We start from the raw sequence: 56,947 nt of genomic DNA, 5'->3' as shown, positions 1-56,947 counted from the left end.
GCATCAAGGTCCACCAACTGATCGCCGGTAATCATCGGCCGGACGAGATTCTGCTTCTTCCTGAAATAGTAGTAAGCAATCGCCGCGACATGCAGCGCAACCAGCACATACAACAAGGTGGCACTGACTTCCTTGTGAAACCAGGTGATCTGGTCCGACAAATCCTTGCTGATGAATTTGACCAGCGGCCCGTCATTGGCGATGTCGTCATTTGAAAACAAACCGCTGACCGCCTGTGCCAGCAAATTTGCGAGCAAGGCGAATACCGACAGGCTGCCGAGCGGATTGTGTCCGAGGTAGCGCGCTTTCAGCGCTTGCTTGTGGTCGCGCACATAAGCAAGGATCGTCGACGGACTGTAGATAAAGCTGGAAAACCGGGCGTAGCGCGTGCCGGTCAATCCCCACAGGATGCGAAAGGCAATCAAGGCAAGTACCGCGTAACCGGCACGAAAATGCCATTCCATGGCGTTGCCGCCGATTTCCTGCGTGACGACCAGGACCACGATCAGCGCCACCAGCGACCAGTGAAAGAGACGAATCGGCAAATCCCATATGCGCACTTTTTTCATGTGTTCTCCTTGTGCATAAAAAGTCTCGTCAACAAAAAAGCCGGCTCGCAAGCCGGCTTTCGCACATCAGGATTCGGTCAGACCACCGCACCGCCGGTTTCATCCTTTTCCTTCACGGGCTTGATCAAGTCTTCGCGCTTGACGCCCAGCCACATTGCGACCGCAGCGGCAACGAAGACCGACGAATAGATACCGAACAGAATGCCGATGGTCAGGGCCAATGCGAAGTAATGCAGCGTCGCGCCGCCCAGCACCAGCATCGACAGCACCATCAACTGCGTACAGCCGTGGGTGATGATGGTACGCGAGATCGTGCTGGTAATCGCGTTGTCAATCACTTCCATGACCGGCGCCTTGCGCAGCTTGCGGAAGTTTTCACGGATCCGGTCGAAGATAACGACCGATTCGTTCACTGAATAGCCGAGCACGGCCAGCACGCCAGCCAGCACCGACAGTGAAAATTCCCACTGGAAGAAGGCAAAGAAGCCGAGGATGATCACCACGTCATGCAGGTTGGCGATGATTGCCGCGACGGCAAATTTCCATTCGAAGCGCACCGCCAGGTAGATCATCACGCCGATCACGACCATCGCGAGTGCCGACAGGCCGTCGTGCGCGAGTTCTTCGCCGACCTGCGGGCCAACGAATTCGACGCGCTGCAGCTTCACGTCCTCGGCCTGCGCCTTCAAGGCCGAGAAGACTTTCTCGCTCTGTTGCGCCGATGTCGTTCCCTTTTGTACTGGGAGGCGAATCATCACATCCTGGGCTGTGCCGAAATTCTGCACCTGGGTATCGGTGTAGCCGAGCCCTTCGACTGTCTTGCGAATGCCCTCGATGTTGGCCGGTTTCGCATACGTCACTTCCATCACCGTGCCGCCGGTGAATTCGATGGAAAGATGCAGGCCCTTGTGCCAGAGGAAAAACACGGCGGCGACGAACGTGAGCGCGGAAATCACGTTGAACACCAGCGCATGGCGCATGAAGGGAATGTCTTTTTTGATGCGGAAAAATTCCATGTCACATCCTGTTATTCAGTGTTGCATTCATCCATCTTGATGGATATCTGCAATCGGTTTCGCACCTCCTCCACTCTCCGGGCGGAGGAAACGCCTTATGCCTTTCCCGGCTTCCAGATCTGGCCGATGGAGACGGAAGCGAGTTTCTTCTTGCGGCCATACCAGAGATTGACCACACCGCGCGACACGAATACCGCGGAGAAGATCGAGGTCAAAATGCCGAGGCAGTGCACCACCGCGAACCCGCGAATCGGGCCGGAACCGAAAATCAGGAGTGCCAGGCCGACGATCAGCGTCGTGACGTTGGAGTCGAGAATCGTCGCCCACGCCCGTTCGAAGCCAGCCGCAATGGCCGCCTGCGGCGTATTGCCGGAACGCAGTTCTTCGCGGATGCGTTCATTGATCAGCACGTTGGCGTCGATCGCCATACCCAGAGCCAGCGCGATAGCGGCGATACCCGGCAGGGTCAACGTCGCCTGCAGCAACGAGAGCAGCGCGATCAGCAGCAGGACGTTGACCGCCAGCGCCAGCACGCTGAAGAAGCCGAACAGCATGTAGTACAGCATCATGAATGCGGAAATCGCAACGAAGCCGTACAGCGTCGAGTTGAAGCCTTTCTTGATGTTCTCAGCACCGAGTGCCGGGCCAATGGTGCGTTCCTCGACGATTTCCATCGGCGCCGCGAGGGAGCCGGCGCGCAAGAGTAGTGCCAGGTCATTCGACGCTTCGGCGGAGCCCATGCCGGTGATCTGGAAACGCGCTCCCAGCTCATCGCGGATGGTGGCGACGGTCAGCACCTCGCCCTTGCCCTTTTCGAACAGCACGATTGCCATCAGCTTGCCGATCTTGTCACGCGTGGCTTCGCGCATCTTGCGCCCGCCGTCGCCATTGAGGTCGATGCCGACCGCCGGCTGCTGGTTCTGGTCGAAACTGGCGGTTGCGTTCGCGATGTAGTCGCCGGTGATGATCGGATCCTTGTAGAGGACGACGGGAGCGCCGCGGCCCACCTTGAACAGCTCGGATCCAAACGGAATTGTTGCCGTTTCCTCGGTCCCGCGGAGTACGGATTCATCGACCATGCGCACTTCCAGTGTTGCCGTGCGGCCGATGATGTCTTTTGCGCGCGAAACGTCCTGCACGCCGGGCAATTGCACGACGATCCGGTCGGCGCCCTGTCGCTGGATCAAGGGTTCGGCCACGCCAAGTTCGTTCACGCGCTTGGACAGGGTGCTGATGTTTTGCTGCACCGCGTTCTCCACCGTGGTCCTCAATGCCTCGGGCTTCATGCTTGCGACAAGCTTCGGACCCGCGCTGTCGTCCGCATCGGTCAGGATCAGTTCACTCAGCTGCGAAGCCAGTACTTCCTTTCCCTTGGCGCGGGTTTCCGCGTCGTGGAACTTGATTTCGATCGCATCGCCATTACGGTTGATGCCGGCATGGCGGACGTTCTTGTCGCGCAACATGCTGCGCATGCTGGCCTGCAGGCCTTGCAGTCGCTTGTTCAACACTGCCCTGGTGTCGACTTGCATCAGGAAGTGCACGCCGCCGCGCAGGTCCAGGCCGAGCGACATCGGCAGTGCGTGCATGCTCTGCAGCCAGCCCGGCGTGTTTGACAACAGATTGAATGCGACACTGTAAGTCGGATCGCTGGGATCGGTATTCAGGGCCTTTTCCAGCAAAGCCTTGGCCTTGAACTGGGTGTCGGTGTCATTGAATCGCGCGCGCACCGAGCCGTGCGTGCCGGTAACGTCGTACAACAGGTTTTCCGGCTTGATGCCGCCTTCCTGAAGCAGCTGCTCCACCTTGCCCATCATGCTGCTGTCGACCTTGACGGTGGCTTTGGCGCTGCTGACCTGCACGGCAGGTGATTCGCCAAAGAAGTTCGGCGCCGTGTACAGGGCCCCGAAGATCAGGGCGATGACGATGACGATGTATTTCCAGATGGGGTAGCGATTCATAGGGATTTCAGCATTGAATGTCGGGCTTGAGAAGCATTGTCAGGGATGCCCGGTATCGCGCATCCCGCAATTATCCCGATTACAGCGACTTGATCGTGCCTTTTGGCAATAAAGTGGTGACAGCTGCCTTCTGGGTGACAACTTCGGTGCCGTCGGCGATTTCGACCGTCACATAGGCATCCGTCACCTTGGTTACCCGGCCGAGAATGCCGCCAGCGGTAACGATTTCATCACCTTTGGCCAGAGCTTCCATCATGGCCTTTTGTTCCTTCTGGCGCTTCATCTGCGGGCGAATCATCAGGAAGTACAGCACCACGAACATCAGGATGATCGGCAGGAAGCTCATCAGGCTGCCTTCAGTGCCGCCGGCCACGGTTTGTGCGAATGCGTTGGAAATGAACACGTTATTGCTCCAGGTTGTCATGAGGATCAACCCGGCATTTTAGCATTCACCGCCCGGTTTCCCTGCAATGTTGAAAAACCCTTCCAATCGGTGCAATTCAGAGGGCGGACATGGCTCACGGACGACAACGAGCTATATGCCCCGCGCCCTGTCTGCATGGAACTGCACGACGTAGGCCTGGAAGCGGTCGGCATCGATCGCCGCCCGCATTTCGCGCATCAGTTGCAGGTAGTAATGCAGGTTGTGAATGGTATTCAGTCGCGCACCGAGAATTTCGCCGGCGCGATGCAGATGGTGCAGGTAAGCACGGGAAAAGTTGCGGCAGGCATAACATTCGCAGGTTTCGTCGAGCGGCTGCTCGTCGTCCTTGTAGCGCGAATTCTTGATCTTGATGTCGCCGAAACGCGTGAACAGCCAGCCATTGCGGGCGTTGCGGGTAGGCATGACGCAGTCGAACATGTCGACACCGTTCGCCACGCCGGCGACCAGGTCTTCTGGCGTGCCAACCCCCATCAGGTAGTGCGGCTTGTCTTCCGGCAGGCGCGGGCCGATGTGCTGCAGCACCCGCATCATCTCTTCCTTCGGCTCACCGACCGACAGGCCGCCGATGGCGTAGCCTTCAAAACCGACCTCCCGCAAGCCGGCGAGCGACTCGTCGCGCAGGTTTTCGAACATGCCGCCCTGCACGATGCCAAACAAGGCATTCGGATTTTCGCCCTTGTCGAATTCATCGCGCGAGCGCTTCGCCCAGCGCAGCGACATGCGCATCGATTTTGCCGCTTCCTGCTCGCTGGCCGGATTGCCATCGATCTCGTAGGGTGTGCACTCATCGAACTGCATCACGATGTCGGAATTGAGCACGCGCTGGACCTGCATGGAGATCTCGGGCGAGAGGAAAAGCTTGTCGCCGTTGATCGGCGAGGCGAACTTGACGCCCTCTTCCGTGATCTTGCGCATCGCGCCCAGCGAAAAGACCTGAAAACCGCCGGAATCGGTCAGGATCGGCTTGCTCCAGCCGATGAAGCGATGCAGGCCGTCGAACTTGCCGACAACGTCGAGGCCGGGACGCAGCCACAGGTGAAACGTGTTGCCGAGAATGATCTGCGCATCGATCTCGTGCAGCTCGACGGGTGACATGGCCTTCACCGAACCATAGGTGCCCACCGGCATGAAGATCGGCGTTTCCACCACGCCGTGGTTGAGCGTCAGGCGGCCGCGGCGCGCCTTGCCGTCGGTCTTGATGAGTTTGAAATTTAGCATGTGGGGTTCTTCGTTAACAACATGGCGTCACCGTAACTGAAAAAACGGTAACGCTGTTCGATCGCGTGCGCATAGGCGGCACGGATGCGCTGGTAGCCGGCAAAGGCCGATACCAGCATCAACAGGGTCGATTTCGGCAAATGGAAGTTGGTGATCATGCGATCGACCGTCTTGAACACATAGCCGGGTGTGATGAACAAATTGGTGTCGGCGCTGCCGGCTTGCAGCGCTCCCGACTGGGATGCCGACTCGAGCGCACGCATGCTGGTGGTGCCGACCGCGACGACATCGCGCCCCGCAGACTTTGCTGCGTGCACCGCATCCACCGTCTCTTGCGGCATGGTGTACCACTCGCTGTGCATCTTGTGCTCGGCCAGGTTCTCGGTGCGCACCGGCTGGAAGGTGCCGGCGCCAACATGCAGCGTCACGTAGGCGAATCGCACGCCCTTGTCGCGCAGCTTGTCGAGCAGCGGCTGGTCGAAATGCAAACCGGCCGTGGGCGCAGCGACCGCGCCCGGCTCTTTTGCGTAGACGGTCTGATAGCGCGTTTCGTCGAATTCGTCGGCCGCATGCTCGATGTACGGCGGCAGCGGCAGCCGGCCGTGCGCTTCGATCAGGTCGAACACATCCGAAGGAAACGTGAGCGTGAAAAACTCGCCAGCGCGTTCGCCGACCAACACGTCGAAGGCGTCGGCCAGCCGCATCCTGCTGCCCGGATGAGGCGATTTGGAGGCGCGCACCTGGGCATGCACGGTGCGGTGGTCGAGGACACGTTCGATCAGCACTTCGACCTTGCCGCCAGTTTCCTTCGCACCGAAGAAACGTGCCTTCAGCACGCGCGTATTGTTGAAAACCAGCAGATCGCCCGGCGCGAGCAAGTCGACAATGTCCGCAAAGGCACGATCGAGCAGCGCGTCACCGTCGACGTGCAGCAAGCGGGATGCGCTGCGCTGCGGCAGCGGCACTTGCGCAATCAGTTCCTGCGGCAAGTGAAAATCGAAATCGGAAAGAGAATACATGCGTCAGAGTGGCGTCGAGGCGGAATGTCGGGTGTAATACCCTTTTGGGAATGCGTCCGCACTTGGCAGAATTGCCATACAATGACTGACGCTTCCGCCGGCCTCGGTCGGATCAAACCCGCTATTTTACGCCCTGCCGCACGATTTACATTGGATATGCCCGCCGCAAAGCGAAAGCCCGCAGCCCCCGCCAAACGAAAGACCACCACCAGCGAGAGCAAACTCGCGAAACTCGGCTTGCGCTCGGATATGGACCTGGTGCTCCACCTGCCCCTGCGTTACGAGGATGAGACGAAAATCGTGCCTATCCACGAGGCGGGATTCATGGCCGGGAACGCGGCGCAGGTCGAAGGCGTGGTGACCGAATGCGACATCCAGTACCGGCCGCGACGGCAGCTCGTCGTGACCATCACCGACGACTCCGGCCCGCTGGTGCTGCGCTTCCTGAATTTTTACGGCAGCCAGGTGAAGCAACTGGCTGTCGGCACGCGGGTGCGGGCGCGCGGCGAAGTGCGACACGGCTTCTTTGGCGCGGAAATGGTTCACCCAGTCTATAAAGTGGTGCAGGAAGGCGATCCCTTGCCCAATGCGCTCACGCCTGTGTACCCGTCCGGTGAAGGCCTGTCGCAGGCCTTCCTGCGCAAGGCAATCGCCAATGCGCTTTCGCGCGTCGACTGGCGCGACACGCTGGCCCCCGCTCTGCTGGCCTCGCTCAAGCTGCAGCCCTTCGAGCCCTCGGTGAAACTGCTGCACAACCCGCCGCCGGACGTGGATGAAAACGCATTGATGGAGCATACGCATCCGGCCTGGATCCGGATGAAGTTCGACGAGTTGCTGGCGCAGCAGTTATCACTCAAGCGGGCGCAGGCGGCACGCCGCGCCAAGGGTGCCGCGGCCTTGCCGGTGATCGGCGACTTGTCGACGAAATTCCTCGCCAATCTGCCATTCCAGCTGACCGGCGCGCAACAACGCGTACTGGACGAGATTCGCGCCGACTTGCGCGAATCCTTCCCGATGCAGCGGCTGCTGCAGGGCGACGTCGGCAGCGGCAAGACCGTGGTCGCCGCGCTGGCGGCGGCACAGGCCATCGACAGCGGCTTTCAGGCGGCACTGATGGCGCCGACCGAAATCCTGGCGGAGCAACACTTTCGCAAGATCGCGATGTGGATGGAGCCACTCGGCGTGAAGGTCGCGTGGCTGACCGGCAGCCTGAAGAAAAAGGAAAAGGAAGCGTCCCAGGCGCTGATTGAATCGGGCGACGCGAAACTGGTGATCGGCACGCATGCGCTGATCCAGGAGGGCGTGGAGTTCGCGCGGCTCGGCCTCGTGATCGTCGACGAACAACATCGTTTCGGTGTCGGACAGCGCCTGGCCTTGCGCAACAAGGGGCTGGACACCGGGGACGCGACGCAGACCGTGCCACACCAGTTGATGATGTCCGCCACGCCGATTCCCCGCACCCTGGCAATGACGTATTACGCCGACCTGGAAGTGTCGGTGATCGATGAATTGCCGCCGGGGCGCACGCCGATTGTCACGCGCATCGTCGACCAGAACCGGCGCGACGAGGTGATCGAGCGCGTGCATGTCGCTGCGCTCGAAGGCCGGCAAGTGTACTGGGTCTGTCCACTGATCGAGGAATCGGAAGCGCTGCAACTGCAGACCGCGACCGATACGCACGCGATGCTCGCGGAGGCATTGCCGGAATTGCAGGTCGGACTGGTGCACGGCCGCATGAAACCGGCCGAGAAGCAGATCACGATGGATGCCTTTACGCGCGGCGACATTCATGTGCTGGTCGCGACCACCGTCATCGAGGTCGGGGTCGATGTGCCGAACGCCTCGCTGATGGTGATCGAACACGCGGAACGCTTCGGCCTGTCGCAGTTGCATCAGTTGCGCGGGCGGGTGGGCCGCGGTTCGGCCGCGAGCGTGTGCTTACTGCTCTATCAGAGCCCGCTCGGTCCGACCGCGAAACAGCGGTTGATGACGATGCGGGAAACCACCGATGGCTTCGAGATCGCGCGACGTGATCTGGAAATTCGCGGCCCGGGAGAATTCCTGGGCGCGCGGCAGTCGGGCCAGGCGATGCTGCGTTTTGCCGATTTGCAAACTGACCAGTGGCTGGTGGAAAAAGCACGCAATATTGCTCAAATGTTATTGCATGAAGACCCGGCAACGGTCGAAGCGCATCTGGCGCGCTGGCTGGGCGGACGCGAAGAATTCCTGAAAGTCTGATTTCAATCCGTGCGCCCCGGTGCATAGTCTTATACTATGGCAGTTGCTGCCAATTCATTCACTGGTACCGAGGCAAAACAAACATGACTCTTACCGAATTGAAATACATCGTCGCCGTCGCGCGCGAGAAGCATTTCGGCCATGCTGCGGAGGCTTGCTTCGTCGCGCAACCGACCTTGTCGGTTGCGATCAAAAAACTGGAAGATGAACTTGGCGTGGTGATTTTTGAACGCGGCGGAATGGAAATCTCGATGACGCCGCTCGGTGCGCAAATTGTCGCGCAGGCAGAACGGGTGCTGGAGCAAACCGCCGCCATCAAGGAAATCGCGAAACAGAACAAGGATCCGCTGGCCGGCCCCTTGCGTCTCGGCGTGATTTATACGATCGCGCCCTACCTGCTGCCGCCGCTGGTGAAAACCATGATCGAGCAGGTGCCGCAAATGCCGCTGGTGCTGCAGGAAAACTTCACAGTGCGGCTCATCGAGTCCTTGCGCCAGGGCGAACTGGACGCGGCGATCATGGCCCTGCCATTCTCGGATCAGGGTTTGATGGTGCAAGCCTTGTACGACGAACCGTTTGTCGTTGCCCTGCCCAAACATCATGCATGGGCAAAGCGCGAATCGATCGGCGCGGAGGAACTGAAATCCGAAACCATGCTGCTGCTTGGCAACGGGCATTGCTTCCGCGACCAGGTGCTGGAAGTTTGCCCGGAGATGTCGCGCTTCTCCACGACTGGCGACGGCATCGCGCGCACTTTCGAGGGCTCATCGCTGGAAACCATCCGTCATATGGTCGCGTCGGGCATCGGCATCACGGTCCTGCCGAAGGCCTCCGTGCCGGACATGCAGACCAAGGACGGCATGCTGCGCTACATTCCTTTTTCGCCACCCGATCCGTCGCGCCGCGTCGTGATTGCCTGGCGCAAGAGTTTTACCCGCAAGGCGGCGATCGATGCGATACGCCAGGCTGTGCTGTCCTGCGACTTGCATGGCGTGACCATGCTGCATGACGCGGAGACCGCAGAGGCCATGGAAGCCTGACGCAAACAACGAGGCTGCCGTCGGCGAAGCAGGCTGCCTGCAACAGGCAGCCTATTTTCTTGTCTTCTCGAACTGCACCAGCAACTCGTTGCCGCGCTTGACCGCCGTGTCGAGCGCATCCTTTGCGGTCTTCTTGCCGCTCCATGCCAGTTCCAGCTCTTCATCGATGATGGCGCGAATCCGCACGAAATTGCCTAGACGTATGCCGCGCGATTTCGGCGTAGGCTTGACGAGCATTTGCCGAACGGCCACTTCCTGGCCGGGCGAATTTTCATAGAAACCCGATTTCTTCGTGAGCTCGTAGGCAGCCGTGGTCAGCGGCAGATAGCCGGTTTCCTGGTGCCACTTTGCCTGGATTTCCGGCCTGGACAGGAACTTGAAGAACCTGGCGACAGCTTTGTATTCGACGGTTTTCTTGCCGCTCATGACCCACAGCGAGGTGCCGCCGACGATCGTGTTTTGCGGCGCGCCATGCACTCTGGCGTAATACGGCAGCGCCGCGACGCCAAACCTGAATTTGGCATTCTTGCGGATGTTGGCATAGGCCGCACTGGAGGAAGTGAGCATCGCACACTCGCCGGAATAAAACATGGCTTCCGCTTCATTCCTGGGACCGGCATAGGTGAAGTAGCCCTGGCGTGCCCAGTTTGCCAGGGTGTCGATATGTTTCACGTGCAGAGGGCTGTTGAATTTGAGGCGGGAGTGATTGCCCGCGAACCCATTGTTCCCGGAGGCGAATTCCACGTTGTGCCAGGCCGAGAAATTCTCCAGATGCACCCACGATTGCCAGCCACTGGTGTAGGCGCATTCCTCGCCGCTGACTTTCAGCTTGGCCGCAGCCGACAGCACCTCCGGCCAAGTGACGGGCGCCTTGTCCGGGTCGAGTCCCGCTTTTGCGAACATGTCCTTGTTGTAATAGAACACGGCGGTCGAACTGTTGAACGGGAAGGACAGCATCGCCCCTTCCGGCGACATGTAGTAGCCGGCAAGCGCGGGCACATAGATTGAAGGATTGAATCTTTCACCGGCGATCTGCATCACCTTCGATACCGGAACGATGGCACCTTTCGAATGCAGCATGGCGGCGGTACCGACTTCCGGCACCTGAAGAATGTTCGGCGCCTTTCCCGCGCGATAGCCGGCAATGGCGGCCGTCATCGCTTCGTCGTAGCTCCCCTTGAAGACCGGCGTGATTTTATAGGCATGCTGACTCTTGTTGAATTTGTCGGCGAGTCCCGCAGCCCGGTCGCCGAGCGCGCCGGTCATGGAATGCCACCAGACGATTTCGGTTTTGGCGCAGGCAGATCCCGCCATCAGGGCGCACAGCGATCCTGCGACCAGCGACTTGATATGGCGGCGCATCTTTTCTCCTGCCCTTTTTGTGGACGCACGAAGGTGATATGACAGTTGCATAACGATAAACGAAACCATGCTCGCGACGCTTATAATTCGGTGTCAACGCGATTTCAGCGCAGCAATTTGAAACGCAGGAGCGAAGTTTAGCCCTTTCACAAGATTCTTTGTTGTCATTCCCTCTTTTCGTTTTCATTCATTCCACGACATGAACCGCCTTGCCCTGTATGCCCGCCTCGTCCGGCTCGACAAGCCGATCGGCATCCTGCTCCTGCTGTGGCCGACGCTGGCCGCCCTGTGGTTCGCCTCGCAAGGCAAACCGGACTGGAAGCTGGTGCTGATTTTCACGCTGGGGACGGTGCTGATGCGTTCGGCGGGTTGCGCGATCAACGACTTTGCCGACCGCGATTTCGACAAACATGTGAAGCGCACGGCAGAACGCCCCCTGACCAGCGGCAGGATCGCGCCGTGGGAGGCCGTCCTGGTCGCTGCGGTGCTCGCGCTGATTTCCTTTGCGTTGATCCTGCCACTCAATATGCTCACCAAGGAGCTGTCGGTGGCCGCCGTGCTGATTGCCGCAAGCTATCCGTATTTCAAGCGCTTCTTCGCGATTCCGCAGGCCTATCTTGGCATTGCGTTCGGCTTCGGCATTCCGATGGCCTTCGCCGCCGTCCTGAATACGGTGCCGCCGGCGGCGTGGCTGCTGCTTGCCGCCAACATCTTCTGGGCCATCGCCTACGATACCGAATACGCAATGGTCGATCGCGACGACGACCTGAAGATCGGCATCAAAACCTCCGCCATCACCTTCGGCCGCTTCGACGTGATGGCGGTCATGCTGTGCTATGCGATCACCTTTGCGATCATCCTGCTGGTCGGCTGGCAATATGGGCTGCGCGCCTGGTTCACGGGCGGAATGATTGTTGCCACCGCCTGCGCGCTGTATCACTACACGCTGATCCGCACACGGGACCGCATGGGCTGCTTCGCGGCGTTTCGCCACAACAACTGGCTCGGTGCTGCCTTCTTTGCAGGGATCGCTCTCGACTACGCGATGCGCTAGTGATCAGCCGACAGTGTTTGACACCGCGCAAAATCGCCATCCTCCCGTTGCTTACACTGCAAGAAGCGCATCTCAACCACAGGAGGCATGGCATGGAATCCAACGGACGCAGTATGGTGCGGGATCGTTTGCTCGACGATCTGAGGCTGGTGATCAAGGATGCGGAAGACCTGCTCAGAAACACCAGTCAGCAAGTCGACGACGGGTATCGCATGGCACGCGCCCGCTTCGAATCCACCTTGACCAGCGCCAAAAGCGGTTTGTCCTCACTGGAAGAAAGCATCAGCGCCGGCGCGCGTGACGCCATCGATACCACCGATCAATACGTACAGTCCCACCCTTGGCAGTCGGTCGGCGTCGGCGCCCTCGCCGGCCTGGTGATCGGCCTCTGGCTCGGCCGCCGCTGACAGCATGGTGATTGCAGAATCGGTAGCGCGGCTGGCGGCCACGCTGCTTGCCGTTGTCCAGACGCGCGTGGAACTGGCGGCGACAGAAGTCGAGGAAGAATCGCTGCGCTATTTTTCCTATCTGCTGATGTCGCTCGCGGCGATGTTTTGTCTTGGCATCGCCGTGGTGCTCGCCGTCTTTCTGGCCGTGATCCTGTACTGGGACACGCATCGCATCGGCATCTTGCTGACGCTCATCGCATTGTTCGGGCTTGCCGGCGCGATGATCGGATTGCGCGTGCAGCGGCAGTTCCGGGTGAAGCCGAAACTGCTGGGACACACGATGACCGAGTTGTCGCGCGATACCGAAGCGCTGCAGCCGCCGCTATGAGAACACGCGCCGAAATGCTGGCAGCGCGGCGGCAGCGCCTGATCGCCGAATGCCTCCTGCAGCGCGCCGATCTGGCGCTGCAAATCGAACCGCTGACCCATAACCTGAACTCGGTCGAGGTCGGCTTGCGGATTGTCGATCGTGTCCGGCAGCATCCCGGATGGATCGCCGCTGCGGCAGTGGGCCTGATCGCCATCCGGCCACGCCGCCTGTCATCTGTCCTGCGGCTGGGATCGGCCGGCTTGCGCACATGGCGAATGCTCCGGCCGAGCCTGCAATTGCTGCTGCCGGGTTAAACAATTCGTCAGTCCTGCCCGAATTCTTCGCCCAGCTCCTTGCCACGCGAGGCAGCGGCTTTCAGCGCCTTGACGATCGCGCCCTTGACGTCGCTTGCATCCATGCTGGTCAAGGCGGCGTAAGTAGTGCCGCCTTTGGATGTCACCCGCTCGCGCAATGTCGACACCGGCTCGGTCGATTGCGCCGCCAGCTGCGATGCGCCGACGAAGGTGGCGATCGCAAGCTGGGTGCCCTGCTCGGCAGTCAGTCCCATTTCCTGCGCTGCCTGCTGCATCGCTTCAATGAAGTAGAAAACATAGGCGGGGCCGCTTCCGGAGACGGCGGTCACGGGGTCGATCAGTCCTTCGTCATCCAGCCACACTGTCGCGCCTACCGCACGCATGATCGCGTCAGCCGCATCCCGCTGCGCAGTCGACACGCCGGATAATGCCACCATGCCGGTGATGCCCTTGCCGATCAAGGCCGGGGTGTTGGGCATGGTGCGCACGATCGCGCTGTAACCGTTCAGCCAGCGCGACAAGTCGAGTGCGCGAATGCCTGCTGCAATCGACAGCACCAGTTGCGACCGGATGTGCGCTCTCAACTGCGCGATCACTTCCTTCATCTGTTGCGGCTTGACTGCCAGCACGACAACGTCGGTGTCGGCCAGCGCGCTATCGATCTGTTGAGACGTGCTCACGCCGAACTGCTGCTGCAATTTGCGCAAGGCGTCCGCATTGACATCGACGACGTGAATGTTTTCTCCCGCGGTCAGCTTGCCGGCCAGACCGCCGATGAGCGCGGTCGCCATGTTGCCGCCGCCGATGAATGCGATTTTCAGGTTATTTTGCATAGTGTCGTTGTCCAAAGATTGCCGTTCCAATTCTGACGATGGTTGCACCTCCCTCGACCGCGGCGACGAGGTCGGCCGACATGCCCATCGATAGCGTGTCCATGTCGAGTCCATGCGCACGCAACTCGTCCAGCAGCATGCGCACCTTCCGGAACGGGACGCGCTGCCTGTCGATGTCGCCCTCCGGTTCCGGGATTGCCATCAATCCGCGCAGCTTCAGCCGCGGCAGATCCGCCACCCGTTTTGCCAGTTCCAGTACTTCGTCGGGCGCGACGCCGCTCTTGCTGGCCTCTCCGCTGATGTTGACCTGCAGGCAGATGTTCAAGGGCGGCAGATGCGCTGGCCGCTGCTCGGACAAGCGCTGCGCGATCTTTTCGCGCTCGACCGAATGCACCCAGTCGAAATGCTCCGCGATCGGCCGCGTCTTGTTGCTCTGGATGGGGCCGATGAAGTGCCATTCCAGCAACAAGTCTGGCCGCGCGACATGCACCGCGCTCATCTTGTCGAGCGCCTCCTGCAAGTAGTTTTCGCCAAAGGCGCGCTGGCCCGCCTGCGCCGCGGCGATGACCGCGTCCGCGCCGAAGGTCTTCGACACCGCCAGCAGGCGAACCTCGCGCGGGTCGCGTCCTGCCTCGCGCGCGGCTGTGGTAATACGTTCCTCTACGGCTTGCAAGTTGTCGGAGATTGAGGACATAATCAGTTAGCTTAGGGCAACACCTTGCCGGTATTGCATCAATATTGTCACTGCGGCTTACGCCAGCCTGGGATTATAAATGGACATTTCTGAACTTCTCGCCTTTGCCGTCAAGAACGGCGCATCCGACCTGCACCTGTCCGCCGGCTTGCCGCCGATGATACGCGTGCATGGCGACGTGCGTCGCATCAATTTGCCGCCGCTGGAGCACCGCGATGTGCACGGCATGATCTATGACATCATGAACGACGGCCAGCGCAAGGCGTACGAAGAAGTGCTCGAATGCGACTTTTCGTTTGCCATTCCGGGCCTGGCGCGCTTCCGCGTGAACGCATTCAACCAGGACCGCGGTGCGGCGGCCGTGCTGCGTACCATTCCGTCGAAAGTGCTGACGCTGGAACAACTGAATGCGCCGAAGATTTTCACCGAGCTGGCATTGAAGCCGCGCGGCCTGGTGCTGGTGACCGGCCCGACCGGCTCCGGCAAATCGACCACACTGGCGGCGATGATCAATCATCTGAACGAAACCGAATACGGCCACATCCTGACCGTGGAAGATCCGATCGAATTCGTGCACGAATCGAAGAAATGCCTGATCAACCAGCGTGAAGTCGGTCCGCACACCATGTCCTTCCAGAACGCGCTGCGCTCCGCCCTGCGTGAAGACCCGGACGCGATCCTGGTCGGCGAATTGCGCGACCTGGAAACCATTCGCCTTGCGATGACGGCGGCCGAAACCGGCCACCTTGTGTTCGGTACGCTGCACACCTCATCGGCGGCAAAGACCATCGACCGTATCGTCGACGTGTTCCCGGCGGAAGAAAAGGAAATGATTCGCGCGATGCTGTCGGAATCGCTGCAAGCAGTCATCTCGCAGACGCTGCTGAAAACCAAGGACGGCAGCGGTCGCGTCGCCGCGCACGAGATCATGCTGGGCACGCCCGCGATCCGCAACCTGATCCGCGAAGCCAAAGTGGCGCAGATGTATTCCACGATTCAGACCGGCAGCAACATCGGCATGCAGACGCTGGACCAGAATCTGACCGACCTGGTACGGCGCAATGTGATTTCGCCGGCCGCCGCACGCGCTGCCGCCAAGATTCCGGAAAACTTCCCGGGCTGAAATCGATCAAGATCAACACCAAGGCGGGCGATGAGCCCGCAACGACGAAGGAAGAACCATGGAACGGGACCAGGCCACGAAATTCATGCACGATCTGCTGCGGCTGATGCTCAGCAAGAACGGCTCCGACCTTTTCATCACCGCCGATTTCCCGCCGGCATTCAAGATCGACGGCAAGATGACACCGGTCTCGAACCAGCCGCTCACGCCCACGCATACCGTCGAACTGGCGCGCGCCATCATGAACGACAAGCAGGCTGCGGAATTCGAAGCGAGCAAGGAGTGCAATTTCGCGATCAGTCCCGGCGGCCTCGGGCGCTTCCGCGTGTCGGCATTCGTGCAGCAGGGCCGTGTCGGCATGGTGCTGCGGACCATCACCACCACGATTCCGAAACTGGAAGACCTGGGCGTGCCGGAGGTGCTGAAGGAAGTGGCGATGACCAAGCGCGGGCTGGTGATCATGGTGGGCGCGACCGGCTCGGGCAAATCCACCACGTTGGCCGGCATGGTTGGTTATCGCAATGAAAACAGCTACGGTCACATCATCACGATTGAAGACCCGGTCGAATACGTGCACCCGCACAAGAACTGCATCGTCACGCAACGCGAAGTCGGCGTCGATACGGCCGACTGGTTCACCGCACTGAAGAACACACTGCGCCAGGCGCCCGACGTGATTCTGATCGGCGAGATCCGCGACCGCGAGACCATGGATTACGCGATCGCGTTTGCCGAAACCGGCCACCTCTGTCTTGCCACGCTGCACGCCAACAGCGCGAACCAGGCGCTGGACCGGATCATCAACTTCTTCCCGGAAGAACGCCGTCAGCAACTCCTGATGGATTTGTCGCTCAACCTGAAGGGATTGATTTCACAACGTCTCGTCCCCTTGAAAGATATCAAGGGGCGCTGCGCCGCAGTCGAGATAATGTTGAACTCGCCGCTGATTTCCGACCTGATCTTCAAGGGCGAGGTGCATGAAATCAAGGAAATCATGAAGAAGTCGCGCGAGCTCGGCATGCAGACTTTCGACCAGGCACTGTTCGACCTCTACGAGGCCGGCAAGATTTCCTACGAAGACGCGCTGCGCAATGCCGACTCGGTCAATGACCTGCGCCTGACCATCAAGCTGCAGGGCAAGGACGCGAAGGGCCGCGACCTGAGCAAGGGAACCGAACATCTGGGAATCGTGTGACGACTGTTTACGACTTCAACGCAACAAGCCTCGACGGCAAGCCGGTCGATCTGAAAAAGTATCGCGGCAAGGTCCTGCTGATCGTCAATACGGCGAGCAATTGCGGCTTCACGCCGCAATACAAGGGACTGGAAGCCGTCTATGAGCAGTTCAAGGACAAGGGCGTGGAAGTGCTCGGCTTTCCCTGCAATCAGTTCGGCGCGCAGGAGCCCGGCACAGCGGATGAAATCGGTGCTTTCTGCGAGAAGAATTATGGCGTCAGCTTCCCGCTCTTCGACAAGATCGATGTGAACGGCGCCAATGCGCATCCGCTCTTCAAGCACTTGAAGAGCGAGGCGCGCGGACTCATGGGCTCGGAAGCAATCAAATGGAATTTCACCAAGTTCCTGGTGAGGAAGGATGGCACGGTGTACAAGCGTTACGCACCGCAGACCGAGCCGAAGGAATTGATGCGGGATATCGAGAAGCTACTCGCTGAATAAAACAAATGGGCGTCATCCGCCCATTTGCCCACTCCCTTTCCCCTTGTTGGCAGCGCATTGTCAGTTGCGCACATGCCCGTCAGGCTTCTTCCCTTTAACGAAACCGAATGCAAACGCCTCAACGACAACCAACACAACCAAGGATCCGATAACAACGACTGGTACGATACTCATGATGCTTCCTTTCAACGATCAACCTGCTTGATCACAGTATAGGGAGGCACCAGTCATCAATCCAATCACGATTCATCATGGCAATTATTCGCAGCCGGAATATCAGCGAGCCGCGAGCAATGCCTTGTCGATCAATTCAATCCAGTGTTTGACCGGCGTCTCGGTCCCCGATTGCAGGTGCGTGAGGCAGCCGATATTGGCGGACACGATCATCTCCGGCCTGGTCGCTTCCAGGTTCGCAATCTTGTTGTCGCGCAGCTTGTAGGCCAGCTCCGGCTGGGTGACCGAATAAGTGCCTGCGGAGCCGCAGCAAAGGTGGCTATCCTTGCACAGGCTGACGTCGACACCCACCGCGCGCAATACTCCTTCCACCTTGCCGCGAATCTGCTGGCCGTGTTGCAAGCTGCACGGTGGGTGATAGGCAACGCGCTGCTTGATTTTCCCATCCAGCTTCTGCTGCAATGCCTGCTCGAAGGGCGGCAGGATTTCACTCAGGTCTTTCGTCAGTTCCGAAATGCGTTTCGCCTTCGCCGCGTACTTCTCGTCATGCGCAAGCAGATGGCCGTATTCCTTGACCGTCACGCCGCAACCCGAGGCCGTCATCACGATTGCTTCAACACCGCCTTCCACGTAGGGCCACCATGCGTCGATATTGTTGCGCATGTCGTTGAGGCCGCCATCCTGATCATTCATGTGAAAACGGATCGCGCCGCAGCAGCCTTCCTTCGGCGCCACGATCAATTGCACGCCGAGCGCGTCCAGCACGCGTGCGGTGGCGGCATTGATATTGGGTGCCATCGCAGGCTGCACGCAGCCGTCGAGCAGCAGCATCTTGCGCGCGTGTTCCGCCTTCGGCCAAGTGCCGGCGCTCTGCCGCGCGGGGACCTTGTTGCGCAGGGACTTGGGCAGCAAGGGCCGCATCAGCTGGCCGGTCTTCATCGCGGGCGTGAACAACCATTTGCGCGGCAAGGCTTCCTTCAATACCGCGCGCACGATGCGTTGCGACATGGGGCGCTTCACCTGCTCTTCGACGATCTTGCGGCCGATGTCGACCAGGCGGCCGTATTGCACACCCGACGGGCAGGTCGATTCGCAATTGCGGCAGGTCAGGCAACGATCCAGGTGGGATAGCGTCTTGGCGGTGGCCGGCTTGCCTTCGAGAACCTGCTTGATCAGGTAGATACGGCCGCGCGGGCCGTCGAGTTCATCGCCGAGCAACTGATACGTTGGGCAGGTGGCGGTGCAAAATCCGCAGTGCACGCACTTGCGAAGGATCGCGTCGGCTTCATCACCGGCGCGCGTGTTCCTGATGAAATCAGCGAGATTGGTTTGCATGGTCAAAACTCTTTGTACATCCGTCCCGGATTGAATATGCCGGACGGATCAAATGCATTCTTGAGATTGCGATGAACCCTGGCGAGCGGCGGCACCAGCGGATGAAAGACGCCGACGCTCTTGTCGCCGCCGCGGAACAGTGTCGCGTGGCCGCCGACTTGCGTGACCACCGAGCGGATCGTGGCCGCATCGAGCTCCGTTCTCAACCAGCGTTGCGCGCCGCCCCATTCGATCAGGTGCTCGCCTTCCAGCGCCAGCGGCGGAATGGTCGACGGCACCGACAGGCGCCACAAGGCAGTCGGGCCATTGGTCGCGCTGAAGTACTGATTGCTGTGGTCGCGCAGCTCATTCCAGAACACATCCGCCTGCGCCTCCTCTTCGCCGCCCATTTTTTGCATGGCCGCCTTGACCGCTGACTCGGCACCGGACAAGCGCACGATGAGCACGCCGCCATGCCAGGCACTGGCGGAAATCGGCAGCGGCTGGCCGCCCCATTTGTTGAGTTGCTCGATGGATTCGGTCTTGCGCATTTCGAAGCGCAGCGTGGTTTCGTGGAAGGGCTTGGGCAGCACCTTCAAGGACACTTCCAGGATCAGGCCGAGCATGCCGAGCGAACCGACGAGCATGCGCGAGACGTCATAACCGGCGACGTTCTTCATCACCTGACCGCCGAAGCGCAGCATCTCGCCATTGCCATCCATGAGCACGGCGCCGAGCACAAAGTCGCGCACCGCGCCAACCGCCTGACGGCGCGGGCCCGACAGGCCGGCGGCGATCACGCCGCCGATGGTGGAATCGGGGCTGAAGCGCGGCGGCTCGAAGGCGAGCATCTGATTGCGCTCGGCGAGCGCGGCCTCGATCTCGGCCAGAGGCGTGCCGCAGCGCGCCGTGATCACCAGTTCGGTCGGTTCGTAGGCAACGATGCCTGAATACGCACGCGTGTCGAGGAGCTCGCCTTGCAAGTCCTGGCCATACCAGTCCTTGCTGCCGCCACCGCGAATGCGCAGCGGAGTCTTGCTGACCGATGCCGAGGCGATCCGGTCGCGGAATTGTTGCAATGCCTGATCCATAAGATTCTCTAAAAACGCGGAAGATGCGCAAACTTCATTTGTCCGCCGCTCACGCGCATCTTGCCGAACTCGGCACAACGGTTCAGCGTCGGGATCGCCTTGTCGGGGTTCAACAGGAATGCTGCGTCGAAGGCACGCTTGACTGCGACGAATGCCTCCAGTTCCTTCGGCGAGAACTGCACGCACATCGAATTGATCTTCTCGATGCCCACGCCATGTTCGCCGGTAATGGTGCCGCCGACCTTCACGCACAATTCGAGGATGTCGGCGCCGAATGCCTCGGCGCGCTCAAACTCGCCGGGCTTGTTGGCATCGAACAGGATCAGCGGATGCAGATTGCCGTCGCCGGCATGGAAGACGTTGGCGCAGCGCAGGCCATACTTGCCTTCCATCTCGGTAATCGCGATCAGGACTTCGGCCAGGCGCTTGCGCGGAATGGTGCCGTCCATGCAGTAGTAGTCGGGTGAAATGCGTCCTGCGGCGGGGAAGGCGTTCTTGCGGCCGGACCAGAACTTCAGGCGCTCTGCCTCGTTCTGCGACACTGCGATGGCGGTCGCGCCGGAGGACTTCAACACCTCGCTCATGCGGGCAATTTCCTCTTCCACCTCCTCCGGCATGCCATCGGATTCGCACAGCAGGATCGCTGCCGCTTCGGTGTCATAGCCGGCATTCACGAAAGGCTCGACCATGCGCGAGGATGTCCTGTCCATCATCTCCAGCCCGGCGGGGATGATGCCTGCCGCAATCACCTCGGCGACCGCGTCGCCGCCCTTCACCACGTCGTCGAAGGACGCCATGATCACGCGTGCCGATTGCGGCTTCGGCACCAGCTTGACGGTCACCTCGGTGACCACGCCAAGCATGCCTTCGGAGCCGATGAATACCGCCAGCAGATCGAGTCCGGCCGCATCCAATGCCTCGCTGCCAAGTTCAACCACCTCGCCCTCGATGGTGACCATGCGCACACGCAATACGTTGTGGACCGTCAAGCCGTATTTCAGGCAGTGCACGCCACCGGAGTTTTCCGCGACGTTGCCGCCGATCGTGCAGGCGATCTGCGACGAGGGATCGGGCGCGTAGTACAAGTCGTACGCAGCGGCCGCGTCGGAAATCGCGAGGTTGCGCACGCCCGGCTGCACCACCGCGGTACGGGAATATGGGTCGAGCTTGACGATCTTGTTGAACCTGGCGGTCGAGAGCACCACGCCATCGGCAATCGGCATCGCGCCACCCGAGAGACCGGTGCCTGCACCGCGCGGCACGATCGGCACCTTGAGTTCGCGGCAGGTGTTGAGGATGGCAATCACCTGCGCCTCGGTCTGGGGCAGGACCACCACCATCGGCAACTGGCGATACGCCGCAAGGCCGTCGCATTCATAAGGCCGGGTGTCTTCTTCATTGAACAACACGCACGCTTCGGGCAGAAGTGCGCGCAGGGCGCTGACGACTTCGCGCTGACGTTCGATTGTGAATTGAATCTGGGAGGGGGCGTTCATGTCCTGTTCCTGACTGGTTCGGCTCGCAAGAGTGTAGCGAAATCCCTTGCCGACGGGTGCTTATTGCATCGCTTATGCGCCTGAAAAGCTTTGCCCCGTGCGGTGAATATTTTTCAGGCGAGTCGCCGTGCACAATCTGACGGCTTGCCATTTCTGCATGACCAAGAGTCGGCCAGCACAATTATGCGCGGAATGATGCAAGCCTGCATCGCGCCGAGAAAGCTTTCGGCCGCACTTGTTGAAACGATATCAAGCTCTGTTCGCCGCAGGACAGCCAAGGCTCCGGCGAAGCGCGATGCGAATTCACGCCGTGCGGAACGTTTTCAGCAGCCAGTCGACGAAAGCGCCGACCTCGGGCCGATCGCGCACATGCTGCTCATACACCACGTAATACGCATGCGGCGGTGTTTTCAAGGCGATATTGGGGAACACCTGCACCACCTCGCCACTGGCTATCTGATTCTGCGCGAAGTGTTGCCGCGTCAGTCCGACACCAAGGCCGTGCCGCACCGCTTCCAGCAGCAAGCCGAGGTCGTCGAAGCGCAGGCCGACCGAGGGCTCAGGCCAATCCAGGCCCGCGACTTCAAACCAGGGTTGCCAGGGTTCAAGCGCCGAGCGCAGCAGCGTCGCCTTTTGAAGATCGGCCGGCACTTTCAGGCCGCCGATCTTCTCCAGGTACTTGGGATTGGCGACGGTGAAGGTCGGTTCCTCGAACAGTTTTTCAGTCACGATATCCGGATACTTGCCGGCGCCGAAACGCACCTCGACGTCGCTCTCCGACAGGCTCAAGTCGTACAACGGCACCGACAGGAAAAGCTCGATCACGATTTCCGGATGCAAGTTGGAGAATTCTTCGAGGCGCGGCACCAGCAGGCATCGCGCAAACGTCGGCGGCACCGTGACCTTGATGCGCGGTTGTGCAGGCGCGCTCCGGTGCGGCAAGGGGAAATCGGTCAAGGTACGCAGCGCCGCCTTCACCACATCCAGATAGCGCCGCCCGAACTCGGACAGACTGACCGCCCGGCCATCGCGCAGGAACAAGCGTTCACCGACAAAGTCCTCCAGCAAGCGTATGCGGTGCGACAAGGCCGAGGGCGTGATGCACAACTCTTCGGCAGCGACAGCGAAGGAACCGTGACGGGCTGCCGCTTCGAAGGCGGACAGGGCATGAACCGGAGGGAGGCGTATAGCCATAATGAAAACTCGAAGTAAGATGAGCGGCCACCGATTCGGTCTGAAAACCGTAGCGAGCGACACAAGGTCGCATCGAGAAGCGCAGTCGTACTGCGGTACGACGAGCATCGCAGATGTGAGATTGCGTCGCGCAGTAGGTTTGCAGACCGAATCGCTACCAGTGGATGATTTTACCGGGGTTCAACATGTTTTTGGGATCAAATGCATGCTTGAGCGCGCGCATTGTCTCAATTGCCGCCGGCCCATGCTCCTGCACCAGAAAGTCCATCTTGTGCAGTCCCACCCCATGCTCCCCGGTGCAGGTCCCGTCCATTGAAATTGCCCGCGCCACCATGCGTGCGTTGATGCCTTCGGCCTTGGCCACGTCGTCCGCGTCATGCGGATCGACCATCATCAGGACATGAAAATTGCCGTCACCGACGTGGCCGACGATGGCATAAATCATGTCATTCTTTTCACAATCAGCCTGAGTATCGAGTATGCACTCGGCCAGGCGCGATATCGGCACGCAGCAATCGGTGGTGATCGCACGCCCGCCCGGTCGCATCTGCAGCATGGCGAAATAGGCGTTGTGGCGCGCCGCCCACAGGCGTGAACGATCTTCCGGGCGCGTTGCCCATTCGAAACCGCTGGCATTGTGTTCCGCCGCGATTTCCTGCACGGTTTGCGCGTTTTCCTTCACGCCGTTTTCGCTGCCGTGGAATTCGAACAGCAGCAGCGGTTTTTCGGGCAGGCTCATCTTGTCGTAGGCGTTGATGGAACGCACGGCGCTCTCGTCGATGAATTCGACGCGCGCAATGGGCACACCCATCTGGATGGTCTGGATGACCGTGTTGACTGCGTCGGCCGTGCTCGGGAAAGAGCACACGGCTGCCGACACGGCTTCCGGCTGCGGATACAGCCGCACGGTGATTTCGGTGATGATGCCGAGCGTGCCTTCGCTGCCGACAAAAATGCGCGTGAGATCGTAACCGGCCGACGACTTCCTGGCGCGGGTGCCGGTCTTGATGATGCGGCCGTCCGCGGTGACGACGGTCAAGGCGAGCGTGTTTTCCCGCATGGTGCCGTAACGCACGGCATTGGTGCCGGACGCGCGCGTCGCCGCCATGCCGCCGAGCGATGCATCGGCGCCAGGATCGATCGGGAAAAACAGGCCGGTATCCTTGATCTCCTGGTTCAATTGCTTGCGCGTAACGCCAGCCTGCACCGTCGCCGTCTGGTCCTCCGCATGCACCGCCAATACCTGATTCATCTGCGACAGATCGATGGTCACACCACCGCGCAAGGCCAGCACGTGGCCCTCCAGCGAAGTGCCGGTGCCGTAGGGAATGATAGGCACGTCATAGTTGCTGCACAGCTTCACCACCTCCGCCACTTCCTCGGTCGTCTGTGCGAATACCACCGCATCGGGCAACATCGGATCATAGGAAGATTCGTCGCGTCCATGATGCGCGCGCATGGCCTCCGAGACGGAAAAGCGGTCTTCGAACAAGGTGCCGAGCGCAAGCGCAAGCTCTTCGGGAAGAGGTCTTTTCGATACCGTCGGCTGGCTGAAGTGATTCATGGTCGTCTCCGTTTTTTCCGATTCTACCGCGCGGGGGTAATCCCCGTACATTGACATGGAGATGACACCACCCCTCGCAATTTTGGCTTATCCTCTGGTCTTTACCTTTACGCTTCGACGAACATGGGCAATCGACTTTCCAAAATCGCCACACGCACCGGCGACAACGGCACCACGGGACTCGGCGACGGCAGCCGAGTGAGCAAGGACAGCCTGCGCATTCACGCAATGGGCGAGGTGGACGAGCTGAATTCCCATATCGGCTTGCTCATGTGCGAGGAATTGCCGCCGGAACTGCGCGAAGAACTGGTCACGATACAGCACGACCTGTTCGACCTGGGCGGCGAATTGTGCATCCCCGGCTACACCCTGATCACCGAAGCGCAAGTCGCGCGCCTCGACACGCTGCTGGAAAAATACAATGCCGATCTGCCGCGCCTGAAGGAATTCATTCTGCCAGCAGGCTCGCGTGGCGCGGCCCTGGCGCATGTGTGCCGCACCGTGTGCCGGCGCGCCGAACGCGCGATCGTCACGCTGGGCAATACCGAAACAATCAATGACAACCTGCGGCATTACATGAACCGCCTGTCGGACCTGTTGTTCGTGCTGTCGCGCGTATTGAACCGGTTTGCCGGCGGAAGCGATGTGCTGTGGGAAAAGGATCGCAAGCGGGACGTGTGACCGGCCGCTACGCAGCCATAAAAAAAGCGACGCCAATGCGTCGCTTTTTCCTTGCCTGCCGAAGCGTTTATTTCACCCGCTTGTCGTTCTCGATCAGGGCATATGCCGAATGATTGTGAATTGATTCGAAATTCTCCGCTTCCAGCGTGTAGGCCACGATCCGCTGGTCGGCATTCAGCATCCCTGCCACGTCCCGCACCAGGTCCTCGACGAACTTCGGATTGTCGTAAGCACGCTCGGTCACATACTTCTCGTCGGGGCGTTTCAGCAGGCCATACAGCTCGCAGGAAGCCTGCTCTTCAATCCTTGCAATCAGTTCATCCACCGCCAGGTCGCCGTCCAGCAGCGCGGTGACAGTGATATGCGAACGCTGGTTGTGCGCGCCATAGTCGGAGATCTTCTTCGAGCAGGGGCAGAGGCTGGTGACCGGCACCAGCACCTTCAGTGAAATTTCTGTCACGCCCTTCCTGATCTCGCCGGTGAAACCGACTTCGTAATCCATCAGGCTCTCGACACCGGACACCGGCGCGATCTTGTTGATGAAATACGGGAAGGACACTTCGATGCGGCCGGAATCCGCTTCGAGCAATCCGACCATTTGCCGCAGCAGTCCGCCGAATTTCGCGACATCGAGCGGCGCGCGATTGTCTTCCAGCAGGCCGATGAAGCGCGACATATGCGTGCCCTTCTGCGCTTCTGGCAGATGCACATACATGTTCCATGTGCCTACCGAGGGCTGCACGCCATTGACCGTCCTGATCGTGATCGGATAACGCACGCCTTTCACGCCGACGCGCTGGATCGACAAGCGGCGCGTGTCGACCGTGCTTTGCACATCGGGGATGGCGTGGAGGTTGAGATCGCGGGTATTCATTGCGTTACTTTCAAATGCGGCGGCCGGCGCATGGTCCGGCCGCGATGGAGATGTCAGTTGTTGACGACGAGGCGCGGCTCGCCCTTGTCGAAGCGCTTCCTGATGACGGCGGTGATGCCTTTGGCATCCAGGCCGCATATCGCCAGCAGCTGCGCCTGGTCGCCATGATCGATAAATTTGTCCGGCAGCCCCAAATGCAAGATCGGTTTGACAATACCCGCTTCCGCCAGGGCTTCCGCCACCGCCGAACCGGCGCCACCCATGATCGCGCCCTCTTCGACCGTCACCAGCGCATCGTGCGTCTGCGCCAGCTGCTTGACCAGCTCGACGTCGAGCGGCTTGACGAAGCGCATGTTGGCGACAGTGGCATTCAGTTCCTCGCCTGCTTTCAGGCTCGGCGCCACCATGGTGCCGAATGCGAGAATCGCAATGCCCTTGCCTTCGCGACGGATTTCGCCTTTGCCCAGGGGGATGGTGTGCAATTCCTTGTCGATCGCAGCACCGATGCCGGCGCCGCGCGGATAGCGCACCGAGGCCGGTCCGTGATAGTGGAACGCGGTGGACAGCATCTGACGGCATTCGTTCTCGTCGGAAGCCGCCATGATCACCATGTTCGGAATGCAGCGCAGGTAAGCGATATCGTAGTTGCCGGCATGCGTCGCACCGTCGGCGCCGACCAGGCCGGAGCGGTCGAGTGCAAAGGTGACATCCAAGTTTTGCAGCGCGACATCATGGATCAATTGATCGTACCCGCGCTGCAGGAAGGTGGAGTAAATGGCAACCACCGGTTTCAGCCCTTCGCAGGCAAGGCCGGCGGCGAAGGTGACGGCGTGCTGTTCCGCGATGCCGACGTCGTAGTAGCGGCCGGGGAAACGCCGTTCGAATTCCACCAGGCCGGAGCCTTCGCGCATGGCCGGCGTAATACCGATCAGGCGCGTGTCGTGTTCCGCCATGTCGCACAGCCAGTCGCTGAACACTTGCGTGTACGTCATCTTGCTGGTCGCTGCGGGCTTGATGCCTTCCGCCGGATTGAACTTGCCGGGGCCGTGATACAGCACCGGATCGGCCTCGGCCAGCTTGTAACCCTGTCCCTTCTTCGTCACCACGTGCAGGAATTGCGGACCGCGCAGATTCTTCAGGTTCTGCAGTGTCGGGATCAGCGATTCGAGGTCGTGGCCGTCGATCGGGCCGATGTAGTTGAAACCGAATTCCTCGAACATGGTGGCGGGCACCACCATGCCTTTCGCATGCTCTTCCAGGCGCTTCGCGAGCTCCAGCATCGGGCCGGGCAGCACCGACTTGCCGACGTTTTTCGCTGCCGCATAGAACTTGCCCGACATCAGGCGCGCGAGGTAGCGATTGAGCGCGCCGACCGGCGGCGAAATCGACATGTCGTTGTCGTTCAGGATCACCAGCAGGTTGATGTCGTTGTAGACGCCGGCATTGTTCAATGCCTCGAATGCCATGCCGGCCGTCATCGCACCATCGCCGATCACCGCGATCGAATGACGGCTTTCGCCCTTGGTCTTGGCAGCCAGTGCCATGCCGAGTGCGGCGGAAATCGAGGTCGATGAGTGCGCGGTGCCGAAGGTGTCGTACTCGCTTTCATCGCGGCGCGGGAAGCCGGAGATGCCGTTCAACTGGCGCAGCGTGTGCATCTGGTCGCGGCGGCCGGTCAGGATCTTGTGCGGGTAAGTTTGATGGCCGACGTCCCACACGATCCGGTCTTCCGGCGTGTTGAACACATAGTGCAGCGCAATGGTCAGTTCCACCGTGCCGAGGTTGGACGACAAGTGGCCGCCGGTCTTCGAAACGGAATCGAGCAGGAAGGCGCGCAGCTCGTCCGCCAATGGCTTCAATTGCGTGCGAGGGAGCTTGCGCAAGTCCGCCGGCGCGTCGATCATCTTCAACAGGTTCATATTGGTCTAGGCTTTCCGTTGCACGATCAGGTCTGCTATGTCGCGCAAGCGCCGTGCATTCTCTCCGAACGGCATGAGCGCCTTGTGCGCATCAGTCCGCAGTTGTTCCGCCAGGGCCCTGGATTGCTCCAGCCCGAGAATCGATACATAAGTCGGCTTGTGATCCGCCGCATCCTTGCCGGCGGTCTTGCCGAGCGTTGCCGAATCGGCCGTCGCGTCGAGGACGTCGTCGACCACCTGGAATGCCAGTCCGATCGCGCTCGAATACGCATCGAGCGCAGCGACTTCCTCGTCGCTCAACGACTTGCCTGCCATGGCGCCCAGCAGAACGGAAGCACGCAGCAAGGCGCCGGTTTTCAGGCGATGCATCTGCTCCAGCTCGCCCAGCGACAGGTTCAGGCCGACGCTCGCGAGATCGATTGCCTGCCCGCCGCACATGCCGACCGATCCGGACGCATGCGCCAGCAGGCGAATCATTGCCACGGCGCGCGCCGCATCCTCGATGTGTCCGCCTTCGGACAGCACCAGAAAGGCCTGCGTCTGCAGTGCGTCGCCGACCAGCAACGCAGTCGCCTCATCGTATTTCACATGCACCGTGGCCTTGCCGCGCCGCAGTTCATCGTCGTCCATGCAGGGCATGTCGTCATGCACAAGCGAATAGGCATGAATCATTTCCACCGCAGCCGCCGCGCGGGCCAGCAGGTCAGTGCCGGCGCCGAACAGGTCGCCCGCGGCAAACACCAGCAAGGGACGCACGCGCTTGCCGCCATCGAGCACCGCATAACGCATCGCTTCATGCAGGCGGGCAGGAATATCCGCCGCAGACGGCAAAAAAGAGGCTAACGCATCCTCCATCGTCGACTGGACGCCCTTCATCCAGTCGCCGAATACTTGAAATTCCGTCATTCTTCCGCCTCAGGTTCGGCACCGGCGGAGAACGGCTTGAGCATGTCGCCTTCGAGGACCTTGACCTGATTGTCTACCTTCTCGAGTTGCGCCGCGCAAAACTTGACCAGCTCCGAACCGCGCTTGTAGGCAGCCACCGAAGCTTCGAGGGGCAATTCGCCCGCTTCCATCGTGGCGACGAGCTGTTCCAGCTCCGCCATGGCGTCTTCGAAGGAAGCCGGTTCCCCTGCGGGCGTTGATTTCTTTGACATAGTGGACAAAAGTGAAGTGTAGTCCGATATTTTAGAACAAACCACCTCATGCAGTTGAGATCCAGCAAGCCGGAAAGCCATGCGCCGGCCGGCCAAATCGCCCCGCCATTGCGAAAAGTCAAGGCAAGTTAAAAATAAGGCAACACCATGAAGAGCGGGATTTGCACAGTCGAGGCGCAGTTGCACACATCATTTTTCGAGGCCGCACTGCCTGAAACTGCACTGGATCGCTTATTGCTTGGCCTTCTCGGACCTGAGAATCGCGTAGTGCGGTCTCAGGTATAATTGCCAGTTCTGTCCAAAATTTCCGTTTCATCTTTTTTGAATACTGGTTTTTGCGGATTCTTTCTCTCTTAGGTTGGTGCAAATTAATTTGGGGGTGGGGATGTCCGATTTGGCTCATGTCGCCAAGCTCGCGCGATCCAACGCGCAACTTCCGGTCAACGTCTATTTCGACGACGCGCTGTTGCAGCAGGAAATCCAGCAACTTTTTCATCAAGGTCCACGTTACGTCGGCCATGAACTCATGGTGCCGAATCCCGGCGACTATGCCACGCTGGCATGGGAAAACGAGGGCCGCATGCTGGTGCGCGGCCCGCAAGGCATCGAACTGCTGTCCAATGTCTGCCGCCATCGACAGGCCAAGATGTTCGACGGGCGCGGCAATGCCAACACCATCGTCTGCCCGCTGCATCGCTGGACTTACGATCTCAAGGGTGAACTGATCGGCGCGCCGCATTTCGAGGACACGCCGTGCATGAACCTGTCCAAGACGCCGCTGCAGAACTGGAACGGTTTGCTGTTCGAGCAGAACGGCGTCAACGTCGCGCAAATGATGTCCAGGCTCGGCGTGACGAAGGATCTCGATTTCAGCGGATACATGCTGGACCATGTTGAAGTTCACGACTGTGACTACAACTGGAAGACTTTCATCGAAGTCTATCTGGAGGACTACCACGTCGAACCCTTTCATCCGGGCCTCGGCAGCTTCGTCACTTGTTCCGACCTGCGCTGGGAGTTCGGCGAGAACTACAGCGTGCAGACCGTCGGCGTCAATCATGCGCTCTCGCGGTTCGGCACGCCGAAGTATCGCAAGTGGCAGGAGCAGGTGCTGCAATTCCGCAACGGAGAGCTGCCGCCGCACGGCGCGATCTGGCTGACGATCTATCCGAACATCATGGTCGAGTGGTATCCGCATGTGCTGGCGGTGTCGACCGTATGGCCGAACGGAACGCAGAAGACCCGGAATGTGGTCGAGTTCTACTATCCGGAAGAGATCGTGCTGTTCGAACGCGATTTCGTCGAAGCCGAGCGCGACGCCTACATGGAAACCTGCATCGAGGACGACGAGATCGGCCAGCGCATGGATGCCGGCCGCAAGATCCTGCTGGAGCGCGGAGAGAATGAAGTCGGGCCCTACCAGTCGCCGATGGAAGACGGCATGCAGCATTTCCATGAGTGGTACCGCAAGCGCATCGCTGTCTGAATAAAGGCGGGCAATGCCCGCCTGCCTCCCGCCGACCTTGCGTGCCGGTCCTGCCCGCAATGCCGAATCCGCGTATCATCTTGGACTTCCGCCCTGCCGCCACGCCATTTTCGCCCGACTCCCATGCAATCGCTCTGGATGCTTTTCGCAAGTTTCGCTTTCTCCATCATGGGCGTGTGCGTCAAGCTGGCATCAAGCACCTACTCGGTCGCCGAAATCGTGACCTACCGCGGGATAGTCGGCGTCATCTTCATGGCCGGGCTGACTCTGGTCCGGGGCGGCAGCTTGCGCACCTCTCTGCCAGGGGCACACCTGTCGCGCGGTCTGGTCGGCGTCACCGCTCTCTCGATGTGGTTCTATTCGATCGGCAAGCTTCCGATCGCCACCGGCATGACTCTCAACTACATGGCGCCGATCTGGATCGCTGCCATCCTGTTTACCGTCGGTTGGTGGCACAGGCAGAACAGGTTCGAATGGGGCCTGACCAGCGCGATCGCGTTCAGCTTCGTCGGCGTCACATTGCTGCTGCGCCCTTCGTTCCATGCGGATCAATGGTTTGCCGGATTGGTCGGACTCGCGTCAGGCGTACTCTCCGCGCTCGCCTACCTGCAGGTGAAAAAGCTGGGACAGATGGGCGAACCGGAATACCGCGTGGTGTTCTATTTTTCGCTGACCGGATTGGTGGCAGGCCTGGCCGGGACCCTGGCCGGCAACGGCTCCCTGACCGGCCTGCATGAACACAGCGCCAAGGGCCTCATCCTGCTGCTATCGATCGGCGTGACCGCAACACTTGCGCAAGTCGCCATGACCCGCGCCTACCATCTCGGCAAGACGCTGGTGACCGCCAACCTGCAATACAGCGGCATTGTTTTCTCCAGCATCTGGGGTATCCTGATCTGGGGCGATGTACTGAGTTGGCTCGGCTGGCTCGGTATCGCGATCATTCTCGCGAGCGGAATCGCCGCGACCTATTACAATACGCGCAACGCTGGCGTCGGAACGAAAAACCCTTCCATCGCCGAGGTCAATGATCCGATAGCAACCGAGGTATAGAGTCGTATGCAATACACCACGCTGATTTCCGCCGCCGATCTCGCGCGGCACATCAAGGACGCGAGCTGGGTCGTGCTCGATTGCCGCCATGACCTCGCCAACCAGGACGCCGGTCGTGCTGCCTATGCGGCAGGTCATATCCCGTGCGCGCAATTCGCGGACGTCGAGAGCGAGCTGTCGGACAAGAGCCTGGGCCCCAACGGAGAGTTTCGCGGACGCCATCCTCTCCCCGAACGCAATGCCTTCGTTGAAACGCTGCGCCGCTGGGGTGTCAATCATGGATCGCAAGTGGTGGCGTACGACGCGCACGGCGGCATGTTTGCCGCACGCCTGTGGTGGATGCTGCGCTGGGTGGGGCATGATGCGGTTGCCGTGCTGGATGGCGGACTGCCGGCCTGGCAGGCGCTCGGCCTGGCCTTGTCGACGGAAACCGTGACCCGGCCGCGCGGCAATGTGGAGCCGCATCCGTCGCGCATGACGACCGTCAGCGCCGATGACATCATAGCCAATCTGTCGAACCCGGCGCGCATTATTGTGGATGCCCGCGCGCCCGATCGTTTTCGCGGCGAGAATGAAACGCTGGATCCTGTCGGCGGCCATATTCCCGGCGCGAAGAACCGCTTCTTCAAGGACAACCTGCAAGGCGACGGGCAATTCAAGCCGGCCAGCCAGTTGCACGACGAATTCAATGCCCTGTTCAGCGCCCCGGAATCGGTCATCATGCAATGCGGCTCGGGCGTAACGGCCTGCCACAACCTGCTCGCCGCCGAGGTCGCCGGACTGTCCGGTGCAGCCTTGTATCCAGGTTCCTGGAGCGAGTGGTGCTCCAATCCATCGCGGCCGGTAGCAACCGGTTCTTAATTGCCGATCAGTGCTGGTGCGACTGCCCCGTCACGAACACCACCAGCGCCACGCCGACGGCAATCAGGATAATTTGCGGAATCGTTTCGCGCAGCGTTGAGCGTCGCTGCATTTGCGGCATCAGGTCGCTGACAGCGATATAGATGAAACCGGACGACGCAAACACCAGCACGTAGGGAATCCAGTCCGACACCTGCCCGAGGGTGAAATAGCCGAGTACGCCGCCGATGATCGCCATCAGGCTGGACAACAGGTTGTAGACATAGGCCCGGGTGCGCGTGAACCCGGCATTGAGCAGCACGATGAAATCGCCGATCTCTTGCGGGATTTCATGCGCAATGATGGCCAGGCCGGTGATCAGCCCGAGATGCGGATCGGCGAGGAAAGCCGCGGCGATCAGGATGCCGTCGGTGAAGTTGTGCAGGCCATCCCCGACCAGGATCATCCAACCCGACTTGCCTGCCTCATGCACATCGTGCCCGTGCTCATGCCCGTGGCCATCGCCTTCGTAATGATGCGAATGGCGCAGGATCGCGAATTTCTCCAGCAGGAAGAATCCCAGCAAGCCGCCCAGCAGCATGGCGAACAGCAGGTGGCTGTCGGCCTTGGATTCGAACGCTTCCGGCAGCGCGTGCAACAACGAGGTCGACAACAGGATGCCGACCGACAGGCTGACCATGCGGTCCACCATTTTCGACAGCAGGGAAAACGAAAACACCGCCGCAGCGGTAATGCTGATGACGCCGGAAATGGTGGTCGCAAGCAGGATGGATAACAGCGTGGAGTTGATTTTGAGCCCCGACGAATATGCAACAAAGTTGCAAATTAAAGCACAGACTGGCTGTTTCGGCAAACAGCTGCCTTGTTATGGTAGGGGTTATGGATGTCCCCGGAAAGCACGGAAATCAAACATATTTTCTGTGCTTTCCGTGTTTTCCGCGGACATGACATCTCGGATGAGGATGACCCGCTAGAACTCCTGCTTCTCGCCGGGATTGATCGCAAGCACCTTGGTAGGGGCAGCGCCGAGCTCCTTCGTCAATTCCGCCGGTGTTCCCTTCAGCAGCGGGAAAGTGCCGTAGTGGATCGGAATCGCATACTTTGGCTTGAGCATGTCCCGGATGGCGACAGCGGCTTCTTTCGGCCCCATCGTGAAATGCCCGCCGATCGGAATCATCACCAGATCCGGCTTGTAATACTGGCCGATGAACGCGAGGTCACCGAACAGACCGGTGTCGCCCATGTGATAGATCTTGAAGCCGTTTTCCAGCTCGATGATGTAGCCCACCGGCTCGCCGCCAACATGAATCTCGTCCTTCGAGCTTGTCGGGTTGTGCCATGTCAGTTCCGAACTGTGCTCGGCATGCACGGCGGTAACGCGGATATTGGTGCCGGACGGAACGACGGTGCCACTCTTGTTGAAGCCGCGCGTCAGTTCGGACGGGAGGATGCCAAGCGCAACGGCCGATTGCAGCAGGCCTGCGGGTCCATAGACCGGCACCTTGTTCAGCCTGGCCAGCGCGGACACGTCGGTGAAATGGTCCATGTGCCCGTGCGTCACCAGAATCACGTCGACCTTGCCGAGCGCTTCGAGCTTCTTGTATTGCTCCGGTGTTTTCGGATTGCTGGTCAGCCACGGATCGACCACGATGACCTTGCCTTCCGGCGTCGTGATTTTGGTCGTCGCCTGGCCCAGCCACTGCACTTCCGTCTTTCCCTGCGCCATCGACGCCGGCACGACAGCCGCCAGCATCAGGCCAATCACTGCGGAAATCGCTTGCTTCAAGTTGAGCATCGTTCTCTCCTTTCGGTTATCGGGATCGCCGGCGGTCGCACCGCAATGCGCGCGGACCGACCGGGAAATGATAACGATAAATCAACTTGCGCGTAGCACGCCGGATCAATGCGCCTGATCCCAGTTCTTGCCGATACCGACTTCCGCGGTCAAGGGAACCCTGAGCTGGCCGACGCCGCTCATCAACTCGGGCAAGGTCTGCTGCACGCGCGCCAACTCTGCTTCCGGCACTTCGAGCACCAGTTCATCGTGCACCTGCATCACCATCTTCGACGCCATGCGCTCTGCTTCCAGCCAGTCCTGCACGGCGATCATCGACAGCTTGATCAGATCGGCGGCCGTGCCCTGCATCGGCGCGTTGATCGCGGCACGCTCGGCAGCCTGGCGACGCGGGCCATTGGGTGAATTGATTTCCGCCAGCCACAGGCGGCGACCGAAGACCGTTTCGACATAACCACGCGCCTTGGCCTGGGCACGCGTGTCAGCCATGTATTGCGCGACGGCGGGATAGCGCTGGAAGTATTTGTCGATATACATCTGCGCGGCGGAACGCTCGATGCCGAGATTGCTCGCCAGTCCGAATGCGCTCATGCCGTAGATCAGGCCGAAGTTGATCACCTTGGCATAGCGGCGCTGCTCGCTGGTCACATCCGCCGGCGCCGCGCCAAAAATCTCGGCAGCGGTGGCGCGATGGATGTCCTCGCCTTCCGCAAAGGCGCGCAGCAGATTCTCGTCGCCCGAGATGTGCGCCATGATGCGCAACTCGATCTGCGAATAGTCGGCCGAGACGATCACGCTCCCCGGCGGCGCGACGAAGGCTTCGCGGATGCGCCGGCCCTCGGCGGTACGCACCGGAATGTTCTGCAGGTTGGGATCGTTCGATGCCAGACGTCCGGTTACCGCGACGGCCTGCGCGTAATTCGTGTGCACCCGGCCGGTATTCGGATTCACCATCTTCGGCAGCTTGTCGGTGTAGGTGGACTTCAGCTTGGACAGGCCCCGATAGTCGAGCAGGATTTTCGGCAGCGGATAATTCTCGGCCAGCTTCTGCAGTACTTCTTCATCGGTCGACGGCGTGCCGGACGGCGTCTTTTTCACCACCGGCAGTTGCAGTTTGTCGAAGAAGATTTCACCGATCTGCTTCGGCGAGTTGAGGTTGAACGGCTGGCCGGCCAGTTCATACGCCTGCCTTTCCATTTCCAGCATGCGCGTGCCGAGTTCGTGCGACTGCGTGGCGAGCAATTGCGCATCGATCAGCACGCCGTTGCGCTCGATCTTCTGCAACACGATCGAGGTCGGCAGCTCGACCTTTTCATAGATGAATTTCAAGCCCGCATTGTCGGCCACGTGCGGCCACATCGCCTGATGCAATTGCATGGTGACGTCCGCATCCTCCGCTGCATAATCGGTCGCGCGTTCGAGCGGAACTTCGTCGAAGCAGATTTGCGAGGCGCCCTTGCCGCACACTTCCTCGAAGGTGATGGTCTTGCGATTGAGATGCCGCAGCGCCAGGCTGTCCATGTCGTGACTCTTGTGCGACTCGAACACATAGGATTCGAGCAGCGTGTCGTGCACGATGCCGCGCAATGCGACGCCGTGATTGGCGAAGATGTGGCTGTCGTATTTCAGGTGCTGCCCGAGCTTGGGTTTGGCGGCATCTTCCAGCCAGGGCTTCAGCTTCTCCAGCACGAAGTCGCGAGACAGTTGTTCCGGCGCTCCCTGATAGCGGTGCGCAACCGGGATATAGGCGGCCACACCGGGCTTGCAGCACAGCGAAATGCCGACCAGTTGCGCGCGCATCGGATCGAGCGATGTGGTTTCGGTATCGACCGAAGTCAACTCGGCGGCATTGATCGTTTCCAGCCAGCGGTCGAGCTGTGCTTCCGTCAGCACGGTTTCGTACTCGGTCGTCACCGGGCCGGAGTCGAACAGGTTCGCCTGCGGTTCCGCACTTTCTGCACTGCGCACCTGCGTCGCAGGGCGCACGCCGGTGGTCGATTCACCGGTCAGCTCGCGCAGCCAGGTCTTGAAACCGTAGCGCCGGAAGAATTCGATCAAGGCATCGTTGTCGGCCGGCCTGGCCACCAGTGATTCCGGGATCGACACCATGTGTGCAGCCAGGTCGCAATCGGTCTTGACGGTCAGCAGATGACGCGCCTGCGGCAGCCAGTCCAGCGCGCGGCGCAAGTTCTCGCCGACCGCGCCGCCGACGCTCGCTGCCTGCGCGATGATGGCGTCCAGCGAGCCGTACTGCGTCAGCCACTTGACTGCGGTCTTCGGGCCGACCTTGTCGACGCCCGGCACATTGTCGACCGCGTCGCCGATCAGCGTCAGGTAGTCGACGATGCGCTCCGGCGGCACGCCGAACTTGGCAATCACGCCTTCCCGGTCGAGCTTTTCGTTGCTCATCGTGTTGATCAGCGTGACATGATCGTTCACCAGTTGCGCCAGATCCTTGTCGCCGGTCGAGATCACCGTCTGCATGCCGTGCCCGACCGCTTTCACCGCCAGCGTGCCGATCACGTCGTCGGCCTCGATCCCCTCGACCATCAGAATCGGCCAGCCGAGCGCGCGCACGGCTTCATGGATAGGCTCGATCTGCTTGACGAGATCTTCCGGCATCGATGGACGATGCGCTTTGTATTCCGGATACAGATCGTCACGGAAGGTTTTACCTTTTGCGTCGAACACACAGGCAATGTATGCTGCCGAGTAATCATTGCGTAACTTGCGCAGCATGTTGATCATGCCGTAGATGGCGCCGGTCGGTGCGCCTTCGGCATTACGCAAATCCGGCATCGCGTGGAATGCGCGATAGAGATAACTGGAACCGTCAACGAGCAAAAGGGTTTTATTCATATGGTGTCAAAAGGGAAAAACGTGCCGCGCCTCAGGCAAATCACGGATGTCAATCGGGCCACTGCAAAAAAAGCGCGGGAATCATGGCATATCCTGACGATTATGGCAGAGTTTATCGAGTCGACTGAGCGACTCGCGGAGCTGCGCCCGGCAGTGTCCATCTTCGGTTCGGCGCGCATCAAGCCGACCGACCCCTTTTACGACAAATGCGTCGACATCGCGCGCCGCCTGTCCGACGCAGGACTCGCGGTCATCTCCGGGGGCGGACCCGGCATCATGGAAGCGGCGAACAAGGGCGCGTATGAAGGTGCGTCGTCCTCGGTCGGCCTGAATATTGAATTGCCGCACGAGCAGTCCAGCAACCGCTGGCAGGACATTTCGATCAGCTTTCGGCATTTCTTCGCGCGCAAGGTTGCTTTCGTCAAATATGCGGACGCCTATGTCGTGATGCCGGGCGGTTTCGGCACGCTGGACGAAATGACGGAAGTATTGACGCTGATCCAGACCGGCAAGTCGCGCCGCATTCCGGTGATCCTGGTCGGCACGCAATTCTGGAGCGGCCTGCTCGAGTGGTTCCGGACACGCCTGGTCGCCGACGGCATGATCGATGCGAAGGACCTGGACCTGGTGCAGCTCATCGACGAACCTGCCAATGTGGTGGAAGCGATTTTCGCCTTCTACGAGGCCAGCCATGAGCTGTTGACGTCGGAAAGCAAGGAAGCGGGCGCCTACCTCTAACATTGTTCTACCTCAACAGCCGTGCGCAAGGGCAGCCGGGGATTTCCTGTCCTTGCAGGTGCCGTTTGCTAAAATGTTTCATAGAGGCTCGATTGCAATTCAGCCATACCGCGTTCCAATAACAGTTCAAGAATCATCATGCGCACACTCAGGGTTTGGCCACTCGTCGCAGCGTCTATTGCTGCCTTGACAATTCCGCTGTCGGCCATCGCCCAGCAAGGCTCGGGCAAAGCCCCTCCGCCTCCCCGGCTGGAAAAACTGGAAGAAGGCGAACCGCCCGCAGTCACGATCCGCCAGCCCGACCGACGCAGCAAAATCAGCGAAAAGCGTGCGCGCGGCGGCAAGGTTACCGAAGTCAAGGTCAGCACCGGCGGCAGCACTTACGTTGTAAAAGCCAACGATCAGGCCGGCAGCGCACTCCCAGGAGACGCGCAAAGCAGTACAATGCGCCCGGCGCAGTGGGAAGTGCTGGAATTCGATCTTGGCCGCTCGAAAGAAGCCAAGGAAGCGGAAGAAGCACAGGCGGCGGCGGTTCCGGCCCCGCCTCAGGCGCCCGCGCCGAAAAAATAGCCCATTCATTTATTCGACATTTTTTTCCGATTCGCTCATGGCAGTTTTCACCCCGGTCAGCCTGGATGACCTTACCCAATGGCTCGCGCAGTTCAATCTCGGCAAGCCTCTCGCCATCAAAGGCATTTCGTCCGGCATCGAAAACAGCAACTTTTTCGTCACCACCGAAGCGGGTGAGTTCGTCCTGACGATTTTCGAGAAGCTGAACTTCGAGCAATTGCCGTTCTACCTGGAACTGATGCGCCACCTGGCTGATCACGGCGTGCTGGTACCGGCGCCGATCTCCAACAAGCACGGCGACATCCTGCACACGCTGCATGGCAAGCCGGCCTGCCTCGTGACCAAGCTGGACGGCACATCGCAAATGGATCCCAAGCCGGCGCATTGCGCGGCGGTCGGCGCAATGCTGGCGAAGATGCACCTGGCAGGCCAGGATTTCCCGATGCAGCAGCCGAACCTGCGCGGCCTCGCCTGGTGGCATGCCACCACGCCGGTGGTGCTGCCGTACTTGCCGGAAGACAGCCAGCATCTGCTGCGCGCGGAAATCCATACGCAGGAAGCATTTGCCGCCTCCGCCACCTATCACCAGTTGCCGCGGGGACCGATTCACGCCGATCTGTTCCGCAACAATGTGATGTTTGTCGGCGAACGCCTGACCGGATTCTTCGATTTTTATTTCGCCGGCTGCGATACCTGGATCTTTGATGTCGCAGTGACGGTCAACGACTGGTGCATCGATGTCGAGAGCGGCGCGCTCGACGAGCAACGTGTACGGGCCTTGCTCGACGCCTATCATTCGGTGCGGCCCTTTGTCGAGCCGGAAAAGATTGCCTGGCGCCCGATGCTGCAAGCCGGCGCACTGCGCTTCTGGCTCTCGCGCCTGTACGACTTCTATTTGCCGCGCGAGGCGGAAATGCTGACCCCGCACGACCCGACCCACTTCGAACGCATCCTGCGCCAGCGCATCAACAATCCGGTTCCTGCCTTGTTCTGACAATGGGAAAACTGCCTGCAAACACCGGCTGGGTCTGGGTCAAGGAAGGGTTCGCGCTGTTTCGCAAGCAGCCGGTGGAAATGTCGACGCTGTTCCTGGCGTACATGTTCCTGATGCTGGCCGTCGGTGTCCTGCCCCTGCTCGGCCAGATCCTGCCCCTGGTGCTGGTACCGGCCCTTTCCATGGCGTTCATGGAGGCATGCCGGAATATCGAGCAAGGCAAGAAGGTTTATCCGAGTCTGCTGGTCACGGTTTTCCGCACGCCGGCCTTGAAAAAGCTGCTGGTGCTGGGCGCGTTCTATCTGCTCGCGGCGATCCTCGCCTTGGCGGCGTCCGCGCTGATTGACGGCGGCGTGACTTGGCAGGTGATGAGCGGCAGCAAGGAACTGAATGCCGAGATGATCCGCAACTCGAACATGTCGCTGGCAATGATGTTCGCCGCCGCGGTCTACGTGCCGGCGGCAATGGCATTCTGGTATGCCGCGCCGCTGATTGCGTGGCAGGGCATGGGTGTCGGCAAGGCGATTTTCTACAGCTTCTTCGCCGTGCAGCGCGCCGGCAGAGCCTTTCTGGTCTATGGCCTGGCCTGGATGGGGATAGGCGTACTGTTTCCCGCCATCGTCAGCAGTTTCGTCGCCCTGGTCCTCGCCAAGGGCATCGCCGTCCTGATCGCACTGCCCTTGTCACTTGTACTGACGATCGTCATGTACTGCTCCTTCTATCCCACCTACACCTGGATATTCGGCCGACCGCAAGCCGCACCGGAAAAACAGTTGCCGCCGCCCGACGCACGCAGCAACCAGGACTGAACGGCGGCAACACTGTCACCATCCCGCTTCGCCGCCAAAGATGCTCCAAGGCATCAAAACTGGCTATACTGGAACCGCACTTTCAGTCCCGGAACCTGTTTGAAAGCTGTCGCGCGGCAGATTTCCAGACAGGTATCCAGCAGCATCCGTTCGGTATTCTGTACATAGTGCCAAGGAAGTATCATGATCAAGAAAATTGATGTGCGCCAGATCAAGGTAGGGATGTTCATCCATGACTTCAGCTGCCATTGGATGGACCACCCTTTCCTGCGCAATCAATTGCTGGTTTCCTCGGACGAGGAAATCGCGAAGATCAAGGCCTCCGGCATTCACGAAGTCTATATCGACACCGACAAAGGCCTTGATGACAAGGATGCGCCGACCGCACAGGAAGCATCGAGCGCACTGGAAAAGGAAATCCTCGATCTCGCCCAGCACCAGCCGGCGTCGCCCATGCGCGTATCGCTGGCGGAAGAACTGACGCGCGCCAACAAGATCAAGGATCAGGCGCATCAACTGGTGCGCACCGTCATGCATGACGCGCGCCTGGGCAAAGCCATCGAACTCGATCAGGTCGAACCGGTGGTGCAAGACATCACCGAATCGATCCTGCGCAACCCCGGCGCGCTGATCGGACTGCTGCGCATCAAGAACAAGGACGACTACACCTTCCTGCATTCGGTAAGCGTCTGCACCCTGCTGGTGGCCTTCTGCCGGTCGGCGGGCATGGATCCCGCACTGACGCGTCAGGCAGGATTGGGCGGATTGCTGCACGACACCGGCAAGGCGCTGGTGCCGGACGAGGTGCTGAACAAGCCGGGACGCCTGACCGAAGAGGAATTCGAGCTCATCAAGAAGCATCCGAAAGACGGCTACGACATTCTGTTGAAGTCACCGGGCGTTGGCGACATACCGCTCGACATCACGCTGCACCATCACGAGCGGATGGATGGCAGCGGCTACCCGGACAAGCTGCCCGCCGGGCAGATCAGCACCCTCGCGCAGATGGCGGCCATCGTCGATGTATACGATGCCATCACCGCCGACCGCTGCTATCACAAGGGCATGTCAGCCGCCGAAGCGCTGCGCAAGATCTACGAATGGAGCAAGTTCCACTTCAACCCGCTGCAGGTGCAGAGTTTCATGCGCTGCGTCGGCATCTATCCGGTCGGCACCCTGGTCCTGCTCGAGTCGGGACGCCTGGGCGTCGTCATCGAGCCGCATGAGACCAATCTGCTGGCGCCGAAGGTCCGGATTTTCTTCAGCACCAAATCCAACACCTATATCAAGCCGCAGGACGTGGACCTGTCGAAGCCGCTCGGCCTGGGCGGTGGCGACAAGATTCTCAGCCATGAATCGCCGGAAAAATGGCGCGTGGATCCGATGAAGTTTTTCAGCATGGCCTAGCGAGAATTCTCCGCACCAAGTGCCGCAGGCGATCAGTGCGGCAGTTTCACCGGCTTCCAGCCCGCATGATCGAAGTATTTGCCGTAGGTGTTCAATGCCTCCGCCACCTGCACCACGCCCAGCGCCCGCTCCTTGTTCTGCTGCTTGCCTTCGAGCGTTTCAATGCCTTGCGCCAGATCGCCGATGATCACATGCAGTTGCGCATCCGCCTTCGGATCGAGCTTGCAGTTCTGGACGATGTAGGCGACCTGATCGTTGAGGTCCTTGCCCAGTTTCGCGTATTGCTCCGGCGTGAACTTGCCCTCGTGTGCCGCCGGCAGCGCGACGCTCACCTGCTCCTTGATCGCGCTCATGCCCTTGCGCAGCGAGGCGTCAGATTGCCACTTCTTGCCCGCATTGAGTTCGATCTTGTGCGGCGCTGCGCCGTGATGGTCATGCCCCGATTCGGCGGCCAGTGTCGTCAATGGAAAGGCCAGCGAAATGGCAGCCAGCAAAAGCGGTATGGATTTCATGTTGTACTCCGTATCAGATTGAATTTCGGTCGGCGATGTGTTCGACCTTGCCTGCTTAAACGAAGTCCACGCAAGAATGTTCCATCTATTTGCGCATCCAATTCAATGGCGGTGCAACATTTCCTCTTCCGTCGCTTCCTGCGTATACCTGCTCAGCAGGAGCTTCATCAGCTTGTCGCGCTGGGACTGGTCGAGCAATTCGCGCTCGGCCAGCAGTTGCGTGATGACACGGCGCTGCTGGCTGTCCTGCAATGCGGCGATCTTCGACTGCTCGGCATCGATCACGCTGCGGTCGGGCGTGCCGGAGAAGATCTGGCGCACCAGGTCTTCGCGGTGCGCGCGTATCTCGCGCCAGTTGCCCGCAATGTCCTTGAGAAAAGCTTCTTCGATTTCCGACCAGCGCCGATGCTGGTCGGCAGAGAGCTGCAAATAATCCGGCAGGCTCACATGCTCGCTCTGCACGCTTGCCTGTCGATGCGGATCGCCCAGTCGATTGACGGCCACGGCGACGATCATGCCGGCATTGAGCGAGAGCGAGATGGCGAGAAGCCACTTCAACGCGGTGCGATTCATCTCAGTCCTTTCGGTGTTCTGCAAAGTTCCGCGGCGGCACACAGGCCGCCCGGCGGCACGGGATCGAAGACGCGCACCATGGTCGCTGGCGGCGCAAGTGCGACGCCGCCGCCGATCAGCATGCCGCCGATCCATGCGCCGGCAGCGAGCGACACAGCGGCCGCCAGTCCGGGCGCGCCCCAGTCGATCCAGAATGCCCGCGCAGGCCGCGAACGCGCCTTACCCCGATTCAACTGCGGACCAAGGCGTGCCGCCAGATCGAAGCCCAAGGTCGGCGATGGCAATTCGCGCAATGCCTGACGCAGCGTGAGCAGATCATCCATGCGTGCGCGGCAGAGCGGGCAGGCATGGGCATGCGCGGCGAATTGCTGCCGTTCGGCGGGTGCCAGCATATTGTCGATATAGGCGGAGACTTCCTCATGCTGCGGACAGTTCATCGCGATACCTCCGGTTGATGTTTGAGCTTGTCGAGCAGGGCGGAACGCGCCCGCGCCAAACGGGATTTGACGGTGCCGACATTCAGGTTCAGGATAGCGGCGATCTCGTCGTAGGCCATTTCCTCGATTTCACGCAGCAGCAGGATCTCGCGATGCTCGGCCGGCAGGCGTGCGAGCGCGGCTTCCAGCAGGCGATAGCGCTGCGCGGTTTCGAAAATGGCTTCCGGCCCCGCGGTCGTGTCCGGCAAGTCCGTGTCCTGCTCCAGTTCGACGAATTCAACGAGCTTGTCGCGCCGCAAACTGTCGAAGGCGATGTTGCGCGCGATGCGAAACAGCCAGGTCTTGAACAAGGCATCGGGCCGCCAGCGTTCCAGCCCCTGATAAGCGCGCAGGAAGGTGTCCTGCGTCAGTTCCAGCGCGTCGTCGGGCGAGCGTGTCAGGCGCAGCAGAAAGCGGTAAATGCGGTCCTGATAGCGCGCGACCAGTTCGGAAAATGCCTTGCCGTCGCCGCGCTTGGCGAGCGTTACACAGGCGATATCGTCAAGGTGGGCAAGGTTTCGCATTATCGATACCTGCACTAACGAAGGAACGCCGAAAAAGTTCCGTCCGCGATCAGAGGAAGCCGATGCAGCTATCGGATAGTTCCTGCTTCGGCGCGATGAACGTTAGCTTAGCCGCTGCGCCACTTTTTCCAGTTTTGCAATGTTCAAGTCAAGCAACTTCATGCCGTGCCGCCCGAAGTTGATATGGGCGCGCGTATTGGTGCCGCTGCCTTCGATATCGACGATCACGCCCTCGCCGAATTTCTGGTGCGAGACGGTTTCGCCGACGCGCCAGCCAAGGTCCCGACGGGCAAAGTTTTGCGCGATGGCGTTGGCGCCGTTCTCGGGCGCGTCGACCCATGCCGCCTTTCGGTGCGGGGACCACACCGGCTGGACCTTGGGCGACAACCATTTCAGCGCTTCTTCCGGCAACTCGTCGAAAAAGCGCGATTTCATGTTGTAGCGCGTCTGGCCGTGCAGCATGCGGGTTTGCGAAAAGCTCATGTACAAGCGCTTCTTGGCGCGCGTGATGGCCACATACATCAGGCGGCGCTCTTCCTCCAGCCCGCCCTCTTCCTGCGCACTGTTCTCGTGCGGGAACAAGCCCTCTTCCAGGCCGGTGATGAAGACCGCATCGAACTCCAGGCCCTTGGCCGAATGCACAGTCATCAACTGCAAGGCATCCTGCCCTGCCTGCGCCTGATTGTCGCCCGCTTCCAGCGATGCATGCGACAGGAAAGCCGACAGGGGCGACATCACGGTCGGCAGGGGTGCGTCCGCATCGAGTATCTCGTCGCCGTTGGGCAGCGGCGTTCCGACAACCGCCTGCGTCTTCGGCCCGAGCAGCGCCGGCGCATCGATGCCGAAACCTTCTTCCGACACGAAGAGCATTGCCGCGCTGACCAGCTGCTCCAGGTTTTCGATGCGGTCCGCGCCTTCCTTTTCGCTCTGGTAGTGCGTGATGAGTCCGCACATGTCGAGCACCACTTTCACCATTTCCTGCAGCGGCAGGTTCTGCGTCTCGAAGCGCATGCCCTCGATCAGCTTCACGAAGGCGCCGAGCGAAGCGCCGGCCTTGCCGGTCACGTAGGGCACCGCCGCATACAGCGAAATGCCGTACTGCCGCGCCGCATCCTGCAATTGCTCAAGCGAACGCGCGCCGATGCCGCGCGTCGGGAAGTTCACCACGCGCAGGAAGGCGGAATCGTTGTGCGGGTTATCCATCAGTTGCAGATAGGCGATCGCATGCTTGATTTCGGCGCGCTCGAAGTAGCGCTGGCCGCCATACACGCGATACGGAATGCCGGCGGTGAACAGTGCATGCTCGATCACGCGCGACTGCGCATTGGAGCGGTACAGGATCGCGATCTCGTTGCGCAGCGCACCCTCATTGATCAGACTCTTGGCTTCCTCGATGATCCATTGCGCTTCCTGGATGTCGCTGCTGGCTTCGAAAATGCGTACCGGCTCGCCATGGCCGGCGTCGGTGCGCAGGTTCTTGCCGAGGCGTTTGCTGTTGTTCGCGATCAGTATGTTGGCGGCGTCGAGAATATGTCCATGCGAGCGATAGTTCTGCTCCAGCTTGATCAGGTTCTCGACGTGGAACTCGCGCTCGAAGGCGATCATGTTTCCCACGTTCGCACCACGGAATGCGTAAATGCTCTGGTCGTCGTCACCGACGGCGAAGATCGCGTTGTGCTGCCCGGCCATCAGCTTGAGCCAGTTGTACTGCAGGTTGTTGGTGTCCTGGAACTCGTCGATCAGGATGTGCTTGAAGCGCGATTGATAGTGCTCGCGCAGCGGTTGATTGCGCGACAGCAGTTCATACGAGCGCAACAACAGCTCCGCGAAGTCCACCACGCCTTCGCGCTGGCATTGCTGATCGTAGGCGTCATACAGCTCCACGAACCGGCGGTTGTAATCATCGTTTGCAATGACATCCTTCGCGCGCAGACCTTGCTCCTTCGAACCATTGATGAAATACATCAAATTGCGCGCCGGATATTTTTCATCGTCGACATTCAGCGTCTTCAGCAAACGCTTGATTGCCGACAACTGATCCTGCGAGTCGAGAATCTGGAAGGTCTGCGGCAAGCCCGCATCGCGATAGTGCGCGCGCAGCAGACGATTGCACAGTCCATGGAAAGTACCGATCCACATGCCGCGCGTATTGATCGGCAACATGGCCGACAGGCGCGACATCATCTCCTTGGCTGCCTTGTTCGTGAAGGTCACCGCCAGCACGCCGGACGGCGACACTTGGCCGGTCTGGATCAGCCATGCAATGCGCGTGGTCAGTACGCGGGTCTTGCCTGAACCGGCGCCGGCGAGAATCAGCGCAGGTTGCGCGGGCAGCGTGACGGCGGCGAGTTGCTCGGGATTGAGATTGTGGAGGAGGTTTTGCATTCCCTGATTATAACGGCGCGAGCATTGCGTCTGCGGCTAAATCTCGCCCGGCGGCATTGCTTGACGCACAAGATTGCCCGCACCATAATCGAAGCATATCCGCACTTCATGCAAAAAATGCATTCCTGTTCCATCGACCATCTCTGCGCACCGGGCTTGAACGCCCAGGCAGGGTCACGCGTCGCCGGTGCAGTGAAATCGAAAAAACAGTCGCTCATCTGACCGGGGCGCACTGTCCCGTCAGGTGGGCTGACAGGACAGTAAGCGCAAAGGCCGGTACCACTCCCCCCTCTGTCACACACGTTCTTGCAGATCCTCCTGACGGTGACCTGTCGGTCTGATAATGGGAGTATTTGCAATGACAAGCTTTACAGGTATCTGGGTGCCTCTGGTCACCCCGTTTCGCGGCAATGCGGTCGATTATGCCGCGCTGCAGGCGCTTGCCAGTCGCCTCGTGGAAGCCGGTGTTTCCGGCCTGGTGGTATGCGGTTCGACAGGGGAAGCAGCCGCGCTCGGCGAAGGCGAACAGCTCGAGGCCCTGGACGCGGTCTTGGACACCGTGCCGCAATGTCCGGTCGTGATGGGTCTGGCGGGCAACAATATGGCGCATGTCCTTGCCCGCATGCAGCAGATTCAGCGCCGGCCAATCGCAGGACTGCTCGCACCGCCGCCCTACTACATCCGGCCGTCGCAAGCCGGACTCGTCGATTATTTCCGGGCGCTGGCCGACGCATCGTCGGCGCCCGTCATCCTTTACAACATTCCCTACCGCACCGGCGTTGCGATCGAACCGAGCACCTTCAGGACGATCGCGCAGCATGAGCGCATCGTCGCCGTGAAGGACTGCGGCGGCGATCAGTCCTTGACCATGCGCCTGATGGGGGACAGGCAATTGCAGGTGCTCGCCGGCGAAGACCACCTGCTCCTTTCCACGCTCTGCCTTGGCGGCAGCGGAGCAATAACCGCATCCGCTCATATTCGCCCGGACCTGTTTGTGCGGATCGCGCAACTTGTTCGCAATGAGGCCTTAAGCGAGGCGAGGGAAATTTTCTATCGACTGCTCCCATTGATCCGCCTGCTGTTCAGGGAACCGAATCCGGGTCCGCTCAAGGCGGCGCTTTCCATGATGGGAGACATGCAGGATATGTTGCGTGCGCCCATGCACAGCGCTTCGGCCGAGACGAAGGAGCAACTGGCACGCGAGCTGCGGCGCCTGGAATGCCTGTAGGCGAATCGGAAGGGCACGAGTTGCCCTTCCACCTGATGCGCGCAGGGCGATTACAATGGTTTTTCAACCACGATCCGAGAGGCTCCATTGGCACAGCAAGTTCCTGCGCATATCGATCCGGCCGACGAAGCATACTGGTCCGGCATCCGCGACCAGTATGTCCTGAACGACGAGGTGATCAACCTCGAAAACGGTTTTTTCGGCGTTCCGTCGAAGCCGGTCCAGCAAGCGCTTGAAGAATACAACCGCCTGGTCAACCGGGAAGGAAGCTTCTTCATGCGCACCCGGTATCCGCAACGGCTGGCCGCCGTCGTGAAGACGCTTGCCGATTTCACCGGTGCATCGGAGGAAGAACTGCTCATCGTGCGCAACCCGACCGAGGGCATGAACATCCTGATCCAGGGCTATCCCTTCCTCCCGGATGATGAAGTCGTGATCGGCAATCAGGATTACGACAGCGTGGACGAGACGCTGCAGATGATGCAGCAACGCGGTCGCCTCAAGCTGGTGCGCATTGCCTTGCCGTTTCATCCGAAAAACGATGAGGAAATCGTTGCACTCTACGAAAACGCGATCACACCGAAGACGCGCGTGCTGCTGGTCACGCATATCCTGCACAGGACAGGCCAGATCCTGCCGGTGGCAAAAATCGCGGACATGGCGCAGCGTCGGGGTATCGATGTCTTTGTCGATGCGGCACATTCCTTCGCCCACCTCGATTACCGCCTGCCGCAGCTTGGCAGCAGTTTTGTCGCGGCGCACCTTCATAAATGGCTGGGCGCGCCACTGGGCGTGGGCCTGCTTTACATCCGCAAGGAACGTGTGCGCGACATCGCCCCCTTGTTCGGCGACACGACGCATGCCGATTCGGATATCCGCAAGCTCGGGCATTTCGGCACCACCCCGCCGGCCCCCGAACTCGCGATCGAAGACGCGATCGCTTTTCACAACATGATTGGCGGCAGCAACAAGGAAGCGCGCCTGCGTTACCTGAAGGACTACTGGACCAGCCGCGTCAAGCGGCTGCCGGGAATCGAATTGATGGTGCCGGATGATCCGCGGCGCTCATGCGCGATCGCGGCATTCAGGGTGAACGGGAAAGACGCGCAGGACGTCGCGGAATATCTTTTTCAGGCGCACCGGATATTCACTGTGGCGCCGATCGTCAATGGCGAGCGCGTGGTGCGCGTCACTCCGCATTTGTACAACACGCCCGCCGAGCTGGACAAGTTGGTGGCGGCGCTGGAAGCCTTGAAGTAATCGGCGAGGCGAGCGCCTTGCGCCCGCCGTCGTCTGTTGCAATCAGGATTTGAACAGATTCACGAATCGGCGCGCCGCCGCCTCGGGATCGTCGACCATGTAGACGCTGCTGATCGCGGCAACCATGTCCGCACCATTAGCTACCAGCGGCTCGGCATTCTCCGGCGTCATGCCACCGATCACGACATTTGGCACCGGCACTTCAGTCCGGGCCTGCGTGACGATGTCGGGAGAGGTCGAGACTTCGTATTTCTTCACCCGCGAAGGATAGAAACCGCCAAAAGCCACATAGCTTGCCCCGGCCTGCTGCGCGTCGCGCGCGAGTTGCAGGCTGCCATAGCAGGAGGCGCCAACAATCTTGTCCGGACCGACTGCGGCGCGCACTTGCGCGATGGGCGCATCGGTTCCGCCGACGTGAATGCCGTCCGCATCCAGCTCCATGCACAGGTCGACGAAATCGTTGACGATGAACGGCCGCCCGTAATTGCGGCACAGCGCCAACAAGGCCGCCGCCTGTTCCTTGCGCAATTGCGGGCTTGCCGTCTTGTGCCTGTATTGCACCAGCGCCGCGCCTCCGCGCAGACCTGCCTCGGTGACGTCCAGCAGTTTCTGCGTGTCGTCCCAGTCAGGGGTTACCAGATACAAACCTTTCATTTTTCCTCCTCCAGCGGTACGCAGCGATTCGGAATGCGCTGCCCATCCGCAATCGCATAGGCCGACTGCAAGGCCTGATGGCAATAGGCCTGCGCTTCTTCAATGGCCTCCACCATGGGCTTGCCGCGCGCAAGCAGCGCGGCGATAGCCGACGCCAGTGTACAGCCGGTGCCGTGAAAACTGCCTTCCAGTCGCGGCCAAGTCCATGTGCACTGATTGCCATTGGTGAACCAGCGGTTCACCACATCCGGCCCGCTGTCATGGCCGCCTTTGATCAACACGTTCGGGCAATAGCTCAACAGGGTCTCGACTTGCGTATCGAGCCGCCGGTCGCCACCGCACAAGGCCGACGCCTCCGGCAGATTCGGCGTGACGAGCGTTGCGAGCGGCAGCAGCGACGCGATCGCCTGCACCGGATTGTCCTGCGACAGGCTGTCGCCATGACCGCTAGCCAGCACCGGGTCGAGCACCACAGGCAGATTGGGCCTGCGCTGCTTCATCAGCAGAATCGTGTCCGCAATTGCGTCTGCATTGGCACGATTGCCGACGATGCCGATCTTGACGGCGGCGATGTCCATCTTGCTGATCAATGCATGTGCCTGCTGTTGCACCAGACCGGCAGGGACCGGATGGACATTGAACACATGGTCGTTGTCCTGTACCGTCAGTGCTGTAATCGCGGACAAGGGATGCGCACCGAGCGCGGAAATCGCAAGTATGTCCGCCTGCAGTCCCGCGCCGCCGCTCGGGTCCGAACCGGCGAAAACCAGGACGCTGGGGCGAATCATGTTGCGCGCCCCTCCATCGGCGACGAAGGCGAAGCGGCAAATTTCTTCGGAATGCGGCCAGCCAGATACGCGTCACGACCGGCCTCGACGGCAAGCATCATTGCACGTGCCATGCGGATCGGATCGCGTGCGCCTGCAATCGCAGTATTCATCAGCACGCCATCGCAGCCCAGCTCCATGGCAATGGCGGCATCCGACGCCGTGCCGACGCCGGCATCGACCAGCACCGGAACCTTCGATTGTTCAATGATCAGCGACAGGTTCCACGGATTGAGGATGCCCATGCCGGAGCCGATCAGCGAGGCCAGCGGCATCACCGCCACGCAGCCGATTTCCTCCAGCATGCGCGCCTGGATCGGGTCGTCGCTGCAGTACACCATCACGTCGAAACCATCCTTCACCAGCGTCTCCGCTGCCTTCAGCGTTTCCGGCATGTTGGGGAACAGGGTCTTCTGATCGCCGAGGACTTCGAGCTTGACCAGCTTGTGGCCATTCAGCAGTTCGCGCGCGAGCTGCAAGGTGTACACCGCATCCTTCGCGGTGTAGCAGCCCGCGGTGTTGGGCAGGATGGTGTACTTCGACGGCGGCACCACGTCGAGCAGGTTGGGCGCGTTCGGGTCCTGACCGATGTTGACGCGGCGAATCGCCACGGTAATGATTTCGGCGCCGCTGGCTTCCGTCGCAGCGCGGGTTTCCTCGAGGTCGCGGTACTTGCCACTACCGACCAGCAGGCGGGAGCGGTAAGCTTTGCCGGCAATGATGAGGGGCTGGTCTTGATTCATGTCTTGATGTGTTTGCATAAGAGCTCCGTTTCCGCTCCCTCCCCTGCCAGGGGAGGTATTTCCGTACAGCTTAACCGCCGCCGATCGCGCGCACGATGTCCACCCGATCGCTCGGCTGCAACACCCGCTGCGCCCACATATGCCTCGGCACCACCTCGCGATTGATCGCCACCGCCAGCGACTTGCTCGTCAAGTCGAGCGAGGCGATCAACTCCTGCACGTTCAGGTTTTCGGTGATCGGATGCGGCGTTCCGTTCAGTTCGATTTCCATACGCAGTTGGCCCATCATTGCTTGCGATAGAGTTCCGCGCCGGTCTTCACGAATTCCACCGCCTTTTCTTCCATCCCCTTCTTCAGCGCCTCCTCGTCGGACACGCCTTGCGAAGCGGCGAAGTCGCGCACGTCCTGCGTGATCTTCATCGAGCAGAAGTGCGGGCCGCACATCGAGCAGAAATGCGCGACCTTGGCGGAATCCTTCGGCAGCGTTTCGTCGTGGAAGTCGCGCGCCTTGTCCGGATCGAGACCGAGATTGAACTGGTCTTCCCAGCGGAATTCGAAGCGCGCCTTGGACAGGGCGTTGTCGCGGATCTGCGCACCCGGATGGCCCTTGGCGAGATCGGCGGCATGCGCAGCCAGCTTGTAGGTGATGATGCCTTCCTTCACGTCGGCCTTGTTCGGCAGGCCGAGGTGTTCCTTCGGCGTGACGTAGCACAGCATCGCGGTGCCAAACCAGCCGATCATCGCAGCACCAATGCCGGATGTGATGTGGTCGTAGCCGGGTGCAATGTCGGTGGTCAGCGGCCCGAGCGTGTAGAAAGGTGCTTCGTGGCAGTCCTTCAGCTCCAGCTCCATGTTTTCCTTGATCAGCTGCATCGGCACATGGCCGGGGCCTTCGATCATCACCTGCACGTCATGCTTCCAGGCGATCTGCGTCAGCTCGCCCAGCGTCTTCAGTTCGCCCAGTTGCGCTTCGTCGTTGGCGTCGAAGATCGAACCGGGGCGCAAGCCGTCGCCCAGCGAGAACGACACATCGTATGCCTTCATGATTTCGCAGATGTCTTCGAAGTGCGTGTACAGGAAGGATTCCTTGTGATGCGCGAGGCACCACTTGGCCATGATGGAGCCGCCGCGCGAGACGATGCCGGTCAGGCGCTTGGCGGTCAGCGGCACGTATTGCAGGCGCACGCCGGCGTGGATGGTGAAGTAGTCGACGCCCTGCTCGGCTTGCTCGATCAATGTGTCGCGGAAGATTTCCCAGGTCAGGTCTTCGGCTTTGCCGTTCACCTTTTCCAGAGCCTGATAGATCGGCACGGTACCGATCGGCACCGGCGAATTGCGGATGATCCATTCGCGCGTTTCGTGAATGTGCTTGCCGGTGGACAGGTCCATCACGGTATCGCCGCCCCAGCGGATCGCCCAAGTCATCTTCTCGACTTCTTCGCCGATCGACGAGGTCACTGCCGAATTGCCGATGTTGGCATTGATCTTCACCAGGAAATTGCGCCCGATGATCATCGGTTCGCTTTCCGGATGGTTGATGTTGGCGGGAATGATGGCGCGGCCGCAGGCGATTTCGGAGCGCACGAATTCCGGCGTGATCTCGGACGGAATCGCGGCGCCGAAGGATTGCCCCGGATGCTGGCGGCCCATCAGGTCGGCCAGCTTCTGTCCCATCGGACCGGATGACTTCAGACCCTCAAGGTATTCCTTGCGACGCAGATTTTCGCGGATCGCGATGTATTCCATTTCCGGCGTGATGATGCCCTGACGCGCATAGTGCATCTGCGTCACGTTCTTGCCGGCCTGTGCACGGCGCGGCTTGCGATGCAGGTTGAAGCGCAGCTCGGTCAGCTTCGGATCATTCAGGCGCTCGACCCCGTACTGCGAAGAAGGACCGGACAATTCCTCGGTATCGCCGCGTTCGGCGATCCAGCCCGCGCGCAATGCCGGCAGGCCGGAGCGAATGTCGATCTTGATGCTCGGATCGGTGTACGGGCCCGAGGTGTCGTAGACATAGATCGGCGGATTCTTTTCCGCGCCCATCGAGGCCGGCGTGTCGGACTGGCTGATTTCGCGCATCGGGACGCGAATGTCGGGACGCGAACCTTCGACGTAGATCTTGCGGGAATTCGGTAGCGGCTGGATTGCCGCTTCATCCACCTTGGCGGTGGCGGCGAGGAATTGGGGATTGGCGTTCATGATGCTCCTTTGCTAAGACGGTAAAGCGAAGGAGCGGCGGAAAAAGGAGGGACTGGCTTTCCGGATGCTTCCCTTCGCTGGCATTACCCAGATCAGGTTCGAGGGTGTTTCTCACCCGGCCACTCGGCCAGGACCCCTAGCGTTACACCGTCCGGAGCAATCGCCCCAAACGGATAATGCGCGAATTATACGCCAACAGGCGCCAAAGTCCGAGGCAAATCCACCATGTCCCTTATAATGGATGGTTTCGCAGAAACACAAATCAAATCATGGAATTAGCAAAGTCTTTCGAGCCCGCCGACATCGAGAAACACTGGCGTAACGAATGGGAAAAGCGCGGTTACTACACCGCAAGCACCCATGCCGACAAACCCTCGTTCAGCATCCAGTTGCCGCCGCCCAACGTGACAGGCACGCTGCACATGGGCCACGCATTCAACCAGACCGTGATGGACGGTTTGACCCGCTATTACCGCATGCGCGGCCACAACACCGCCTGGATTCCCGGCACCGACCACGCCGGCATCGCGACCCAGATCGTGGTGGAACGCCAGCTCGACGCGCAAAAAATTTCCCGCCATGACCTCGGCCGCGAAAAATTCCTGGAAAAGGTGTGGGAGTGGAAGGAAAAATCCGGTTCCACCATCACCGGCCAGATGCGCCGCCTCGGCGCTTCGACCGACTGGACACGCGAATACTTCACGATGGACGAGAAGATGTCCAAGGCGGTCACCGAAGTGTTCGTGCGCCTGTACGAACAGGGGCTGATCTACCGCGGCAAGCGCCTCGTCAACTGGGATCCGAAACTGCACACCGCCGTGTCCGACCTCGAAGTGGTGTCGGAGGAAGAAGACGGCAACATGTGGCACATCCGTTATCCGCTCGCGGATGGCAGCGGCCACATCACAGTCGCCACCACCCGCCCGGAGACCATGCTGGGCGACGTCGCCGTGGCAGTCGATCCGACCGACGAACGCTACATGCACCTCGTCGGCAAGCTGCTGAAACTGCCGCTCACCGACCGCGAAATTCCGATCATCGCCGACGACTACGTCGACAAGGAATTCGGCACCGGCTGCGTGAAGATCACGCCGGCGCATGACTTCAACGACTACGCGATCGGCCAGCGCCACCAACTCGCGCAGATCAACATCATGACGCTGGACGCGAAGATCAACGAGAACGCGCCGGCGAAATACCAGGGCATGGACCGTTACGACGCGCGCAAGCAGATCGTCGCCGATCTCGAAGCCCTCGGTCTGCTCGAATCGGTCAAGCCGCACAAGCTGATGGTGCCGCGCGGCGACCGCACCGGCGTGGTGATCGAACCGATGCTGACCGACCAGTGGTTCGTCGCAATGAGCAAGCCGGCACCCGAAGGCACGCACTTCCCCGGCAAGTCGATCGCCGAAGTCGCTCTGGAAAAGGTCACCGACGGCTCGATCAGGTTCATCCCCGAAAACTGGACCACCACTTACAACCAGTGGCTCAATAACATCCAGGACTGGTGCATCTCGCGCCAATTGTGGTGGGGTCACCAGATCCCGGCATGGTACGACGAAGACGGCAAGATTTACGTTGCACGCAATGAAGAAGACGCGAAGGCACAAGCTGAAGGCAAGTCGCTGACGCGCGAAAGCGACGTGCTCGACACCTGGTTCTCGTCTGCGCTGGTACCTTTCTCCTCGCTGGGCTGGCCGGAGGAAACGCCGGACTACAAGATGTTCCTGCCCTCGTCCGTGCTGGTGACGGGCTTTGACATCATCTTCTTCTGGGTGGCGCGCATGGTCATGATGACCACGCACTTCACCGGCAAGGTGCCGTTCGAGAAGGTGTACGTGCACGGCCTGGTGCGCGACGCCAGCGGCCAGAAGATGTCCAAGTCCAAGGGCAACACACTCGACCCGATCGACCTGATCGACGGCATCGACGTCGAATCGCTGGTCGCCAAGCGCACCACCGGCCTGATGAATCCGAAGCAGGCGGAGAGCATTGCGAAAGCCACGCGCAAGGAATTCCCGAATGGCATTGCGGCCTTCGGCACCGATGCATTGCGCTTCACCATGGCGAGCTACGCCTCGCTCGGCCGCAACATCAACTTCGACCTCAACCGCTGCGAAGGCTATCGCAACTTCTGCAACAAGCTGTGGAATGCGACCCGCTTCGTGCTGATGAACACCGAAGGCAAGGATTGCGGTTTCGATCCCGCCACCTGCGGACCTGACCGCGACTTCTCGCAGGCCGACCGCTGGATCGTGTCGCTCCTGCAGCGCACCGAAGCCGAGGTCGAAAAAGGCTACGCCGACTACCGCTTCGACAACATCGCCTCTGCGATCTACAAGTTCGTCTGGGACGAGTACTGCGACTGGTATCTGGAAGTCGCCAAGGTGCAGATCCAGAACGGCACGGAAGCGCAGCAGCGCGCCACGCGCCGCACTTTGCTGCGCGTGCTGGAAACGGTGCTGCGTCTCGCGCATCCGGTCATCCCCTTCATCACCGAGCAGTTGTGGCAGACCGTCGCACCGCTGACCGGCCGCAAGATGGATCCGGCAGTCGATTCGATCATGCTGCAGCCGTATCCGCAGCCGAACCTCGACAAGCTCGACGAGCAGGCCGAAGCATGGATGGCGCAACTGAAGTCGATGACCGATGCCTGCCGCAACCTGCGCGGCGAGATGCAATTGTCGCCCGCGCAGCGCGTACCGCTGATCATCGAAGCGGCGCCCGCCGATCAGGAACAACTGAAATCGTTTGTGCCCTATCTGCAAGCCCTGGCAAAACTGGCCGACGTGCAAGTCGTCGACACTCTGCCGGAGTCGCCGGCGCCGGTCTCCATCGTTGGCACGGCAAAGCTGATGTTGAAAGTCGAAATCGACATCGCCGCCGAGCGCGAGCGTCTCTCCAAGGAAATCACTCGCCTCGAAGGTGAAATTACCAAGGCCAACGCCAAACTCGGCAATGAAAGCTTCGTTGCCCGCGCTCCCGCGCAGGTCGTTGCTCAAGAGAAAGACCGTCTCTTGACTTTCGGAGCCACACTCCAAAAACTGCGCGAGCAATTTGATATATTGCAAAAGAAGTAACGATTAGTCGCGCCAAACTTCTGCTCTGTTCGCGATCGCGTGAACAGAGCAGAAGCGTTTTCACGGCCTGAGGACGGCAATTCAGGTCGCGGTGCCATTTAATCCTAGGAGACAAAAAGATGATTCGACGATTAGTCACTTTCAGCCTGGCAGCGGCTACCCTCGCTGCCTCCGGCGCATGGGCGCAGCAAGCCACAGCGGTCGGCGTATGGAAAACCATTGATGACGAGACCGGCAAACCGAAATCCCTGGTTCGCATCAGCGAAAGCAACGGCGAGTTGCGCGGCAAGATCGAGAAGCTGTTCCGCGAAGCCGGTGAAGAGCAGAACCCGAAATGCGACAAATGCGAGGGCTCGCTGAAAGACCAGCCTATCCTCGGCATGACGATCATCACCGGGATGAAGAAGGACGGCGACGAATACAATGGCGGCCAGATCCTCGATCCTGCGAACGGCAAGGTCTACAGGAGCAAGATGTCCGTCATCGACGGCGGCAAGAAGCTTGATGTGCGCGGATATATCGGCGTGCCGCTGCTTGGCCGCACCCAGACCTGGATTCGCGCCGAATAACATCGCTGGATCCGAACAAAAAAGGCGCCACGCAGGCGCCTTTTGTTTTTAGAGCCCGAGTCGCTCAATGGGTCAGCTTCAGGCCGATGATGCCTATCAGGATCAAGGCGACGCAGGCCAGCCGCACAGCCGTTGCCGGCTCGTTGAACAAGAGGATACCGACAATCGCCGCTCCTGCCGCGCCCATTCCGGTCCACACTGCATACGCTGTCCCGACCGGCAAGGTCTTCAGGGTCCAGCCCACCATGGCAAAGCTGATCACCGACACGCCCAGCCCGGCAAGCGCATAACCCCAGCGGGTATAGCCTTCCGACTGCTTGAACAGGATGACCCAGACAATTTCGAGCAAACCGGCGATAAACAGAACAGTCCAGGCCAAGTCGAATCCCCGTGCGACAGCGATGAATTGATCCGTGCTCGTCAGACGAAAGACACGGTCAGTCCCGGCAAGCTGACGCCGGAGAATGCCGAAGTCCAGGTTTCGCCCGGTTTGATCGGGCACACGTCCGTCCAGGTGCCGGTGGTAATGATTTCACCCGCCGACAAGGGCGGAAACTGCGGC

At 60.3% G+C, this 56,947-nt stretch carries 55 protein-coding genes and 1 riboswitch (2 of these 56 cut by a window edge); of the genes, 22 read left to right on the top strand and 33 right to left on the bottom strand.

Annotated features, from left to right (window positions below):
- The 6 genes from E6W33_RS18810 to queA form a co-directional block, all read right to left on the bottom strand.
- On the bottom strand, positions 1–569 hold the 5' portion of the coding sequence (locus E6W33_RS18810) for a cytochrome b/b6 domain-containing protein (RefSeq protein WP_136418859.1). 112 nt of this gene lie to the left of the window's left edge; the window shows 569 of its 681 coding nt (coding positions 1–569); it begins with the start codon at positions 567–569; its stop codon lies beyond the left edge, outside the window.
- A gap of 77 nt (positions 570–646) precedes the next feature.
- Complete coding sequence (secF, locus tag E6W33_RS18805; RefSeq protein ID WP_136418858.1) at positions 647–1,585, bottom strand: protein translocase subunit SecF; 939 nt, start codon at positions 1,583–1,585, stop codon at positions 647–649.
- 95 nt (positions 1,586–1,680) lie between these two features.
- Positions 1,681–3,543: a protein translocase subunit SecD gene (secD, locus tag E6W33_RS18800; protein ID WP_136418857.1), complete on the bottom strand. Its 1,863-nt coding sequence runs from the start codon at positions 3,541–3,543 to the stop codon at positions 1,681–1,683.
- Between the two features lie 79 nt (positions 3,544–3,622).
- Complete coding sequence (gene yajC / locus E6W33_RS18795; RefSeq protein ID WP_136418856.1) at positions 3,623–3,967, bottom strand: preprotein translocase subunit YajC; 345 nt, start codon at positions 3,965–3,967, stop codon at positions 3,623–3,625.
- Between the two features lie 111 nt (positions 3,968–4,078).
- Positions 4,079–5,206: a tRNA guanosine(34) transglycosylase Tgt gene (tgt, locus tag E6W33_RS18790; RefSeq protein WP_136418855.1), complete on the bottom strand. Its 1,128-nt coding sequence runs from the start codon at positions 5,204–5,206 to the stop codon at positions 4,079–4,081.
- Complete coding sequence (queA, locus tag E6W33_RS18785; protein ID WP_136418854.1) at positions 5,200–6,225, bottom strand: tRNA preQ1(34) S-adenosylmethionine ribosyltransferase-isomerase QueA; 1,026 nt, start codon at positions 6,223–6,225, stop codon at positions 5,200–5,202. The genes tgt and queA overlap by 7 nt, the downstream gene beginning before the upstream one ends.
- A gap of 156 nt (positions 6,226–6,381) precedes the next feature.
- Here queA and recG point away from each other — a divergent pair, with 156 nt between their 5' ends.
- Positions 6,382–8,463 (top strand): ATP-dependent DNA helicase RecG, encoded by a 2,082-nt coding sequence (recG, locus tag E6W33_RS18780; RefSeq protein WP_136418853.1) that lies wholly within the window; start codon positions 6,382–6,384, stop codon positions 8,461–8,463.
- A gap of 83 nt (positions 8,464–8,546) precedes the next feature.
- A complete protein-coding gene (locus E6W33_RS18775) occupies positions 8,547–9,503 on the top strand; it encodes a hydrogen peroxide-inducible genes activator (RefSeq protein WP_136418852.1) in 957 nt (318 codons plus the stop codon).
- A 51-nt stretch (positions 9,504–9,554) separates the two neighbouring features.
- Here E6W33_RS18775 and ugpB read toward each other — a convergent pair whose 3' ends face one another.
- Complete coding sequence (ugpB, locus tag E6W33_RS18770; RefSeq protein ID WP_136418851.1) at positions 9,555–10,865, bottom strand: sn-glycerol-3-phosphate ABC transporter substrate-binding protein UgpB; 1,311 nt, start codon at positions 10,863–10,865, stop codon at positions 9,555–9,557.
- 199 nt (positions 10,866–11,064) lie between these two features.
- Between ugpB and ubiA the strand changes: the two genes are divergently transcribed.
- From ubiA to E6W33_RS18750, 4 genes are all read left to right on the top strand, one after another.
- On the top strand, positions 11,065–11,919 hold the full coding sequence (gene ubiA, locus E6W33_RS18765; RefSeq protein WP_136418850.1) for a 4-hydroxybenzoate octaprenyltransferase: 855 nt from the start codon (positions 11,065–11,067) through the stop codon (positions 11,917–11,919).
- A gap of 92 nt (positions 11,920–12,011) precedes the next feature.
- Positions 12,012–12,326 (top strand): DUF883 family protein, encoded by a 315-nt coding sequence (locus E6W33_RS18760; protein WP_136418849.1) that lies wholly within the window; start codon positions 12,012–12,014, stop codon positions 12,324–12,326.
- Positions 12,327–12,330: 4 nt separating this feature from the next.
- Positions 12,331–12,696 carry a phage holin family protein gene (locus E6W33_RS18755; protein WP_136418848.1) on the top strand — a complete coding sequence of 122 codons (366 nt, stop codon included), beginning with the start codon at positions 12,331–12,333 and terminating at the stop codon, positions 12,694–12,696.
- A complete protein-coding gene (locus E6W33_RS18750) occupies positions 12,693–12,992 on the top strand; it encodes a YqjK family protein (RefSeq protein WP_136418847.1) in 300 nt (99 codons plus the stop codon). The genes E6W33_RS18755 and E6W33_RS18750 overlap by 4 nt, the downstream gene beginning before the upstream one ends.
- 8 nt (positions 12,993–13,000) lie before the next feature.
- On the opposite strand, the gene proC is transcribed toward E6W33_RS18750, so the two are convergent.
- Positions 13,001–13,825, bottom strand: coding sequence for a pyrroline-5-carboxylate reductase (gene proC / locus E6W33_RS18745; RefSeq protein WP_136418846.1), 825 nt, complete (start codon positions 13,823–13,825; stop codon positions 13,001–13,003).
- Entirely contained in the window at positions 13,815–14,519 is a 705-nt protein-coding gene (locus tag E6W33_RS18740) for a YggS family pyridoxal phosphate-dependent enzyme (protein ID WP_136418845.1), read from the bottom strand. The genes proC and E6W33_RS18740 overlap by 11 nt, the downstream gene beginning before the upstream one ends.
- Before the next feature lie 79 nt (positions 14,520–14,598).
- Between E6W33_RS18740 and E6W33_RS18735 the strand changes: the two genes are divergently transcribed.
- From E6W33_RS18735 to E6W33_RS18725, 3 genes are read left to right on the top strand one after another with little or no spacing between them, the layout of a single operon-like run.
- Entirely contained in the window at positions 14,599–15,642 is a 1,044-nt protein-coding gene (locus E6W33_RS18735) for a type IV pilus twitching motility protein PilT (RefSeq protein WP_136418844.1), read from the top strand.
- A gap of 58 nt (positions 15,643–15,700) precedes the next feature.
- On the top strand, positions 15,701–16,837 hold the full coding sequence (locus E6W33_RS18730) for a PilT/PilU family type 4a pilus ATPase (protein ID WP_136418843.1): 1,137 nt from the start codon (positions 15,701–15,703) through the stop codon (positions 16,835–16,837).
- Positions 16,834–17,319: a glutathione peroxidase gene (locus E6W33_RS18725; RefSeq protein WP_136418842.1), complete on the top strand. Its 486-nt coding sequence runs from the start codon at positions 16,834–16,836 to the stop codon at positions 17,317–17,319. The genes E6W33_RS18730 and E6W33_RS18725 overlap by 4 nt, the downstream gene beginning before the upstream one ends.
- A 276-nt stretch (positions 17,320–17,595) precedes the next feature.
- On the opposite strand, the gene glcF is transcribed toward E6W33_RS18725, so the two are convergent.
- The 5 genes from glcF to E6W33_RS18700 form a co-directional block, all read right to left on the bottom strand.
- Positions 17,596–18,828, bottom strand: a complete 1,233-nt coding sequence (glcF, locus tag E6W33_RS18720; protein WP_136418841.1) for a glycolate oxidase subunit GlcF — start codon at positions 18,826–18,828, stop codon at positions 17,596–17,598.
- A gap of 2 nt (positions 18,829–18,830) precedes the next feature.
- Positions 18,831–19,898 carry a glycolate oxidase subunit GlcE gene (gene glcE / locus E6W33_RS18715; RefSeq protein WP_136418840.1) on the bottom strand — a complete coding sequence of 356 codons (1,068 nt, stop codon included), beginning with the start codon at positions 19,896–19,898 and terminating at the stop codon, positions 18,831–18,833.
- A gap of 8 nt (positions 19,899–19,906) precedes the next feature.
- A complete protein-coding gene (locus tag E6W33_RS18710; RefSeq protein ID WP_136418839.1) occupies positions 19,907–21,394 on the bottom strand; it encodes an FAD-linked oxidase C-terminal domain-containing protein in 1,488 nt (495 codons plus the stop codon).
- Positions 21,395–21,697: 303 nt separating this feature from the next.
- The gene (locus E6W33_RS18705) at positions 21,698–22,588 is read right to left on the bottom strand and encodes a LysR substrate-binding domain-containing protein (RefSeq protein WP_136418838.1); all 891 of its coding nucleotides are present in this window, start codon (positions 22,586–22,588) and stop codon (positions 21,698–21,700) included.
- A 154-nt stretch (positions 22,589–22,742) separates the two neighbouring features.
- Entirely contained in the window at positions 22,743–24,152 is a 1,410-nt protein-coding gene (locus E6W33_RS18700; protein WP_136418837.1) for an FAD-linked oxidase C-terminal domain-containing protein, read from the bottom strand.
- A gap of 123 nt (positions 24,153–24,275) precedes the next feature.
- Between E6W33_RS18700 and E6W33_RS18695 the strand changes: the two genes are divergently transcribed.
- Positions 24,276–24,833 carry a cob(I)yrinic acid a,c-diamide adenosyltransferase gene (locus E6W33_RS18695; RefSeq protein WP_136418836.1) on the top strand — a complete coding sequence of 186 codons (558 nt, stop codon included), beginning with the start codon at positions 24,276–24,278 and terminating at the stop codon, positions 24,831–24,833.
- A 67-nt stretch (positions 24,834–24,900) separates the two neighbouring features.
- On the opposite strand, the gene folE2 is transcribed toward E6W33_RS18695, so the two are convergent.
- Genes folE2 through E6W33_RS18675 form a run of 4 tightly spaced genes read right to left on the bottom strand, consistent with a single transcriptional unit; the run spans position 24,901 to position 28,783 of the window.
- Positions 24,901–25,707: a GTP cyclohydrolase FolE2 gene (gene folE2 / locus E6W33_RS18690; RefSeq protein WP_136418835.1), complete on the bottom strand. Its 807-nt coding sequence runs from the start codon at positions 25,705–25,707 to the stop codon at positions 24,901–24,903.
- Positions 25,708–25,760: 53 nt separating this feature from the next.
- A complete protein-coding gene (dxs, locus tag E6W33_RS18685) occupies positions 25,761–27,626 on the bottom strand; it encodes a 1-deoxy-D-xylulose-5-phosphate synthase (RefSeq protein ID WP_136418834.1) in 1,866 nt (621 codons plus the stop codon).
- A gap of 6 nt (positions 27,627–27,632) precedes the next feature.
- The gene (locus E6W33_RS18680; RefSeq protein ID WP_247869693.1) at positions 27,633–28,532 is read right to left on the bottom strand and encodes a polyprenyl synthetase family protein; all 900 of its coding nucleotides are present in this window, start codon (positions 28,530–28,532) and stop codon (positions 27,633–27,635) included.
- Complete coding sequence (locus tag E6W33_RS18675) at positions 28,529–28,783, bottom strand: exodeoxyribonuclease VII small subunit (RefSeq protein ID WP_136418833.1); 255 nt, start codon at positions 28,781–28,783, stop codon at positions 28,529–28,531. The genes E6W33_RS18680 and E6W33_RS18675 overlap by 4 nt, the downstream gene beginning before the upstream one ends.
- A 385-nt stretch (positions 28,784–29,168) precedes the next feature.
- Here E6W33_RS18675 and E6W33_RS18670 point away from each other — a divergent pair, with 385 nt between their 5' ends.
- From E6W33_RS18670 to E6W33_RS18660, 3 genes are all read left to right on the top strand, one after another.
- Positions 29,169–30,269: an aromatic ring-hydroxylating dioxygenase subunit alpha gene (locus E6W33_RS18670; RefSeq protein WP_136418832.1), complete on the top strand. Its 1,101-nt coding sequence runs from the start codon at positions 29,169–29,171 to the stop codon at positions 30,267–30,269.
- Between the two features lie 123 nt (positions 30,270–30,392).
- A complete protein-coding gene (locus tag E6W33_RS18665; protein WP_136418831.1) occupies positions 30,393–31,322 on the top strand; it encodes a DMT family transporter in 930 nt (309 codons plus the stop codon).
- Positions 31,323–31,328: 6 nt separating this feature from the next.
- Positions 31,329–32,183, top strand: coding sequence for a sulfurtransferase (locus E6W33_RS18660; RefSeq protein ID WP_136418830.1), 855 nt, complete (start codon positions 31,329–31,331; stop codon positions 32,181–32,183).
- A 7-nt stretch (positions 32,184–32,190) separates the two neighbouring features.
- Here the strand turns inward: E6W33_RS18660 and E6W33_RS18655 are convergent, their stop codons facing one another.
- The 3 genes from E6W33_RS18655 to polA form a co-directional block, all read right to left on the bottom strand.
- Positions 32,191–32,874, bottom strand: coding sequence for a ZIP family metal transporter (locus E6W33_RS18655; protein ID WP_247869703.1), 684 nt, complete (start codon positions 32,872–32,874; stop codon positions 32,191–32,193).
- A gap of 279 nt (positions 32,875–33,153) precedes the next feature.
- Complete coding sequence (locus E6W33_RS18650; RefSeq protein WP_247869702.1) at positions 33,154–33,936, bottom strand: metal-dependent hydrolase; 783 nt, start codon at positions 33,934–33,936, stop codon at positions 33,154–33,156.
- A 147-nt stretch (positions 33,937–34,083) separates the two neighbouring features.
- Complete coding sequence (gene polA, locus E6W33_RS18645; protein ID WP_136418828.1) at positions 34,084–36,837, bottom strand: DNA polymerase I; 2,754 nt, start codon at positions 36,835–36,837, stop codon at positions 34,084–34,086.
- On the opposite strand from polA, the gene E6W33_RS18640 reads away from it, so the two are divergent.
- The 5 genes from E6W33_RS18640 to E6W33_RS18620 all read left to right on the top strand — a co-directional run bounded on the left by E6W33_RS18640 (position 36,838) and on the right by E6W33_RS18620 (position 41,355).
- Positions 36,838–37,575, top strand: a complete 738-nt coding sequence (locus E6W33_RS18640; protein ID WP_136418827.1) for a TIGR00730 family Rossman fold protein — start codon at positions 36,838–36,840, stop codon at positions 37,573–37,575.
- Between the two features lie 138 nt (positions 37,576–37,713).
- Complete coding sequence (locus E6W33_RS18635) at positions 37,714–38,145, top strand: DUF2782 domain-containing protein (RefSeq protein WP_136418826.1); 432 nt, start codon at positions 37,714–37,716, stop codon at positions 38,143–38,145.
- A gap of 37 nt (positions 38,146–38,182) precedes the next feature.
- A complete protein-coding gene (locus tag E6W33_RS18630) occupies positions 38,183–39,139 on the top strand; it encodes a homoserine kinase (protein ID WP_136418825.1) in 957 nt (318 codons plus the stop codon).
- A gap of 2 nt (positions 39,140–39,141) precedes the next feature.
- The gene (locus tag E6W33_RS18625) at positions 39,142–39,948 is read left to right on the top strand and encodes a BPSS1780 family membrane protein (protein ID WP_136418824.1); all 807 of its coding nucleotides are present in this window, start codon (positions 39,142–39,144) and stop codon (positions 39,946–39,948) included.
- Positions 39,949–40,131: 183 nt separating this feature from the next.
- The gene (locus E6W33_RS18620) at positions 40,132–41,355 is read left to right on the top strand and encodes an HD-GYP domain-containing protein (RefSeq protein WP_136418823.1); all 1,224 of its coding nucleotides are present in this window, start codon (positions 40,132–40,134) and stop codon (positions 41,353–41,355) included.
- A gap of 32 nt (positions 41,356–41,387) precedes the next feature.
- Here E6W33_RS18620 and E6W33_RS18615 read toward each other — a convergent pair whose 3' ends face one another.
- The 5 genes from E6W33_RS18615 to E6W33_RS18595 form a co-directional block, all read right to left on the bottom strand.
- Positions 41,388–41,867 (bottom strand): hypothetical protein, encoded by a 480-nt coding sequence (locus E6W33_RS18615; RefSeq protein WP_136418822.1) that lies wholly within the window; start codon positions 41,865–41,867, stop codon positions 41,388–41,390.
- 102 nt (positions 41,868–41,969) lie between these two features.
- A complete protein-coding gene (locus tag E6W33_RS18610) occupies positions 41,970–42,440 on the bottom strand; it encodes a periplasmic heavy metal sensor (RefSeq protein ID WP_136418821.1) in 471 nt (156 codons plus the stop codon).
- Positions 42,437–42,877, bottom strand: coding sequence for a zf-HC2 domain-containing protein (locus E6W33_RS18605; RefSeq protein WP_136418820.1), 441 nt, complete (start codon positions 42,875–42,877; stop codon positions 42,437–42,439). The genes E6W33_RS18610 and E6W33_RS18605 overlap by 4 nt, the downstream gene beginning before the upstream one ends.
- Positions 42,874–43,440: a sigma-70 family RNA polymerase sigma factor gene (locus E6W33_RS18600; RefSeq protein WP_136418819.1), complete on the bottom strand. Its 567-nt coding sequence runs from the start codon at positions 43,438–43,440 to the stop codon at positions 42,874–42,876. Before E6W33_RS18600 ends, E6W33_RS18605 begins: the two co-directional genes overlap by 4 nt.
- Before the next feature lie 102 nt (positions 43,441–43,542).
- Positions 43,543–45,825 carry a UvrD-helicase domain-containing protein gene (locus tag E6W33_RS18595; protein WP_136418818.1) on the bottom strand — a complete coding sequence of 761 codons (2,283 nt, stop codon included), beginning with the start codon at positions 45,823–45,825 and terminating at the stop codon, positions 43,543–43,545.
- Between the two features lie 358 nt (positions 45,826–46,183).
- On the opposite strand from E6W33_RS18595, the gene dapA reads away from it, so the two are divergent.
- Positions 46,184–47,053 carry a 4-hydroxy-tetrahydrodipicolinate synthase gene (dapA, locus tag E6W33_RS18590; RefSeq protein ID WP_136418817.1) on the top strand — a complete coding sequence of 290 codons (870 nt, stop codon included), beginning with the start codon at positions 46,184–46,186 and terminating at the stop codon, positions 47,051–47,053.
- An 87-nt stretch (positions 47,054–47,140) separates the two neighbouring features.
- Positions 47,141–48,313 (top strand): aminotransferase class V-fold PLP-dependent enzyme, encoded by a 1,173-nt coding sequence (locus E6W33_RS18585; protein WP_168798691.1) that lies wholly within the window; start codon positions 47,141–47,143, stop codon positions 48,311–48,313.
- Between the two features lie 42 nt (positions 48,314–48,355).
- Here the strand turns inward: E6W33_RS18585 and thiE are convergent, their stop codons facing one another.
- The 5 genes from thiE to thiC all read right to left on the bottom strand — a co-directional run bounded on the left by thiE (position 48,356) and on the right by thiC (position 52,736).
- Positions 48,356–48,967 (bottom strand): thiamine phosphate synthase, encoded by a 612-nt coding sequence (gene thiE / locus E6W33_RS18580; RefSeq protein WP_136418815.1) that lies wholly within the window; start codon positions 48,965–48,967, stop codon positions 48,356–48,358.
- Positions 48,964–49,755, bottom strand: a complete 792-nt coding sequence (locus E6W33_RS18575; protein ID WP_136418814.1) for a hydroxymethylpyrimidine/phosphomethylpyrimidine kinase — start codon at positions 49,753–49,755, stop codon at positions 48,964–48,966. The genes thiE and E6W33_RS18575 overlap by 4 nt, the downstream gene beginning before the upstream one ends.
- Positions 49,752–50,537, bottom strand: coding sequence for a thiazole synthase (locus tag E6W33_RS18570; protein ID WP_211097382.1), 786 nt, complete (start codon positions 50,535–50,537; stop codon positions 49,752–49,754). Before E6W33_RS18570 ends, E6W33_RS18575 begins: the two co-directional genes overlap by 4 nt.
- Positions 50,538–50,607: 70 nt before the next feature.
- The gene (gene thiS / locus E6W33_RS18565) at positions 50,608–50,826 is read right to left on the bottom strand and encodes a sulfur carrier protein ThiS (protein ID WP_247869692.1); all 219 of its coding nucleotides are present in this window, start codon (positions 50,824–50,826) and stop codon (positions 50,608–50,610) included.
- Entirely contained in the window at positions 50,823–52,736 is a 1,914-nt protein-coding gene (gene thiC, locus E6W33_RS18560) for a phosphomethylpyrimidine synthase ThiC (protein WP_136418812.1), read from the bottom strand. Before thiC ends, thiS begins: the two co-directional genes overlap by 4 nt.
- A 52-nt stretch (positions 52,737–52,788) precedes the next feature.
- A riboswitch (TPP riboswitch) is annotated at positions 52,789–52,884 on the bottom strand.
- Positions 52,885–53,005: 121 nt separating this feature from the next.
- Between thiC and E6W33_RS18555 the strand changes: the two genes are divergently transcribed.
- Positions 53,006–55,816: a valine--tRNA ligase gene (locus tag E6W33_RS18555; protein WP_136418811.1), complete on the top strand. Its 2,811-nt coding sequence runs from the start codon at positions 53,006–53,008 to the stop codon at positions 55,814–55,816.
- Positions 55,817–55,935: 119 nt separating this feature from the next.
- Entirely contained in the window at positions 55,936–56,385 is a 450-nt protein-coding gene (locus E6W33_RS18550; protein WP_136418810.1) for a DUF2147 domain-containing protein, read from the top strand.
- 64 nt (positions 56,386–56,449) lie between these two features.
- Here the strand turns inward: E6W33_RS18550 and E6W33_RS18545 are convergent, their stop codons facing one another.
- Complete coding sequence (locus E6W33_RS18545; protein ID WP_136418809.1) at positions 56,450–56,764, bottom strand: multidrug efflux SMR transporter; 315 nt, start codon at positions 56,762–56,764, stop codon at positions 56,450–56,452.
- Positions 56,765–56,805: 41 nt separating this feature from the next.
- Positions 56,806–56,947 carry the final stretch of a fumarylacetoacetate hydrolase family protein gene (locus tag E6W33_RS18540; protein ID WP_211097380.1) on the bottom strand. The gene runs 689 nt beyond the window's last position, so only the last 142 of its 831 coding nucleotides appear in the window; its start codon lies off the right edge, out of view; the stop codon is at positions 56,806–56,808.

The sequence above is a fragment of the Herbaspirillum sp. ST 5-3 genome, assembly GCF_004804275.1.
GTDB lineage: Bacteria > Pseudomonadota > Gammaproteobacteria > Burkholderiales > Burkholderiaceae_D > Noviherbaspirillum.
This window is presented reverse-complemented; position numbering and strand designations above follow the sequence as displayed.

Coding starts and splice junctions, on each gene's coding strand:
- secF (WP_136418858.1), bottom strand. CDS start 1,585: ATGGAATTTTTCCGCATCAAAAAAGACATTCCCTTCATGCGCCATGCG.
- secD (WP_136418857.1), bottom strand. CDS start 3,543: ATGAATCGCTACCCCATCTGGAAATACATCGTCATCGTCATCGCCCTG.
- yajC (WP_136418856.1), bottom strand. CDS start 3,967: ATGACAACCTGGAGCAATAACGTGTTCATTTCCAACGCATTCGCACAA.
- tgt (WP_136418855.1), bottom strand. CDS start 5,206: ATGCTAAATTTCAAACTCATCAAGACCGACGGCAAGGCGCGCCGCGGC.
- queA (WP_136418854.1), bottom strand. CDS start 6,225: ATGTATTCTCTTTCCGATTTCGATTTTCACTTGCCGCAGGAACTGATT.
- recG (WP_136418853.1), top strand. CDS start 6,382: ATGCCCGCCGCAAAGCGAAAGCCCGCAGCCCCCGCCAAACGAAAGACC.
- E6W33_RS18775 (WP_136418852.1), top strand. CDS start 8,547: ATGACTCTTACCGAATTGAAATACATCGTCGCCGTCGCGCGCGAGAAG.
- ugpB (WP_136418851.1), bottom strand. CDS start 10,865: ATGCGCCGCCATATCAAGTCGCTGGTCGCAGGATCGCTGTGCGCCCTG.
- ubiA (WP_136418850.1), top strand. CDS start 11,065: ATGAACCGCCTTGCCCTGTATGCCCGCCTCGTCCGGCTCGACAAGCCG.
- E6W33_RS18760 (WP_136418849.1), top strand. CDS start 12,012: ATGGAATCCAACGGACGCAGTATGGTGCGGGATCGTTTGCTCGACGAT.
- E6W33_RS18755 (WP_136418848.1), top strand. CDS start 12,331: ATGGTGATTGCAGAATCGGTAGCGCGGCTGGCGGCCACGCTGCTTGCC.
- E6W33_RS18750 (WP_136418847.1), top strand. CDS start 12,693: ATGAGAACACGCGCCGAAATGCTGGCAGCGCGGCGGCAGCGCCTGATC.
- proC (WP_136418846.1), bottom strand. CDS start 13,825: ATGCAAAATAACCTGAAAATCGCATTCATCGGCGGCGGCAACATGGCG.
- E6W33_RS18740 (WP_136418845.1), bottom strand. CDS start 14,519: ATGTCCTCAATCTCCGACAACTTGCAAGCCGTAGAGGAACGTATTACC.
- E6W33_RS18735 (WP_136418844.1), top strand. CDS start 14,599: ATGGACATTTCTGAACTTCTCGCCTTTGCCGTCAAGAACGGCGCATCC.
- E6W33_RS18730 (WP_136418843.1), top strand. CDS start 15,701: ATGGAACGGGACCAGGCCACGAAATTCATGCACGATCTGCTGCGGCTG.
- glcF (WP_136418841.1), bottom strand. CDS start 18,828: ATGCAAACCAATCTCGCTGATTTCATCAGGAACACGCGCGCCGGTGAT.
- glcE (WP_136418840.1), bottom strand. CDS start 19,898: ATGGATCAGGCATTGCAACAATTCCGCGACCGGATCGCCTCGGCATCG.
- E6W33_RS18710 (WP_136418839.1), bottom strand. CDS start 21,394: ATGAACGCCCCCTCCCAGATTCAATTCACAATCGAACGTCAGCGCGAA.
- E6W33_RS18705 (WP_136418838.1), bottom strand. CDS start 22,588: ATGGCTATACGCCTCCCTCCGGTTCATGCCCTGTCCGCCTTCGAAGCG.
- E6W33_RS18700 (WP_136418837.1), bottom strand. CDS start 24,152: ATGAATCACTTCAGCCAGCCGACGGTATCGAAAAGACCTCTTCCCGAA.
- E6W33_RS18695 (WP_136418836.1), top strand. CDS start 24,276: ATGGGCAATCGACTTTCCAAAATCGCCACACGCACCGGCGACAACGGC.
- folE2 (WP_136418835.1), bottom strand. CDS start 25,707: ATGAATACCCGCGATCTCAACCTCCACGCCATCCCCGATGTGCAAAGC.
- dxs (WP_136418834.1), bottom strand. CDS start 27,626: ATGAACCTGTTGAAGATGATCGACGCGCCGGCGGACTTGCGCAAGCTC.
- E6W33_RS18680 (WP_247869693.1), bottom strand. CDS start 28,532: ATGACGGAATTTCAAGTATTCGGCGACTGGATGAAGGGCGTCCAGTCG.
- E6W33_RS18675 (WP_136418833.1), bottom strand. CDS start 28,783: ATGTCAAAGAAATCAACGCCCGCAGGGGAACCGGCTTCCTTCGAAGAC.
- E6W33_RS18670 (WP_136418832.1), top strand. CDS start 29,169: ATGTCCGATTTGGCTCATGTCGCCAAGCTCGCGCGATCCAACGCGCAA.
- E6W33_RS18665 (WP_136418831.1), top strand. CDS start 30,393: ATGCAATCGCTCTGGATGCTTTTCGCAAGTTTCGCTTTCTCCATCATG.
- E6W33_RS18660 (WP_136418830.1), top strand. CDS start 31,329: ATGCAATACACCACGCTGATTTCCGCCGCCGATCTCGCGCGGCACATC.
- E6W33_RS18655 (WP_247869703.1), bottom strand. CDS start 32,874: ATGGTGGACCGCATGGTCAGCCTGTCGGTCGGCATCCTGTTGTCGACC.
- E6W33_RS18650 (WP_247869702.1), bottom strand. CDS start 33,936: ATGCTGGCGGCTGTCGTGCCGGCGTCGATGGCGCAGGGAAAGACGGAA.
- polA (WP_136418828.1), bottom strand. CDS start 36,837: ATGAATAAAACCCTTTTGCTCGTTGACGGTTCCAGTTATCTCTATCGC.
- E6W33_RS18640 (WP_136418827.1), top strand. CDS start 36,838: ATGGTGTCAAAAGGGAAAAACGTGCCGCGCCTCAGGCAAATCACGGAT.
- E6W33_RS18635 (WP_136418826.1), top strand. CDS start 37,714: ATGCGCACACTCAGGGTTTGGCCACTCGTCGCAGCGTCTATTGCTGCC.
- E6W33_RS18630 (WP_136418825.1), top strand. CDS start 38,183: ATGGCAGTTTTCACCCCGGTCAGCCTGGATGACCTTACCCAATGGCTC.
- E6W33_RS18625 (WP_136418824.1), top strand. CDS start 39,142: ATGGGAAAACTGCCTGCAAACACCGGCTGGGTCTGGGTCAAGGAAGGG.
- E6W33_RS18620 (WP_136418823.1), top strand. CDS start 40,132: ATGATCAAGAAAATTGATGTGCGCCAGATCAAGGTAGGGATGTTCATC.
- E6W33_RS18615 (WP_136418822.1), bottom strand. CDS start 41,867: ATGAAATCCATACCGCTTTTGCTGGCTGCCATTTCGCTGGCCTTTCCA.
- E6W33_RS18610 (WP_136418821.1), bottom strand. CDS start 42,440: ATGAATCGCACCGCGTTGAAGTGGCTTCTCGCCATCTCGCTCTCGCTC.
- E6W33_RS18605 (WP_136418820.1), bottom strand. CDS start 42,877: ATGAACTGTCCGCAGCATGAGGAAGTCTCCGCCTATATCGACAATATG.
- E6W33_RS18600 (WP_136418819.1), bottom strand. CDS start 43,440: ATGCGAAACCTTGCCCACCTTGACGATATCGCCTGTGTAACGCTCGCC.
- E6W33_RS18595 (WP_136418818.1), bottom strand. CDS start 45,825: ATGCAAAACCTCCTCCACAATCTCAATCCCGAGCAACTCGCCGCCGTC.
- dapA (WP_136418817.1), top strand. CDS start 46,184: ATGACAAGCTTTACAGGTATCTGGGTGCCTCTGGTCACCCCGTTTCGC.
- thiE (WP_136418815.1), bottom strand. CDS start 48,967: ATGAAAGGTTTGTATCTGGTAACCCCTGACTGGGACGACACGCAGAAA.
- E6W33_RS18575 (WP_136418814.1), bottom strand. CDS start 49,755: ATGATTCGCCCCAGCGTCCTGGTTTTCGCCGGTTCGGACCCGAGCGGC.
- E6W33_RS18570 (WP_211097382.1), bottom strand. CDS start 50,537: ATGAATCAAGACCAGCCCCTCATCATTGCCGGCAAAGCTTACCGCTCC.
- thiS (WP_247869692.1), bottom strand. CDS start 50,826: ATGATGGGCCAACTGCGTATGGAAATCGAACTGAACGGAACGCCGCAT.
- thiC (WP_136418812.1), bottom strand. CDS start 52,736: ATGAACGCCAATCCCCAATTCCTCGCCGCCACCGCCAAGGTGGATGAA.
- E6W33_RS18555 (WP_136418811.1), top strand. CDS start 53,006: ATGGAATTAGCAAAGTCTTTCGAGCCCGCCGACATCGAGAAACACTGG.
- E6W33_RS18550 (WP_136418810.1), top strand. CDS start 55,936: ATGATTCGACGATTAGTCACTTTCAGCCTGGCAGCGGCTACCCTCGCT.